Raw genomic sequence first — 56,271 nt, 5'->3', positions numbered from 1 at the left:
GGCCCGGCGCGGCGTCGGCCTGGTCGATCTGTTTGCCTGAGGCGGACCGAAAGCGCACGCCCTGAAGGTCTGATTGCACCTGTTGAGTCAGAAAACGGCACCAGCTCTAAAAAAACGGAACATTCAGCCGTTATTCGGACATTGAAAGGCATCAGTGCCCGCCGACAATTCCGATTCAGACAGGAGCAGACGAAATGGCCAAAGCCGCCGCAACCCCGGAAGACGCTGGAGCAGAGGCCCCCAAGAAGGGCAACAAGATGCTCATCATCATCATCGCCGTGCTGGTGGTGGTGATCGTGGGTGGCGCCGCCGCGTTCTTCCTGATGGGTAACAAGCACGCGGACGAGGGCGAGGATGGGGGCGACGAGGTGGTGGCCGAAGAGGACCATGACGCCGCGGCCAAGGAAGCCAGGAAGGCCAAGCTGAAGAAGAAGAAGGAAGCCGAAGCCAAGGGTCTGCCGCCGGTGTTCGTCGAACTCGACCCCTTCACGGTCAATCTGCAGGCGGAAAGCGCGACCGATCAGTATCTGCAGGTGAAGGCGACGCTGCGGGTCGATGAACAGCATGCGGCCGATCATCTGAAGGCCTACATGCCGGAAATCCGCCACAAGGTGCTGCTGCTGCTGTCGGGCAAGAAGGCGTCCGAGCTGGCCACACCGGATGGCCGCGAACAGCTGGCCGAAGAAGTGAAGCACGCGGTCAATGCCATCGTCGGCGAGGTGCCGAAGAGCCGCAAGGGTGAGCCGCAGGAGCCGATCGGTCCGGTCGAGGCGGTGCTGTTCACCTCATTCATCGTGCAGTGATGTCACGGCCGGCATAGCGCAACAGGCACAGACGAGGTCGAACATGTCCGACTTTCTTTCCCAGGAAGAGGTGGATGCCCTGCTCAAGGGCGTCACCGGCGAAACCGACGAGACAGTCCAGGAAGAGGACACCGGCGGCGTACGCCCGTACAACCTGGGGACCCAGGAAAGAATCGTCCGCGGGCGCATGCCCACGCTGGAACTGATCCACGAGCGCTTCGCCCGCTACCTGCGCATCGGCCTGTTCAATTTCATGCAGCGGAGCGCCGAAATCTCGCTCGGGCCGATCCGCGTCCAGAAGTATTCGGAATTCATCCGCAACCTGGTGGTGCCGACCAATCTGAATCTGGTCCAGGTCAAGCCGCTGCGCGGCACCGGGCTGGTGGTGTTCGACCCCAATCTGGTCTTTCTGGTCATCGACAACATGTTCGGGGGCGATGGCCGCTTCCACACCCGGGTCGAGGGCCGCGATTTCACGCTGACCGAACAGCGCATCATCCACGGGCTGCTGGAAGTGTTCTTCGCGGAATACGAGCGCTCCTGGGAACCGGTGCACGCGATCAAGTTCGAGTACATCCGCTCGGAAATGAATTCGCAGTTCGCCAACATCGCCACCCCGTCGGAAATCGTCGTGGCGGCCACCTTCACCGTCGAACTGGGCGGCGTATCGGCGGAAATGCACATCTGCCTGCCCTACTCCATGGTCGAGCCGCTGCGCGACACTCTGAACTCGTCGATGCAGAGCGACAGCGTCAGTTCGGACAACCGCTGGATACGCCTGCTCACCCGCCAGGTGCAGGACGCGGCGGTGGAACTGGTGGTGCATCTCGGTGACGGATCGCTCACGCTGGGCGGTCTGAACAGCCTAAAGGTCGGCGACATCATTCCGATAACCATTCCAGAAACGGTCAAAGCCGAAGTCGATGGCATCGATGTTCTGGAGTGCAGGTACGGCATACAGAACGGCCATTACGCACTGAAGATCGAGCGCTTCATGGCCGGTGAGGAAGAACTGATCGAGCACGCGCTCGGCGCGCGCAGCAAGAACACAGGTGAGGAACAGCCATGAGCGAAGCCGCTGCAGAAGACCAGGTCAGCGAGGACGACTGGGCCGCCGCGATGGCGGAACAGACCACCGCTGAAGAAGCGCTGGCCGCACTCGATTCCGGTGCGCCCGCCGCCGCGCAACCGGCCAACATCTTCCCCCAGTTCGGGGAAAGCGCGCACAAGCCGGACGAAGGCCTGCGCGACTTCGAAATGATTCTGGACATTCCGGTCCAGCTCACCGTCGAACTGGGCCGTACCAAGATTTCCATTCGCAACCTGCTGCAGCTGGGCCACGGCTCTGTGGTGGAACTGGACGGAATGGCCGGCGAACCGATGGACGTGCTGGTGAATGGCACCCTGATCGCACAGGGTGAGGTGGTGGTGGTGAACGACAAGTTCGGCATCCGCCTGACCGACATCATCACCCCGGCAGAGCGCATGAAGAAGCTCAAGCGCTGACGAACACCTCCTCCTGATCCCGGACATGGATCAGGCTTCGGGCGACCCGCGGGTCGCCCTTTTTGTTTCCGCTGCAACAACGAAAAAAGCGGCAGGGATCAGGGCACCACGCCCTGATCCCTGACGCTCTCTCTTTCCGACCTCTCGCGTCCGCTTCGCGGGTGTCCCGCGGCTCACTCCAGCCGTGGCGTACCGTCGGGGGCAACCAGCGGCAGGGTGGCGTCGCTTTCGTCCTTCAGGCCGACCCCGGTCAGCTGCAGTACGCCGGCCTGCTGCATCAGCCAGTTCAGGCGGTAGGCGGCAGCGCCATAGGGCTGGCCTTCCGGCCGCACGTTCGAAATGCAGTTGCGCTCGGCATCCGAGCGGCCCACGCGCGGCGCCCAGGTCAGGTAGATGCCCAGGCTGTCCGGCGAACTGAGGCCCGGCCGCTCGCCGATCAGCATGGCCACCATGCGCGCGCCCAGCGCCTCGCCCACTTCGTCGGCCAGCGCCACCCGGGCCTGACTGGCGATCACCACCGGCGCGATGCACCAGTCCTCCGGCAGCAGCGGATACAGCGCACCGAGCAGCGGTACCGCGTGCCGTGCCACCGCGGCGGACGACAGGCCGTCGCCGATCACGATCGCCAGATCGCAGCCCTCGCCACGCATGCCGTCCAGCCGCACCCGGTCGTCGGCGTCGAGCCGGCGGCCCAGATCGGGGCGGCGCAGATAGGTTTCACGGTCCGGCGCCCGGCTTTTCACCGGCAGTGCCGGCCAGCCCTGGGCATTCAGTTCGGCCGCCAGCGCGGCCACGTCCAGCGGCGTATGGATGGCGTCGCGCGCAAGCGCGTGCGCCAGCCCGAAGCCCAGGGCTTCGGCGGTGGGCACCGAGGTACCCACGCGGCCCAGACCGATGCGCGCCGAAGTCCAGGTCTTCCACAGCGCCCAGGCGTCACCGTTGTCGCTCAGGGCGGACTGCTTGTCATCATCAGCCATCGGAACTCTCTTCGCTTCACGTGGGCGGTACCGCTGCATGCGCCGCGGCACCGCCCGCACATCAGAACGCCTTGGTGACGCTCACGAACACCTTGTCCTTCGCGATATCGGAGGTCGAGCGGCCATTGTCCAGACTGACGAAGTCCTTGTACGCGTTCGGCTCGCTGGACGCCGAATAGAACAGACCGGCCGACCAGCCGTCGGGCAGCGTGCGGGTGACGCCGACCTTGTAGTAGCTGATGTCCAGCCCGGTCGAATGACGCACGATCTGGCGACCGATCTGGCCGCTCACGTTCCAGCCTTCGGCCACATCGTAGGCCGCGTTCAGTTCGAAGTAGTGCGAACCGCGGGTGTTTCCGGTGACGCCGGCATTCAGGTCGCCGAAGAAACCGCCATTGACCGGCGAGTTGTTGGTGCTCCAGCCGAAATACTCATTCAGCGTGCGACCGGTCTTGAAGGTGAGCCATTCCCAGCTCACTGCCACATAGGCTTCGGCGGTGTCGAGACGGTTGCGGGCGTTGAAGCCGGTAAAGGGCGAATCGCTCCAGTTGGCGCCCGGATACATGTAATACACCGCGCCGACATCGACGCCGAAGGTGTCGGCGACCTTGGTGCGGTAGCCGCCGTAGAGGTCGGTTTCAACCGCCGCGCCCGGCAGCCAGTGGTCGGACACGTTGGAAGCGAAGAAACCGGCGTAGAAGCCGGAACTGTGCGCCGCCTCGATGCTCACCTGCAGCGCCGGGCCGCCCCAGGTCTGGGACTGGCCGCGGAAGATGTAGTCGCTGACCAGGGTGACGCTCATCGGCACGGTCCAGTCGGAGGCCGGTGCCGGGTCGGCGGCATGCGCGGCCGGCAGCAGGCCGAGGGCTGCGCAGGCGGCAGCGAGGATGCGGATGCGTGTGTTCATCGTGACTCCAGTTTTCGTAAGGGGATTCGGTTCCGTTCAGGCCGCGCGCGGTGTCGGCAGCGCGGCCAGCGACGAAAAGCCATCGACCAGTGCGCGACCGCTGCCGCGCAGCAGTTCGCCGGTCGGGTCGGTGAGGCCGATGGACTGCAGCCAGCGCTCGAATTCGGGCGCGCGCTTCAGGCCCAGCGTGCGGCGCAGGAACAGCGCGTCGTGGAAGGAGGTGCTCTGGTAATTGAGCATGATGTCGTCCGCCCCCGGCACGCCGATCACGAACGGAATGCCGGCGGCGCCGAGCAGCACCAGCAGCGTGTCCATGTCGTCCTGGTCGGCTTCGGCGTGGTTGGTGTAGCAGACGTCGCAGCCCAGCGGCAGGCCGAGCAGCTTGCCGCAGAAGTGGTCCTCCAGCCCGGCGCGGATGATCTGCTTGCCGTCGTACAGATACTCCGGACCGATGAAGCCGACCACGGTGTTGATCAGCAGCGGCTTGTAGCGACGCGCCACCGCATAGGCGCGCGCCTCGCAGGTCTGCTGGTCCACACCGTGGTGGGCGTTGGCCGACAGCGCGCTGCCCTGTCCGGTCTCGAAGTACATGACGTTGTCGCCGAGCGTGCCGCGGCCGAGCGACAGCGCAGCCTGGTAAGCCTCGTCCAGCACCGCCAGGCTGACGCCGAACGAGCTGTTCGTCTTTTCGGTGCCGCCGACCGACTGGAACACCAGATCCACCGGCGCGCCCTGCTCGATCAGCTTCACCGTATTGGTCACGTGGGTCAGCACGCAGCTCTGGGTCGGAATGTCGAAGCGCTCGATCAGCTCGTCCAGCATGGACAGCAGATTGTGGATGGCCGGCAGACTGTCGGAGGCCGGGTTGATGCCGATCACCGCGTCGCCGGCCCCGCACAGCAGGCCGTCCAGCGTCGAGGCGGCCACGCCGCGCAGATCGTCGGTCGGATGATTGGGCTGAAGCCGCACCGCAAGATGGCCGGGCAGGCCGATGGTGTTGCGGAACTGCGTCACCACACGGCATTTGCGCGCCACCGCGATCAGGTCCTGGTTGCGCATGAGCTTGCTCACCGCCGCCACCATTTCCGGCGTCAGGCCCGGCGACACCGCGCTCAGCGCGTCGGCGTCGGCCGCGTCGTCCAGCAGCCATTCGCGGAAACCGCCCACGGTCAGGTGGGCGATGGTCGCGAAGGCGGCGCGGTCATGGCTGTCGATGATGAGGCGGGTGATTTCGTCCTCCTCGTACGGCACCAGCGCCTCGTTCAGGAAAGTGGTCAGCGGGATGTCGGCCAGCGCGTGCCGCGCCGCCACCCGGCGCAGCGCCGAACCGGCCGCCACGCCGGCCAGCACGTCGCCGGAGCGGGCCGGGCTGGCGCAGGCCATCACCGTTTTCAGGTCGGGGAAGGTGAAGGTTTCACCTCCCACCATGACGCGATACGCCATGTCGTTCTCCTCAGCGGCTGCCTGCCAGCATCGCGTCTTCCGGCGCATCGGCGCGCTGCTGGCCGGTCAGGAAGAAGTAGGCGGCGGCCAGTGCGAACAGGCCCAGGAACACGCCGGCCAGCAGGGTGTTGAACCACACCATCGCCCCCAGGCAGAACACGCCGAGCGCCAGCGCGATCGCCGGGAATACCGGATAGAACGGCGCGCGGTACGGACGTTCCAGATCGGGCTCGGTGGCACGCAGCTTGAACAGCGACGCCATGGACATGATGTACATGACGATGGCACCGAACACCGACATGGTCACGATGTTGGCGGTCAGCGTCTGGCCGCCGAAGCTGATCCAGGAGTCGCTGAAGATGGCGGCCACGCCGATCACGCCACCGGCCAGCAGCGCGCGGTGCGGCGTCTGGAAGCGCGGGCTGAGCGCGGCGAAGTAGGACGGCAGGTAGCCAGCGCGGGCCAGCGCAAAGATCTGGCGCGAGTAGCCCATGATGATGCCGTGGAAAGAGGCGATCAGACCGAACAGGCCGATCCACACCAGCATGTGCAGCCAGCCGCTGTTGTCGCCGACCACCGCCTTCATCGCCTGCGGCAGCGGGTCGTTGATGTTGGCCAGCTGGCGCCAGTCGCCGACACCGCCAGCGAACAGCATGACGCCGAAGGCGAGCGTGAGCAGGGTCAGGATGCCGGCGATGTAGGCGACCGGAATGGTGCGCTTCGGGTCCCGTGCCTCTTCGGCTGCCATGGCTGCGCCTTCGATCGCCAGGAAGAACCAGATCGCGAACGGAATGGAGGCGAAAATGCCGGCCAGCGCGGCGCCGGAGAACTCGTTCTCGCCAGACCAGCCGTGGGCGATGAAGTTGTCGAAGCTCCAGCCGGGGGCCACGATGCCCATGAACAGCAGCAGTTCGAAGATGGCCAGCAGGGTCACGAACAGCTCGAAGGTCGCCGCGATGCTGACACCCACCCAGTTCAGCGCGATGAACACCACATAGGCGCCGAGCGCGATCATTTTCGGATCGACGCTGGGGAACTGCACGTTCAGATAGGCGCCGATGGCCAGCGAAATGGCCGGTGGCGCGAACACGAACTCGACCAGTGTGGCAAAGCCGGCGACAAAGCCGCCGAAAGGCCCGAAGGCACGGCGCGCGTAGGCGAACGGACCGCCAGCATGCGGAATCGCGGTCGACAGTTCGGTGAAGCTGAAGATGAAGGTCGCGTACATCGCGGCCACCAGCACGGTCGCCGCCAGAAAGCCCAGCGTGCCGGCGGTGTTCCAGCCATAGCTCCAGCCGAAGTACTCGCCCGAAATGACCAGGCCGACCGCGATGCCCCACAGCTGCAGCGGGCCCAGCACCTTTTTCAGCGACTGCGGACCACCCTGCCCCGCATTCAGTGTTGACGACATGTTTTTTTCTCCCGGATCCGTTCCGCCCCACGCGGAACCTTTTTCCATTCGAGCACCGGGGATGGAATCCCGACTATCCGGAATCGGAAAAGTCGTGTGCGGCGCACTATCCGGAATCGGAAAACCTGAGGTCGCCGTCTGGCACGGCTGATGCTAAATCCCCGTAACAACGGTACATTCCTGTTCGCGCGAGCGACAGGAGGAGAAGCTCAAATGGGACAGAACGACTTCGCGCCAGCACGGAATCCGGAACACGCCGACAGAAGCGTGCCGGGTGACGGCATCCGCATCAGCCGCAGCCACGACGTGGCCGAGCATGCGGACAATATTTCGCGCTGGCATCAGGAATACGAGCAGTTGTCGGGCGGTGTGTTCACCGGCTGCATCCGTGAACGGCTGGCCGAGGAAGGCCCGCGGCTGCAGGTTTTCCACGAGTACACCGAGCAGGAAACCAGCCAGCAGTGCGGCCCCTGGGCCGGCTCGGTATGGATGGGCCTGCCCGATCTGTCGCGCACCGGTGAAGTGCGTTTCTGCGGCCGGCCGCACAGCGATGGGGTGCATCTGATGATGGCGCGCGCCAGCAGCGGCTTCACGCTGCGCACGCCGCGCGACTTTGGCATCTACGGCATCGTGGCCGACGAGGACTGGCTGGCCGCCCGGCTGAAGGGCCAGCACGGCCACCGGCTGGAACACCTGATCACCCATGGCTCGGTCGCCAGCCGCGCGATCAGCCCGGCGCGGCACAGCGAACTGTGTTTCCTGATAGAGGGCCTGCTGGATCCGGCCGGCGCGACCACGCCTTCGGGCGATCTGTGCGCCGATCTGGTCGACCTGCTGCTGGACAGCCTGGGCGACAGCCCCGAGCCGCCGGCCCGCACCGCGCTCGAACAGCGCCGCTTTGACGTGGTGATGCAGGCACGCCGCTTCGCGCTGCAGCCGGAATCGGCGATGGACGGTGTCGATGATCTGTGCGAGCGGCTGCATGTCACCCGCCGCACGCTGCAGAACCACTTCAACACCGTGCTCGGCATGGCGCCCAAGGACTACCTGAAGCGGGTACGCCTGAACGCGGTACGGCGTGCGCTGCAGTACGGCAGCGATCCGGCGCGCAGCGTGCACGACGTCGCCATGCACTGGGGCTTCTGGCATCTGGGCCACTTCTCGCACGACTACCGCGAACTGTTCGGCGAACTGCCCTCGGCCACGCTCAAGCGCTCGCTGTCCGGCGTCTGAACCCGGCTTTCATCCGCCGCGCGCAAACAAAAAGGGCGACCGCTTGCGCGGCCGCCCTGCACCCACCTGTCTCACGACAGTTGGGCGTTTGAATCAGGTCTGAATCAGGTCTTCGGTTTTTCCGGCTGGGAGCTCTGGGGTTTGGCGTCACCGTGCTTGTCGCCCGGGCAGGCAAAAACGGCGGCAGACGACGCAAACATCGCCAGCCCCAGCAGGATCGCGAGACGTTTCATCACGGATCACCTCCTTTCGTGGTTGAAGAGCCTTTACGATAGGCGCTCCCCCGCCCCCGATCAAGCAAGGATTGTCACCGCATGCTGCACTGGCTTCGGCGCGCGTTCGCGCCGTCCGAACCCGACCTGCCCGAGGTGCCGGCCGCCCAGTGGGCGCGCATCGAGGCCCGGCTGCCCTTTCTCGATTTCCTCGACCCGGTCGACCGCCCGGCGCTGCGCGAACTGGCGCGCCGCTTCGTCGCGACCAAGGAATTCCACGGCGCGCACGACACCGCACTGAGCGACGACATGCTGCTGGAGATAGCGCTGCAGGCCTGTCTGCCGGTGCTGCGTCTCGGTCTGGACTGGTACGACGACTGGGTGGGCGTAGTCGTCTATCCGGGCGATTTCATCGTGCCCCGGCGGGTGACCGACGACGTCGGCGTGGTGCATGAGTACGAGGACACGCTGGTGGGCGAGGCCTGGGAAGGCGGCCCGGTGCTGCTGTCGTGGCAGCCGGAATCGCTGGCGGCCGACGGCATCAATGTGGTGATCCACGAATTCGCGCACAAGCTGGACATGCGCAATGGCGAGGCGGACGGCCTGCCGCCGCTGCACGCCGGCATGAGCGTGCAGCGCTGGGCACGCGTGTGGTCGACGGCCTACGAACGCTTCTGCGCCGACGTGGACGCCGGCGTGGACACCGGCATCGACCCCTACGCCGCGGAAAGCCCGGCCGAGTTTTTCGCGGTCATGTCCGAGTGCTTCTTCGAGATTCCGGATCTGATCCAGCAGACCTGGCCGGATCTGTACGAGCAGCTCGCGCAGTTCTACCGGCTGGATCTGGCGCCGCGCGCCCGCGCGCTGTTTCCACCGACCGCCCCGTGATCGAGGAACTGTTCGCCTGGGCGCGGCTGGACTGCCTGCCCGCGGCACAGCGTCTGGGCCTGCGCCGCGAAGCGGCGGCGCTCGCGGTGCGGCACCGCCGCCTGCGCACCCACTGGGCCGGGCATGTCGAGCAGACCCGCAGCGCCCTGCTCGCGTCCGCCCGCCTTGCCGCCATGTCGCCGGACGCCCCGCGGCGCGCCTGGATCATGGGCGCCGGCCTGCTGCAGGATGTGCCGCTGCAGGCGGTGCTCGAACTGTTCGACACGGTCGATCTCGTCGACGTGTGCTTCGGCCCGGTGGCCCGCGCCGAAGCTGCCCGCCACCCAGGCCGGGTGCGCTGCGTGCACCAGGACGTGAGCGGCGTGCTCGACGACCTGTCGCGTGACCCGCTGCAGGCCGCGCCCGCGATGCCGGCCGACGCCTGGTGCGCCTCGGTGAACCTGCTGTCGCAGCTGCCGCTGCTGCCGTGCTCGGCGCGGCTGGATCGCGGCGACAGCGACGCCGGCGTCGAACGCTACGGCGCGTCGATACAGCAGGCCCACGTCGACGCGCTGAGCCGCGTGCCGCATGCCTGCCTCATCATCGAATACGCGCAGACCCGGCCGGACACGCCGGACGAGGTACTGCTGCCGGGCCTGCCGGTGCGCCTCGCAGCCGGGGGCTGGAGCGCCGGTCCGCACTGGCACTGGCCGCTGAATCCCGCTGGCGAAACCGCCGAACCGTCCGGGCGGGCCATGCAGGCCTGGTGGCGCACCGGAACGCACACTGACCCGCGCTAGGCACCCGCCCGGATCGGGGCTGCTCCCCTCGGCCAGTGGCGGCGTGCTTCCGCCCGGAGGGCGACCGGTGTCGCTGCTGACCTTGAGAGGCCTGATCCGCGCAGGTGCCCGGGCCGGTCAGGCCGCCGCCCGCTCCGGCCCCGCCAGCACCCGCGCGAACGCCCGCAGCAGCGGCCCACGCGCCGCGTCCGCTCCCTCCATCTGCGCGCGCACGATGGCCCCCTCGGTGGCCAGCAGCAGATCGGCAGCGACCTCGTCGGGCGGCGCCAGTCCGGCCTCCGCGCAGGCCCGTGCGATGCGCGCCGCCAGTTCGCGCTTGTGAGTGACCGTCATCGCGGGCGCTTCGGTACCGGCTTCGGCATGCCCGTTGATGAAGGCGCAGCCGCGGAAGCCGGGCGCGCGGAACCAGTCGTCCAGTGCGTCCGGCAGCGCGGCCAGCCAGGCCCGCGCATCCGGCGCCGCCGACAGCCGGCTTTCCATCCAGCCCATCCAGCGCGCGTGGCGCAGGTCCAGATAGGCCTCGACCAGCGCCTGCTTGGTCGGAAAGTGGCGATAGAAGGAGGCCTTGGCCACGCCGGACTCGGCAATGATGCGGTCGATGCCGGTGGCGCGCAGGCCGTGCCGGTAGAACAGCCGGTAGGCGCATTCGAGCACGCGGGTGCGCGCGTCCTGGTCAGGCTGCGGACCGGGACCGGCGAGATTGTCGAGGGTTGTGAACATGAATGCATGTTGACAGACAGATCTGTCTTGTTCAAGCATATAGACAGACCTGTCTCTTTTCTGTCACCACCGGAGCACCGCCATGACCGACATCGCACGCCCGCCGCTGCCGCCCTTCACCGCAGACACCGCCGCACAGAAAGTGCGCGCCGCCGAAGACGGCTGGAACAGCCGCGACCCGCAGCGGGTATCGCTCGCCTACACCGCCGACAGCCGCTGGCGCAACCGCTCGGAATTCGTGACCGGCCGTGCCGAAATCGTGGACTTCCTGACCCGCAAGTGGGCGAAGGAGCACGAGTACCGGCTGATCAAGGAACTGTGGTGCACCTCCGGCAACCGCATCGCGGTGCGCTTCGCCTACGAGTGGCACGACGACGCCGGCCAGTGGTTCCGCGCCTACGGCAACGAGAACTGGGAGTTCGACGACAACGGGCTGATGGCGCGCCGCCACGCCAGCATCAACGACCTGGCGATCAGCGAGTCCGAGCGCCTGTTCCGCTGGCCGCAGGGCCGCCGGCCGGACGACCATCCGGGGCTGTCCGATCTGGGCCTTTAAGGCGGAGGCGCTGAGGCGCGAACTTCGCCTCTGCGCCGCGATCAGGGTAGATTCCCGGCGCGCGGCACTGCCGCACCATCACCGCTCAGTGAAAGACGCCCTCATGTCCAGCCTCCTTTTCCAGCCCTACGCCATCGGCCGCCTGCAGCTGCCCAACCGCATCGTGATCGCGCCGATGTGCCAGTACTCGGCACTCGACGGCAACGCCACCGACTGGCATCTGATGCATGTCGGCCAGATGGCGCTGTCGGGCGCCGGCCTGTTCGTGATCGAGGCGACCGCGGTCGAGCCGGAAGGCCGCATTTCCGCCGCCGACCTCGGTCTGTGGAACGACGACAACGAGGCGGCGCTGCGTCGAGTGCTGGCCGCCACCCACGCGCATTCGGACATGCCGATCGCGATACAGCTGGCGCACGCCGGTCGCAAGGCCTCGGTCGCCCGACCGTGGGAAGGCGGCGCGCAGATCGCGCCGTCCGCAGGCGGCTGGCAGACGGTGGCGCCCTCCCCTGTTCCGCACGCCGCGCACGAGCATCCACCGCAGGCACTGGATGCCGACGGCCTGCGCCGGGTGCGCAGCGCCTTCGTCGAGGCCGCCCGCCGCGCGGCGCGGCTGGGCATTGACGCCATCGAGGTACATGGCGCACACGGCTATCTGCTGCACCAGTTCCTGTCGCCACTGGCGAATGCGCGGACCGACGGCTACGGCGGCTCGCTGGAAAACCGGCTGCGCTTTCCGCTCGAAGTGTTCGATGCGGTACGCGAAGCCTTTCCGCACGAGCGGCCGGTGGGCATGCGCATTTCCGCCAGCGACTGGGTGGACGGCGGCTGGGACGTCGAACAGAGCGTGGTACTGGCGCAGGCGCTGAAGGCGCGCGGCGCGGATTTCATCCACGTGTCGAGCGGCGGCGTGTCGACCGCACAGCAGATTCCGGCCGTGCCCGGCTATCAGGTGGGCTTCGCCGAGCGCATCCGCGCCGCGGTGGGCCTGCCCACCATTGCGGTCGGCCTGATCACCGAAGCGGAACAGGCGGAATCGATACTGGCCGCCGGACAGGCCGATCTGATCGGCGTCGCACGCGCCATGCTGTATGACCCGCGCTGGCCGTGGCACGCCGCCGCCAGACTGGGCGCGCAGATGAAGGTGGCGCCGCAGTATCTGCGCTGCGCGCCGCGCGAGGTATCCCGTCTGTTCGGCTGAAAAAAGAGCCGGGCACAGGCCCGGCTCGAACGAAACGCCCGGTTGCCCGGGACGAGCGTGATGCTCAGTAGGGCTGCTTGCGACGGCGGGCCGCCAGACCCACCATGCCCAGGCCGGCCAGCAGCAGTGCATAGGTTTCCGGTTCCGGCACCGGCGCGGTGACCGGCGCGAAGCCTTCAAAGGTGGCGGTGCGCAGCGGCGGCGACACGCCGTCAAGACTCGGCGCCTGACGGATGGTGACCGCATCGACCAGATAGGTGAATTCGGTCGCGTTGGTCTTCAGCACGTACCAGCCGGTGGTCGGGTTCTCTTCCTCGACCGAAACGTCGGTGCGGAAATCGACCACGTTGTCGTCGAACACATCGACCGGATTGGTCGGGCGGGTGCGCACGCCATTCGAGTGCGCCACGCTCTGCAGGCGCATGTCGCTGTCGCTGCCCGAGTCGTACCAGCCGACCGATACGTCGTAGCCGGCATAGCCGCGACGCAGGATGTCGTTGATTTCGGTTTCGTAGGCGAAGGCGCCGGTGTCGATTTCGCCGATGTCCAGTTCGAAACGCGACGCGAACGCCAGCGTGCCATCGGTATAGCGATAGACATAGTCGTAGAAGGTACCGATGTCGGTGCCGTCATAGATGACCGAGCTGATGCGGCGGGCTACACGGGTGTAGCCGTTGTCCGCCGGATTCCAGTCGAAGCCCAGGAAGAGCGGATCGGCCGCCGGATTGTTGCTGCCGGTGATGCGCAGCGGGCCGGTCTCCGGCAGGGAGACGAAGGCGTGGGCGGACTGGGCCGACAGGCCCAGCAGCAGTGAGAAGGCAAGCGCTTTCAGTTTCATGTTGACCTCGTGACTGTCGTTTTGGAAGGAATTGGCTCAGGCGCGCAGGCGACGGCGCGCGACCACACCGATCAGCCCCAGACCGGCGAGGAACAGTGCGTATTCGGAAGGCTCGGGCACCGGCAGGTTGGGCACCACGACCGGCGGCGGCACGGTCGGTGCAAAGCCGGCGATCGTGTTGTAGAGCAGTGCCTGCCCTTCCTCGCCCGCCTGGAAATAGCCGATCGCGCCGGCCATGGTCTTGTAGGCGGTGGCATCGGTCTTGATCAGGTACAGGCCGCTGAACGGGTTGCCTTCCGACAGATTGATGTCGGACTGGAAGGACACCGCGTTCAGATTCAGTGTCGGCGTGCCGATCAGGCTGCGCAGGTCAGCGCGGGCCGCGTTGTACAGCCGCAGATCGGTGTTGCCAAGGAAGGTCCAGGCAATATCGGTCTTGAACACGGTGCTGCCTTCGACGAAACCGTAGCGATAGAGGAAATTAAGTTCCGCGTCCTGATCGTAGGTCGGTTTCTGCCCCAGTTCGACCCGGGTACCGAACACCAGCGTGTTGTCGCGCGAGTCACGGAACACGAAATCGTAGACATCGCCGATGGCAACGCCTCCGAGAGAGGCGCCGAACGTGACGTGTGAATCCACCAGCGTGAGCGTGCCCTGTGCGGTGTGCGTGCCGCGCGCAGGCACCCCGGCCTGGGAGCGCCATTCGGTTGCGAAGTAATCGATAGCCAGCGGTACCTTGCTGTTCTCGCTGCTGTAAAGGATGGGCTTGTAGGCGGGTGTCGTCGCCGTAGCGGCCCGTGCATCCGGAACCTTGAGGTAGAGCTTGTCGCCCAGCACATTACCCGCGCCGGACACCTTGGCCGTCGTGTCATCCGCCGTGCCGAGGATGCGATCCGGACCGGCGCCGACCGCGTTGGTGTCATCGGCGGTGCCCCATTTCAGATCGGTGCCCGGACCGGTGCCGTACAGCAGACTGGTGAAATCGCCGGCCTGGGCCGGCAGCGTGACGGCCGCACACAGCACGGCCAGTGTTCGATGCGTCAGTTTCATGAAGCGCTCTCCTCGGGTGGAATCCGCTTGTGCGGCGTGGGTGTGTACTGGTGCGGCCCTCATCGGCTGCTCGCCACCGTGTCAAAGGCATAGGTCAGTCCGAACCAGCCGGCACGCGGCGCGCCCGGCCCGACGAACTGCGAATGGGTCCATGCGAACGAGTTGTAGTTGAAGCCGGAGGCATCACGACCGCCGAAGCTGCCGGCGACGAAGGGATTCAGTTCGAGTTCGCTGGCGGTGACGTAGCGCTTGTCGAAAATGTTGTCGACGCGGGCGAAGAAGGTCAGGTCGCGGGTGATGCGATAGCGGCCGACAAAGTTGAAGATGGCGTAGCCGGAGGTAGTGCCCTTGCCGAGGTAGGCGCGGCCGAGCCCGTTGGCGCCGCCCCCGAAGGACTCGCCGAAGTTGTCGTCGCCGCCCGCCTGGTGTTCGTTGTTCTCGTTGCCGCGCGAAAACGAGCCCGCGTGGGCGATCATGTTGATGCCCACATTCATCTTGTCGGTTACGTCGAAGGCCCAGCCCATGCGCAGCACGTCGCGCGGAATGCCGGGGATGCGGTCGCCCGGTTCGATCGTGAATTCGTTGAGCTGTCCGGCGGTGCTGTTCGAACTGCTGTTCGACTGGTTCACCACCTTGGCGTAGGAGCCGAACTTGGCGTCGAGGCGGGTATAGGCGATGCGGAAGGTGTGTGCCCCGACCTTGGCGTTCAGACCCAGTTCGAAACCGCGGCGTGCGGTGTGCTTGAAGGTGTCGAACACGCCGCGGTTCTTGCGGCCCAGCGACACGAACAGGATGTCGTCCTCAAGCTGGGTTTCGAACATCGTGGCGTTGAATTCCAGCTTGCCGTCATAGGCCGAGCCGCGCACGCCCAGTTCGGTGCTGAAGGAACGCACCTGCGGCAGGTAGGGGTCGCTGGTCAGCGCGGTCGGCACCGAGCAGCCGATGCTCTTGCCGTTGTTCACGTTTTCCAGTTCCCTGTCGCGCGCACAGCCCAGTTCGATCACCGACGGCGTGCGCGCCCCCTGACTTACGTTCAGGTAGAGGTTGAGCGTCGGTTCGGGCAGCCAGGACACGCCGAAGGACGGATTGGTGCTGTAGTAGGTGTAATCACCTTCGGAACACAGGAAACGGGCCGCGGCGTCGGCCAGCGTGCCGCAGCGCTGCTGACGGCTGTTCAGGAAGGCCGGTGTGAACTGGTAGAGCGGTATCGGCTTGTCCGACACCAGCTGGTTGCGCACGTGGGTGCGACTCCAGCGCAGGCCGTAGTTCACGAACAGGTTGTCGCGCACCGTCCAGGTATCGGTCGCGAAGAAAGAGAGCGATTCGTTGCTGCCGGTCAGAAAGTTGCGCTGGATCACCGTGTCCAGCGCCGACAGACCGAGGTCCGCCGCCTTGGCCGGATCGGTGTACACGTTCCGGTCGGCGTCGATGAAGCCCAGCATCTGGCCCTGACCGTAGCTGAGGTCATTGCGGTCGAAGGTGCCGCCGAACACCAGCTGGTGCTCGTCGCCCACATGCACCCACTGCACCGTGGTACCCAGGGCCTCCTGCGAGGTGCCGCCGATATTGAACAGGCCGTTCGGCGAAAAGCCGGGACAGCCGGGCGAGGTCGGACCGTTCGGATCGTAGGCGCCGTTGGCGGACACGAAGGGGAAATGGGTCAGCGGGCAGTCGTCGAGCCGGCCATAGGACAGACGGTCGAAATCGTCCCAGAAGTCGCCGCCCACCGAACGCTGGGTGAGCTTGCGCTGATACACGCCCACCGACACGCTGTCGCGGTCGCTGACATCAAAGCGGGCGCGCAGATTGACGTGGGTGAGATCGTTGTCCGTGGTGTCCGGCGAGGTGAACACCGACTGCGGACGGATCTGCCATTCCTCATAGGGCACCAGGCCATTGCCGGTCAGCCTGTTGTCGACCTTGAGCAGCGAGGCGGTCCATTCGCTGGCACCGATGCGCGCGTCGATGCGGCCGAAATACTGGTTCACCTGGCTGGGCGAGTTGTTGCGCCAGCCGTCCTCGCGGAATTCGCTCAAGGCGACAAAGCCGGCCAGGGTACCGTTGTTGCCGCCGACCGCCAGCTGGTTCTGGCTGCGCCCCCACGAGCCCTGGGTACGGGTGGCTTCGAAGCGCTCCGACGTGAAGCCGGACTTGGTCTGCAGCGACAGCGCGCCGCCGAGCGTATTCAGACCGAACAGCGGGTTGGAGCCCGGGATGAGATCGGTGCGGGAAATCGCCAGCGTCGGAATCAGATCCCAGTTCACCACCTCGCCGAAGGGCTCGTTCACCCGCACGCCATCGAGATAGACCGACAGGCCCTGCGGCGTGCCCACCAGCGGCGAGGCGGAAAAGCCGCGGAAGCTGATGTCCTGCTGGAAGGGGTTGCCGGCGTAGTCGTTCACCGTGATCGACTGGCCCTGCGTATTCAGGTAGTCGGCGATGTTGATCGACTGCTGGTTGCGCAGATCGGCGTCGGTCGCGCTCTGCACGTTCACCGTGGTCTGTTCGCGCTCCATGCTCACGCCGGGCAGCGGCGTGATGATGCGCGGCGCACGGATGTTGACTTCCTCCAGGCGCACTTCGGTCTTTTCCTGTGCAGTGGCGCTGCCGCACAGCAGCACCAGGGCGGGCACGAAGCACGCCGCCCCTCCTCGCTTGTCGAGCCTCTTCATCGGATTCCGCGTAGGACAGACTCCTACACGACCACGGGCAGTTTGTTTCCGCGAGTTGTACTGGGCACCGGGCCAGCGGACACAGGGAAATCATCCCGACAAATTCACGCAGGGAAAATTTCCCGTTCCGGAGACGCATGCTGTGCGCATCGGCCGCCAGGGCCCTCATCCGGAATGGATGACGGGCACGGCGTACGCAGGCCGGATCGGTCCTTGTGCGGATCGACCCGCAACGGGCAGGCGGGAGATCAGATAAGGTGACGAAAACCTTTAATGCAGGCCGCGCACGCGAGCGCGGCGGTCACACGCACTCAGGCGGAAAGAGGAATCAGGCGCGTCAGGTAGACGGGCGAAAAAAAGGGCCGGCGGCGCGGCCCTGCAGACAGCCGGCGCGGGCGGCGCGACGTCGGCGCCCGCCGCGTCCGGTCAGTCCTGTTCGTCGGCCTGCCCGGCGGCCTGTTCGGCGTCGCGGGCGGCGCGCAGCCGCTCCACCACCGCTGCCGGCGCCTGCGCAGGGATGCGCGGCGTGGCCACTTCGACATCGCCGCACTGCGCGCGGTGGCGCAGCGCGTGGTCGATCAGCACCAGGGCCAGCATGGCTTCGGCCACCGGTGTCGCGCGGATGCCGACGCAGGGGTCGTGCCGGCCGTGGGTATTCACGATGACCGGATTGCCGGCCTTGTCGATCGAATGCCGGTCCAGCCGGATGCTGGAGGTGGGCTTGATCGCGATCGACACCCGCAGGTCCTGGCCGGTCGAAATGCCGCCCAGCACGCCGCCGGCGTTGTTCGACAGAAAGCCTTCCGGAGACATTTCGTCCGAATGTTCGGTGCCGCGCTGTTCGATGCTGGCGAAACCGGCGCCGATCTCCACGCCCTTGACCGCGTTGATGCCCATCATCGCGTAGGCGATGTCGGCATCCAGCCGGTCATACACCGGCTCGCCCCAGCCCACCGGCAGGCCGCTGGCGACCACGTCGATGCGCGCGCCGCAGGAATCGCCGGACTTGCGCAGCTTGTCCATGAACAGTTCGAGTTCCGGCAGCACGCTGACGTCCGGCGCGAAGAAGGGGTTGTTCGCGATCGCGTCGCGGTCGCGGTATTCGATGCGGATCGGGCCGAGCTGGCTCATCCAGCCGTGGATGTCGATGCCGTAGCGTTCGCGCAGCCACTTGCGCGCGATCGCGCCGGCCGCCACCCGCACCGCGGTTTCGCGTGCGGACGAACGGCCGCCGCCACGGTGGTCGCGGATGCCGTACTTCTGCCAGTAGGCGTAATCGGCGTGACCCGGGCGGAAGGTTTCGGCGATGTTGCCGTAATCCTTCGAGCGCTGGTCCTGGTTGCGGATGAGCAGGCCGATCGGCGTGCCGGTGGTGACGCCTTCGAACACGCCGGACAGGATTTCCACTTCGTCCGGTTCGCGACGCTGGGTCACGTGGCGCGAAGTGCCGGGCTTGCGGCGATCCAGTTCGGCCTGGATGTCGGCCGCGTCGAGCTTCAGCCCGGGCGGGCAGCCATCGACCACGCAGCCGATGGCCGGGCCATGCGATTCACCGAAGGACGTGACACGGAACAGCGTGCCCAGAGTATTGCCGGACATGGGAAAACCCGCGATTTTTCGAGCCCGTGAGTTTACCATGCAGGCCCCTGCGGCCTTCCGCCGCACCGCCAGCCTCCGTACCGCCACCATGAACGCCCCGCTCGCCCTTGCCACCGCACTGACCATCGCCGGCGGTCTGTGGCTGGACGCCTGCGGTCTGGCCTGGGCGCAGCCGGCGGTCGCGCTGTGGACCTGGCTGCTGTTCGGCTTCATGTGGTGGTCCGGCCATGCGGATCAGCGCATGCAATGGACCGTGTGCCTGGCCTGGGCGACCTTCGGCGAAATCGTGCTGTCTCTGCTGTGGGGCCTGTACGACTACCGGCTGGGCAATCTGCCGCTGTTCGTGCCACCCGGCCATGTGCTGCTGTACGCGCTCGGCGTCTGGCTGGCCGACCGGCTGCCGCATCGCGCCACCGACGCGGTGCCGCCACTGGCGGGCGGCCTGGTGCTGGCAGGTCTCGCGGTCGGTGGCGACACCGCCAATCTGCCGCTGTTCGCGCTCTATATGCTGGCGCTGCGCTACGGCCCGTCGCCGCGGCTGTACTCGACCATGTTCGTGCTGGCACTGTGCATGGAGCTGTACGGCACCGCGCTCGGCGCCTGGACCTGGCGTGACCAGGTACCGGGGCTGGCGCTGGTGTCCGCCAATCCGCCGCTGGCCGCCGGTGCCTTCTACTGCATGCTGGACTGGCTGACCGCGCTGCGGCCACGGCGACGCCCGCTGCCCGCGTGATGTTCCAGCCCTTCACGCTCACCCGTCAGACCGTGCTCGCGCGGCTGTTCCAGACCCTGCGTGCGCTGCACCGCTGGCTGGGCATCGCCGGCTGTCTGCTGTTCCTGATGTGGTTCCTGTCCGGTCTGGTCATGAGCGTGGTCGGCTTTCCGTCGCTGACCGACGCCGAGCGGCTGCGCGGACTGGCGCCGATCGACGGCAGCCTGCTGCGGGTGACGCCGGACGCCGCGCTGCGCGCCGCCGGCGTGCACAACTTCCCGCGCAAGCTGTGGCTGGAGTCGATGGTGCGCGAGGACGGCGGCCATGAGCCGGTCTGGCGCATGGTGCTGGCCGACGGCAGCCGGCACACGGTAAGCGCCGACACCGGTAGCCGCATCGACGCGGTGGATCTGGCCCGCGCCGAAGCGATCGCCCGGGCCTTTTCGGGCGCACTGCACGTCCGCTGGACCGGCACCGTGGAGCGCGACCAGTGGACCGTTCTCGCCACGCTGGACCGGCAGCGTCCCTTCCACCGCATCGCGCTCGACGATGACGCCGGCACCGAACTGTACGTATCGGCGCGCAGTGGCGAAGTGGTGCGCGACACCACCCGGCGCGAGCGGATGTGGAACTGGATGGGTGCGGTGCCCCACTGGTTCTACTTCACGCCGCTGCGCGAGAAGTCGGAGCTGTGGCGCCAGACCCTGCTGTGGGTGTCCGGCATCTGCTGCCTGTCGGCGCTGAGCGGTCTGGTCCTGGGCCTGCAGCGCCTGCGCCGGCAGTCACCGTTCAGCCCCTTCATCGGCTGGATGAAGCTGCACCACCTCGCCGGCCTCGGCGGCGGTCTGTTCGTACTGACCTGGATGGTGAGCGGCTGGCTGTCGATGTCGCCCGGCGACTGGCTGCGCAACACGCCGCCGGGCAAGGCGGCCATGGCCCGCTACACCGGCAGCGTGGCGCCGGAATTCCCGTGGCCGCCGCAGCGCGCGGCGCTCGATGCGCTGCTGGCCGAAACCGCCTGGAAGGACATCCAGCTGTACTGGGTGGATGGGCACGCGCGGATGACGCTGACCAATGGCGAAGGCTATCGCCGGGCGCTCGATCTGCCCGGCTTCGATCACCCGGACGTGACCGAACAGCACGCCGAAACCGTCGCGCGCGCGCTGCTGCCGGACGCGCGCATCAATGCGATCGAACGGATTACCGCGGAGGACGCCTGGTGGTACGGCCGGCGTGATCCAAAGGAACTGCCGGTCTGGCGTGTGCAGCTGGAGGATCCTGCTGAAACCTGGGTGCATATCGACGGGCTGGACGGCCGTCTGCTCGGCACCATGGACCGCGCCGCACGGCTGCGCCGCTGGCTGTTCAACGCGCCGCACGCGTTCGAGATTCCGGCGCTGTCGGCCCGCCCCGCGCTGCGCTGGGGCCTGCTGTGGCTGGCCGCCCTGGCCGGCGTCGCGGTGTCGATGAGCGCGGTGGTGATCGCGCTGCGGCGGCTGAGCAGGCGCTAGCCGGACGCCGCCGGGCTACAGCCCGGTCACCCGGCGCACCGCCGCGAAATAGAGCCGGTAGGGTAGCAGGCGCATCAGCCTCAGCCAGGCGGTGAAGCGCTTCGGAAAATGGATGTGGAAATCGCCGTGCGCCATGCCGGACAGGATGTGGTCGGCCGCCTCGTCCGGGCTGATCAGCGCCGGCATGTGAAAGTCATTGTTCGCGGTCAGCGGTGTCTCGACGAAGCCCGGGCACACCAGATGCACGCCCAGCCCGCGCGGATGCAGGTCGAGATAGAGCGCTTCGGCGAAATTGATCAGGGCCGCCTTGCTCGCGCCATAGACCAGTGCCTTGGGCAGGCCGCGGTAGCCGGCCACGCTGGACACGATGACCAGCGCACCACTGCCGCGCTCCAGCATGCCGGGCAGCACCGCGGCACAGCCGTGCATGACCGCCGCCACATTGGTGCGCAGCGTGGCGTCGATATCCTCGCCGTCCAGTTCCCAGGCCCGCACCGCGCCGTAGCGGGCCGCCACGAAGAACACCGCGTCCAGCCCGCCCCACTGCCGCCGCAGTTCGGCCGTGGCGTCCTGCAGGGCGCCCGGTTCGGACACGTCGAGCGGCAGCGGCAGCGCGAGCGGCGACAGGCCGGCCACCTCGGCGACACGGACGGCATCGCGCGCGGTCAGGGCCACCCGCGCCCCGGCGCGCAGCAGCTTGCGCGCCAGCGCTGCACCGATGCCGGACGACGCGCCGATCACCCAGACGCGCTTGCCGGCCCAATCGGCCAGCGGCGGATTGAGCGGTCCGAACATCAGGGCGTACCGCGGGTAAAGGACAGCGTGACCTCGCCCAGATGGATGCCGAACTTGCTCATGGCCGAACGGTTGAGCATCACCCTGTCGTCGATCAAATACATCCAGTCGTCGAAATCGACGTTGTAGACCTTGTCGCCGACCGGCAGCGCCAGCACGTAGCGCCAGCGCAGCGCATTGCCGCGCGCCTCGCCCTGCGCCTCGCCCACCACGTCGTCGGCGCGCCCGCTGTAGCGGCCGTCGCCGAGGTGCTTCAGCGTCCACACCCGGCGGCTCTGCGTGCCGTCACTCCATTCGAAACGCTCGTCCAGCGTGCCGGTATCGCCCTGCCAGCGGGCGTCTATCCGCACCACGAAGCGCTTGATCACCTCGCCGCCGCGGTCCTGGAACATGCCGTGCCCGAGCACCGGCCCGTTGAAGTACTGCTTCAGATCAAGCACCGGGGTCTGCGCCGCGTAGCGTTCGACCGGAACACCGCCGCAGCCTGCCAGCCCCAGCGACGCCAGCAGCGCACATATCGTCCTTTTCATGCCTTCACTCCTTCGCTTCGATACAGGTCGCCCGCTTCCAGCCAGCGCATGGCCGGCCACAGCAGACAGAGCGCCGCGGCCTTCAGGCCCAGCGGCAGCAGCGCATAGACCGCGGTCAGTGCCACCCGTCCGGCCTCGTCCTGAACCCCCGGCCGGTAGCCGAGCAGGGCCAGCGCCGGCAGCGCCAGCCCGGCGGCCAGCGCCAGATTCAGTTTGGTGACCAGGGTCCAGACGCCGAAGGCGCCGCCCGCCGGCAGCGCTTCGCGCCGATCGGCGATCAGCCCGGCCAGCAGCGCCGGCGGCAGCGCGAGGTCGGCGCCCAGCGCAATGCCGGAGCCGATGCAGATGGCCATGAACAGCGCCGCGTCGCCGGCCTCCAGCGTCCACGCACCGCCGAAGGCCGCGATCGCGAGCAGCATGGACAGCGCCCAGCAGCGGGCGCGGCCGAGGCGGTCGGCCAGCCGCGTCCACAGCGGCAGCGCGGCGATGCCGGCCATGAAGTAAAGCGCCAGGAACAGGCCCTCGCGTGCCGGCTCGACCAGCACGTCAGCGATGAAGAACAGCACCAGCGTGCCGGGTACGGCCGCCGCAATGCCGTTGAGCGCGAACACCGCCAGCAGCCGGCGGAAGCGGGCATGCCCGGCCAGCTCGCGGGCGGTCTCGCGCAGCGGTGGCTGTGCCATGGCCGCGCGCGTATCCGGCACCCGGGTGAGCGTGCCCGCCGCGGCCAGCGCCAGCCAGGGCAGCCAGTACAGCGTGGCCTGCCACAGCCCGGCAGGCGCCTGATCGGCCAGCAGGCCGGGCGCGACCGAGGCGGCGACCACGCCAACCAGCGCCCAGCCTTCGCGCGACGCGACCAGCCGGGTACCCAGCGCCGGCGTCGATGACAGCTCGGCGCCCCAGGCCGCGTAGTTGATGGTGGCCAGGCTGTAGCCGGCATAGACCAGCAGCAGCGCCCCGGTCAGCCAAAGCACCGGATCGATGCCTGCGGCAGGCCGCACCAGCGCCGGCAGACCGATGGCCAGCGGCAGCAGGCCGGCCAGCACCAGCACACGGCGGCCGCGCGCGCGGTCGCTGAAGGCGCCGATCAGCGGATCGGCCAGCGCATCGATCAGCCGTGCCGCGAACAGCAGGCCACCCAGCAGCGCCAGCGACAGTCCGTAGTGTTCCGCGTACAGCTTGGGCACGTGCAGATAGACAGGCAGCGCGGCCGCCGCGAGCGGCGCGCCGAGCAGACCGTAGGCCGCAATCTCGCCGGTCTTCACCGGCTGCCGCCGGCCTCGGCCAGCAGACGTTCGCGCAGCGCCGGCTCGCGCGTGCGCGGGTCCAGCCAGATCGCGAAGAAGGCGTCGGACAGCGCCCGGTCGTCGACCGCAGGCAGGCCCTTGCCCTGATGGAAGAAGCGGGCGCTGCCGTCGGCGCGCTTGACGCCGGTGATCACGTCGCCGGCCTTCACGTTCGGGAACACGCCTTCGAGCACCGACTGCCAGCGCGCGAGCTTTGCCTCGTCGCGTTCGCCCAGCCGGCGGATTTCGTCGATGCTGGCGCGTGCCAGCCGCACCCCGTCGAAATCGCGCGCATAACGCAGGCTCAGCGCAAAGCCGCCTTCCGGGCGGTAACGGCCGCCGCTGGCCCACAGCGTCGCGTCGTACAGCTTCAGTCCGAACCAGCGCATTTCACCCTGGCCGAGAGGCCGCGCGTCGTCCAGCAGTTCGGCCGCGCCAGCCGGGGGCTGTACCGGCGCGTTCTGCGGCGCCTGGGCGAAGGCGGTGGCCATCGCCAGGCACAGCAGCAGACAGCCGGCGATGCGCTTCACGGTTTCACCAGATGGAACTGGTGCACGTCGATCGAACCGGCGCGGAAGCCGGCTTCGCAGTACGCCAGATAGAAGTGCCACAGCCGCTGGAAGCGGGTGTCGAAGCCGAGGGCGCGCAGCGCATCCGAGTGCTCGGTGACGCTGTCGCGCCAGCGTGCCAGCGTGATCGCGTAATCCAGACCGAAGCGGAAGTTCTGCTGCACCTTCAGTCCCGCCTTTTCCGCCTGCCGGGTGAACACCGAAGGCGACGGCAGCATGCCGCCCGGGAACACGTACTGCTGGATAAAGTCGGTGCCCCGCCGGTAACGTGGGAACAGTTCGTCGGCGATGCTGATGGTCTGCACCACCGCCTCGCCGCCTATCCTGAGCAGGCCGCCCAGCTTGCGGAAATACGTGGGCCACCAGCGCTCGCCGACCGCCTCCAGCATTTCGATCGACACGATGCGGTCGACCTGGCCGCGCAGGTCACGGTAGTCGCGCAGTTCGAAGGTCGCGCGGTCGGCGAAGCCGCCGCGCTGCGCGCGCGCCTGCGCCCACTCCAGCTGGGCCGGCGACAGCGTGACCCCATGCACCTGGGCGCCGAATTCCCGCGCCGCCACTTCGGCGAAGCCGCCCCAGCCGCAGCCGATCTCGATCACCGGCTGCTGGCGCTGCAGCCGCAGCACGCGGGCGATGCGTTCGTACTTCGCGTGCTGGGCAGCCGCCAGGTCGCGCTGCGGGTTGCCGTCGAACAGCGCGCTGGAGTAAGTCATGCTGCGGTCCAGCCACAGCGCGTAGAAGTCGTTGCCCAGATCGTAGTGGGCCATGATGTTGCGGCGGCTGCCCGAGCGGGTGTTGGCGCGCGCCAGATGGCGCAGACGGGCCAGCGCCAGCGACAGCAGATTGCCGTGCACCGCGCTTTCCAGCGCCTCGCGGTTCATCGCGAACAGGGTCAGCACGCGGGCCAGGTGGTCACAGTCCCACAGGCCCTCGAACCAGGCTTCGCCCAGACCGATGTCACCGCGGGCGATCACCCGCTCGAACACGCTCCAGTCCTTCACCCGCATTTCCACCGGTTCGCCCTGGTGGCCGAAAGAAAGCATTTCTCCGTTCGGCAGGGTCATCAGCAGCCAGCCATGCTCGATGCGTTCCAGCAGCCTGCACACATGGCGGGCGGCGGACGGCAGCACGCTGCGGCGTTCAAGGGCGATAAGTGCGTCGGGCTGATTCATCGGGTCAGTTCCTGTACCGGAGGAAGCGGTTTGCGGAAGAAAGGCACGCGGGCGCGCCAGAGGTGAAAGGCCTGGATGTGGATGCGCGCCATCACGGCCAGCGTCATCAGCGGGTGCGCGCACAGCGCGCGCAGCGCAGCGCCGCGGCTCATCGCCTCGGCGCGACCGGACAGCCGGGTGCGCAGCCGACGGCCGCCCTGGTCGTAATAGTCGATGGCGACCGCATGCAGATCACTGCGGCGGTCGAAGCGGAAGCGATAACTGCCGCTGACCGGAAAGAAGGGCGAGACATGGAACACCTTGCGGGTTTCCATCCACTCGCCGTCGCGGATCGGCCGGCCGTCCGGGTGCGCGACCAGATAGTCGTGGCGTTCGCCGAAGGTGTTGTTTACCTCGCACAGCACCGCGCGCAGCGCGCCGTCGCGGTCATGGCAGAACCAGAAGCTGACCGGGTTGAACACGTAACCGAACAGGCGCGGCATGGTCTGCAGCACCACCTCGCCGTCAGCGCAGCGCAGACCTTCGCGTTCGAGCACCGCGCGTATCCACTGGAGCGGATGGCTGCCGTCGCGCGCGCCATGGTCGCGGTAATGGAAGGACAGCGGCGCCCAGCGGTTCAGCGCCAGCATCGGCACCGGCGCCGCGCCGAGACGCGACAGCGCGATGCGCAGGAAGAACAGCCGGTAGGCGAAGCGGGTGCTCACCGGCGTGGCGCGCGCGTGCATCACCGCGCCCCGGCACAGACTGACCGCAGGCCCGGTCACGCGCTCACCGCCTCGCTGCTGCGCAGCCACGGTATTTCGGCACCGAGGTGACGCGCCACGCGCACCGCCGACGACAGACCGTCCTCGTGGAAGCCGTAGCCGGTCCAGGCGCCGCAGAACCACAGCCGGTCGCGCCCCTGAATTTCGGGCAGGCGCTGCTGAGCCTCGATCGCCGGTCCGTCGAACACCGGATGCGCGTACTCGATCCGGGCGATCACCTTGGCGGGATCCGGTTCGACGAAGGGATTCAGCGACACCACGACCGGCTGCTGGAAGGGCAGCGGCTGCAGCCGGTTCATCAGGTAGGACACGCTGACCGGCCGGTCATCCGGCCGGCCCTCGCCCGCCATGTAATTCCACGACGACCACACCCGGCGATTGCGCGGCAGCAGCGCGGTATCCGTGTGCAGCACCGCCAGATTGGCCTGATAGCCGATGGCGCCGAGCAGGCGACGTTCGGCCGCGCTCGCCTGGTCACCGAGCAGCTGCAGGGCCTGATCGGAATGACAGGCCAGCACCACTTCGTCGTAGCGCTCGCGCAGGCCGCCGGCGTCCACCAGCACGCCATCGGACACGCGGTGCAGCGCCTTGACCGCGGTGCCGCGACGCACGTCGCCCAGCATGGCGGCGATGCGCTTCACGTACTCGCGCGAGCCGCCGCGCACGGTCAGCCACTGCGGCCGGTCGTTCACACGCAGCAGGCCGTGGTTGTGGCAGAAGCGGGCAAAGGTGGCCAGCGGATAGGCCAGCATGGTGCGGGTCGGACAGGACCAGATGGCGGCCGCCATCGGCAGCAGATACCAGTCGCGGAAGGCGTCGCCGTAGCGGTGACGCTGCAGGAAGTCGCCGAGCGAAACGTGCTCCGCCGTGCCATCCACCGCCTTCTGCGTGACTTCGGAATTGAAGCGCAGGATGTCCTGCAGCATCCCCCAGAAGCGCGGACGTGCCAGGTTGGACGGCTGCGCGAACACGGTGGCCAGGCTGGTCCCCGCCCACTCGATGTACGGCTGGGTCAGGCTTACGCCGAAGGACATGTCGCTGTCCGCGATCGGCACGCCCAGGTGGGCGAACAGCCCGCAGAGATGCGGGTAGGTGGCGCGGTTGAACACGATGAAACCAGTGTCCACCGGATGGCGCACGCCCTCCAGCTCCACCTCCAGCGTGTTGGAGTGACCGCCCAGGCGGCCTTCCTGCTCGTACAGCGTCACTTCGTGGCTGCGTGACAGCAGCCAGGCTGCAGACAGTCCGGAAATCCCGGCGCCGACGACGGCAATCTTCATGTGCTTCCTCCGATGTCAGCCACTACCCGGACGCACCGCATCCGGATGCAGCTGACGGGCCTATTTCGCCAGTGCGGCTTCAATCTCGCGCACCAGCACGTTCGAATCCGGCGCGACATTGCTGGGGAAGGCGCTCACGCTGCGACCGTCCCGGCCAATGAGGTACTTGTGGAAATTCCAGGCCGGCGCCGAACCGGTGGCCTTGATCAGATCGCTGTAGAAGGGTTCGCGCGGCTCGCTCTTGACTGCAGTCTTTGAGAACATCGGAAACTTGACGCCGTAGGTCATGCTGCAGAACTCGGCGATTTCCTTGTTGCTGCCCGGCTCCTGGTTGCCGAAGTCGTTGGACGGGAAACCCAGCACGGTGAGGCCGCGCGGGCCGTAGGTTTCCTGCAGTTTTTCGAGCGCCGCGTACTGTCCGGTGTAGCCGCAGCGGCTGGCGGTGTTCACCACCAGCAGCACGCGTCCGGAAAATTCGCACAGCGACCTCGGCTTGCCATCGAGCAGGCCGGGAATGCTGCGGTCCAGCAGCGCAGGACAGCTGCCTGCAGCATGGGCGGAAAGGGTGGTCATCAGGGTCACCACTGCGGTCAGCAGATATCGTTCAGCGCGCAACACGGCTCACCTCGCAGCAGCGCGCCGCCTGTTCCACCGCGGGCGGCGCCGGCGGCGGACTGCCCCCGGTGGCGGCGCGGTGCAGACGGATCAGTACTTCGTTGCCGCCGGAACGGCTGTCGCCCTGGCGCATTTCGCTGCCCGGCGCACCGGCACGCTGGCGCTCGAGCGGTTCGAAATCAGGCGGCATCACCGCATGAACAAGCGGTGCAACGGTGCTCAGCACCAGTCCGGCGATCGAGCATGCAAAACGCTTCTTCATATCTACCTCCTTTTTTTGTCCTGGACAAAAAGACACTTGAGACGTAATCTAGAACCCATGCATCGTCGTGTCAACGGTTTGTCTAGGACAAAATGAATATTACCGCTTCGAGCCCCTCGCTGCTGAACATTGCTGCCGTGGAACGCGAAACCGGTCTGCTCAAGGACACGCTGCGGGTGTGGGAGAGGCGCTATGGCTTTCCGACTCCGATCCGCGACGATGCGGGCGAACGGCTCTATACCCGCGAACAGGTCGATCGGTTGCGCCTGATCTGCCGGCTGATGGATCAGGGGTGGCGACCGGGGAAGCTGCTGGCCCTGCCGCCCGACGAGCTCGACGCGCTGATCGCGGCCGACCGCTCGACCCACACGCCCACCCTGCTGTCGGGCGAACTGGCCGCCGCGCTGCGGGCGCACGACGTCGATGCGCTGCGGCGCACCTTCCAGACGGTGCTGCTCGAGAAGGGTCTGAAAGGCCTCATCACCGAACTGATCGCGCCGCTGAACGTCGATATCGGCGAGGCGTGGCTGCGCGGCGATCTGGGTGTGCCGGACGAGCATTTCTATACCGAACAGGTGCAGACCTTCCTGCGCGGTGCGCTGGCCAGCTATCCGCGGCCGGGCAAGCCGCCGCGCGTGCTGCTCACCACGCTGCCGGAAGAGGAACACGGCCTCGGCCTGCTGATGGTCGAGGTCATGCTGTCCGCCGAAGGAGCGCACTGCTGTTCGCTCGGCCCGCGTATGCCGCTGACCGACATCGTGCGCGCGGCACAGACGGCCGACGCCGATGTGGTGGCGCTGTCCTTCAGCGCGGCCTTCCCGGCGCGTCAGGCGCTAGAAGGACTGCGCGCGCTGCGCGCATCGCTGCCGCCCACCGTCGAACTGTGGGTGGGCGGAGCCGGTGCACCGGCGCGGATACGCGGCGAGCCGGGCGTGTCGCTGATCCGTGACATCGCCGAACTGCCGCTCGGGGTCAGCGACTGGCGCACCCGGCACTGAGCCGTCACCCGGCCGCTTTTCCGGCGATCCGCCGCATCTTTTCCGTGCTTGAATGATGAGCGCACCGGGCCGACCGGCGCGCTGTCATCGGCCTGTCTTTTGCTCGCGTACAATGCTTTTTTCTTCAGGAGCCGCTTCATGCTCTATCCCGAACTGTTCAAATCCCTGGAGTCGGCACGCTGGGACATGGCGAAAGACGTGCCGTGGGACAGTTTCGATGCATCGCTGCTGTCGGACGAACAGGCGATGACCATCAAGATGAACGCCATCACCGAGTGGTCGGCCCTGCCCGCCACCGAAATGTTCCTGCGCGACAACCGCGACGACTCCGACTTTTCCGCCTTCATGTCGATCTGGTTCTACGAGGAGCAGAAGCACTCGCTGGTACTGATCGAATACCTGCGCCGCTTCCGCCCGGACCTGGCGCCGACCGAAGCCGAGCTGCACGAGGTGCGCTTCGAGTTCGACCCCGCCCCGGCGCTGGAAACGCTGATGCTGCATTTCTGCGGCGAAGTGCGTCTGACCCAGTGGTACCGCCGCGCGTCGGAATGGCATACCGAACCGGTGATCAAGCACATCTACGACCTGCTGTCGCGCGACGAGGCGCGTCACGGCGGCGCCTATCTGAAGTACATGAAGCGGGCGATCGACCAGGCCGGTGACACCGCGCGTGCCGCCTTCTCCAAGATCGGCATGCTGATGGCCGCCAGTGGCCGTGCGGGCAAGCCGCTGCATCCGACCAATCTGCACGTGAGCAAGGAACACTTCCCGCGCGACACCGTGCAGTCGCGACTGCCCGATCCGGACTGGCTGGAGCGCTGGCTGGACGAACAGATCCGCTTCGACAAGGACTGCGAGGCCCGCGTGATCGGCGGCATCCTGCGCAATCTCTCTTCGCTGTTCGGCGAAACCTTCAAGACGGTGGGCGACCTCAACCGCTTCCGCAAGCAGTACGCCGGCGCCGCCTGATGCGCGGCGGCGTACCGGCTTTCGAAGCCAAGATCTGCCCGCCGGACCAGCTCGCGGCGCGCCGTGCGGCGCTACCCGGCCCGGTGGTGTTCACCAACGGCTGTTTCGACATCGTGCACCGCGGCCACGTGACCTGCCTCGCGCAGGCACGTGCGCTCGGCGGCTCGCTCATCGTCGCGCTGAACACCGATGCCTCGGTGCGCCGTCAGGGCAAGGGCGACGACCGCCCGGTCAATGCGCTGGAAGATCGCGCCGCGGTGATCGCCGCGCTGGAATCCGTGAGCCTGGTCACCTGGTTCGACGCCGACACGCCGCTCGATCTCATCCTTGCCTGCACGCCGGACGTGCTGGCCAAGGGCGGCGACTGGCCGGTGGAGCGCATCGTCGGCGCCGCGGACGTGCTTGCCCGCGGTGGCCGGGTGGAATCCATCGCCTTCGAGCACGAGCGCTCGACCACCGCCCTGCTCCGCAAGATACGCAGCCTGTGACCGCACCGGCACGGTGCATCGCCCCATAACCCGGCCCGCCGGGCGCGCCGGCCGGGGCTGCGCTTATCATGCAGCCGGATTTCACGCTGCCCGCCTCCTCATGAACCGCCTCTCCATCGCATCGACCGCCCGCGCGCTGTTCGGTCTGCTCGCGCTGTCGGCCACCACCACCTTCGCCGCGCCCGGCGAACACCCGGACATCGACCTGCGGGTGAAAGCCTGTACCGGCTGTCACGGCGCGGAAGGCCGTGCCGCCGCCGACGGCTACTACCCGCGCATCGCCGGCAAGCCGGCCGGCTATCTGTACAACCAGCTGGTGAATTTCCGCGACGGCCGCCGCCAGTACCCGCTGATGAGCGGGCTGCTGCAGACGCTGACCGACGACTACCTGCAGGAAATCGCCCGCCATTTCTCCGCGCTGGACCTGCCCTACCCGCCGCCTGTACGCAGCACGCAGAAGGCATCGGTGCTGGCGCACGGCGAACGGCTGGTGCGCGAAGGCGACCCGGCACGCGACCTTCCGGCCTGCGCCAGCTGCCACGGCAGCGCGCTGACCGGTGTCGCGCCGGCCCTGCCCGGCCTGCTCGGCCTGCCGCACGACTACCTGGCCGCCCAGCTCGCCGGCTGGAAGAGCGGCATCCGGCATGCGCACGCGCCGGACTGCATGGCCGAAGTGGCCCGGAAACTGAACGCGGAAGACATCCAGTCGGTGGCCCACTGGCTGTCGTCGCAGCCAGTCAGCCAGGGCGGCAAGCCCGCCGCCGTACTGGAAAAGCCGCTGCCGATACGCTGCGGCGGCGTGACGGAGGCGGCACGATGAAGCGCCTCACCCTGTCTGCCCTGGTCGTTGCCGCAGTGGCCGCGACCGCCGTCTATGTCGCGCTGAAGCCGGCGCCGGACACCTCACCCGCCTCGCCGCCCGGCGACGCCCCGGGCGACCTGGTCGCGCGCGGCGAATATCTGGCGCGGGCCGGCAACTGCCTGGCCTGCCACACAGCCCCCGGCGGCGCGCCCGGTGCCGGCGGCCGGGCGATGGACACGCCTTTCGGCACGATCTACACCAGCAATCTCACGTCGGACGCAAAAACCGGCCTCGGTCAGTGGTCGGCGGACGATTTCTGGAACGCGCTGCACGACGGTCGCGGCCGCGACGGGCGGCTGCTCTACCCGGCTTTCCCCTACACCAACTACACCCGCGTCACCCGTGCCGACGCCGACGCGCTGTTCGCCTGGCTGCAGACGCTGCCGGCGGTCGAACAGCCGAACCGGGCGCACACGCTGCGCTTTCCCTACGACACCCAGGCGGCGCTGCTCGCATGGCGCACGCTGTATTTCAAGCCGGGCGTGTTCCAGCCGGATGCCGGCAAACCGGCCGAATGGAACCGCGGCGCCTATCTGGTGCAGGGTCTGGGCCACTGCAGCGCCTGCCACGCGCCGCGCAATGCGCTGGGCGCCAGCACCGACCCGGACGCATTGGCTGGCGGCCTGATGCCAGGCCAGAACTGGTACGCGCCGTCGCTCGCCTCGCCGCACGAAGCATCGGTCGCCGACTGGCCGCAGGCCGAGGTGGTGGCACTGCTGCGCGACGGCGTGACGCCGCACGCGACCGCCGCCGGCCCGATGGCCGAAGTGGTGTTCGGCAGTACGCAGTACCTGTCGGACGCCGACCTGAACGCGATGGCGGTGTATCTGAAAGCGCTGCCACAGACCCGGCCGGTGAAGAACGAGGTGGCCGGCGTGCAGGACGAACTGCGGCGCGAACGCGGCGCACAGCTGTATGCCGACCAGTGCGCCGACTGCCATGGCGAGCGCGGCGAAGGCCGGCCCGGCGTCTGGCCGGCACTGGCCGGCAACCGTGCGGTCACGATGGTCCCGCCGGCCAATGCCATCCGCACCGTGCTCGGTGGCGGCTATGCACCGGCCACCCGTGGCAATCCCCGGCCTTACGGCATGCCGCCCTTCGCCGCCGCACTGAGCGACGACGACATCGCGATGGTGGTGTCACACATCCGCGGCAGCTGGGGCAATGGCGCGTCGCCGGTCAGTTCGGTCGACGTTCAGCGACTGCGCGGCAACCTGCGCTGAGCAGTTGAGGCCCGGGCCAGCCGGACGCTGACAGGCAGCAGAAGGGCGGTTGCGCCGCTTTGCGCGTCGCCCTCCTGCATCAGCCTGTCGACCTCTGCGTCGGCAGGCCTTTCTCGCACTCGACACCACCCCGCCCGGGACGGTACTCGCGAGCGGCGCGGCGGCCACCGGAGCGGCCGTCTTCGGCCTGCAGGAGGGCATCGACATCGCTTGAGGACGGCGCCTGCGGAAGGCCGGACATGCCCTCCGCAGCGTATCGCCCGGGCAATTGATGCGCACGACAGCGCCGGGCGCGCAGTCGCGGTCAGTGCGCAGCGCCGCCGCCCCATCACGACGCGGATGTCATCACCCGTCTGCGCCGGCCGTCGCTGTCAATACCTGCGGGAAACCGTCCCGTCGCGAATCGTCACAGCTACGCCTCCCCTCACCCGTGTCGCGCGCGTTCGCCAGCGTACGCGCGCATCCGCCCGCGCACCTCGAAGGAATACGCCCCCTGCGCCCCGTCGCCCGCATGCGGCTGCCGATGTTGCAATGCCGCGGAAATTTCCGACAGTCGACGATCGGCACAGAACGGCGTGCGGCTGCGCCCCAAGCCCCGAAAATCGGGAAAACATCCCTGTTTCCGCGCCGGCCTTCCGGGTCAAATCTGTCGGGCATTCGGCAGGGTGGGTGTAGGAATTTTTCCTACATCCATGCAGGGCGCGACGCGCCGCATGGAGTGTCCCTCACCCGATTGCTCCACCCATTCAATACACGGAGGTCCCATGAAAAAGACTGTCATCGCCGCGTCGCTGGCCCTGATGGCGGCAGCCGGCAGCGCGCAGGCGGGCGATTTCTTCTCGCTGCCCACCAACCTGAGCACGCTCACGCCGGGCAACGGCGGCCTGATCAACGGCGCTACCAATCCCGCAGCGGACCGCCTCCATCTTGACGTCGAGTCAAAGAAATACCTTGACGGATATGACGATGACCGCGAGTGGAGTGACGATCCCGAGCTGAGAGGCTCGGGCAATGTGGTCGCTACCGAGATCATCTACAACGCGGTCAGCGGGGGCATCACCACCGCAACCGGAACGCTGACGCTGCTGGACTGGCGTGTCACCACCGGCGTGCCGCTGCTGCCGGACGAGCCGCAGGCGACCATCTACGACTTCGTCTATCGCGACAGCCGTGACAACGCGCTGGTATTCGGCACCCGCTACCTGAACCTGGTCGATAACAATCAGGAGGTGAATTTCCTCTACCGGTACGGCTTTACCGGCTACTCGACCGCGGCCGCCTGGACCTTCCTGACCGACAGCGATCTTCGTCAGTATCAGGCTGGCGCGACATCGTCGACGTCCTCCTCGAATCTGGGCCTTCCCTATGACCCGGACACCGTGCGCCAGCGCGGCGATTTCAGCGTGTCCGAGGGGAACCCCTGGAGCGGCCTGTTCCTGGTCAAGACCAATGCCACCGCCTACACGCTGGGCAACAAGGCCATCGGTTACTTCCAGGCTGGTGAAGAGGGTCAGTCGCCGGCCGGCGGCTTCATCGGCGGTTTCGTGCCGACCGCACCGGTGCCCGAACCTGAAACCTATGCGCTGATGCTGGCCGGGCTCGGCCTGATCGGCCTGGCCGCACGCCGTCGCGCACAGCGCGGCTGACACCCTTCCGGCGCGCGGGCCCGCCTTCCCCTCCGGCCCGCACACTCAAAACGATCAGAGGAGTCATCACAATGAAAAAAACACTCATCGCCGCCGCACTGGCCGGCCTGTCCTTCGGCAGCGCACACGCGGCCTCGGTCACCCTGACCTTCGAATACATGGCCACCAACCTGCTGGGCAGCTTCGCATCGGCCTCCGGCGGTACCGCAGTGGCGGTCGGTACGCTGACGCTGACCGATCTGTCGGACCTCAACCTGGGCGACGGCAGGACCGGCGTGCGGTCGACGCTGACGCTGAACGGCCTGAACCAGTTCTCGTCCGGCACCGGCTCCATCTTCATTTCGTCCTATGAACTGAACTTCCCCGGCACCAGCACCGCCGGTCCCGGCCTGTCGGAACTGTCGTCGGCCACCGAAGGCGTGAGCTGGCGCTATGTCAGCGGTCTGAACGTGAATACCGCACGTGGCGGCGGCCCGATCGAATTCGCGGAGAACGGTGCAACCAATGGCTGGGGTGCGGTAACCGGCGATCCGGCCTTCGAACAGGAAATCAACTACGTGGCCGGCGCCTTCGTCAACGGCACCACCTCGACGATAGACTTCCTGAATGGCGAGAACGGCTACAACGGCTTCTCGGTCGCGTCCTTCCTGGCCAACCCGGTCAGCAATACCAATGGCGCGCTGCCGGATGCCTACGCCTGGATCCGCATCCGCTCCACCGGCGGCGGCATCGCCACCGGCAACAATGGAAACTGGTGGGAACCGGCGGTGAGCAATGCCGCCGGTGGCCGACTCGACGTGCTGGCGCTGGCGCCGGTGCCGGAACCCGAAACCTACGCCATGATGCTGGCGGGTCTGGGCATGATCGGTCTGTCCGCCCGCCGCCGCATGCGCGGTCAGCGGTAAGACGGGTGCCGGCCTCGCGGCCGGCAGCCAGAACGCAGACGGCCCGGAGCGATCCGGGCCGTCTGCTTTCCAGGGCGCGTTTGGGCTGCGTTGAACGCCTGCTCAGGCCGCCTTCTTCACCTGTTTCTGGTACAGGAATTCCAGCAGCGCCGCGCGGCAGTCGACGAAATCCCTGTCGTGCGCCAGCGCCAGGCGGTCGCGCGGGCGGGCCAGCTTCACGTCGAGGATTTCGCCTATCGTTGCCGCCGGGCCGTTGGTCATCATGACGATGCGGTCGGACAGCAGCACCGCCTCATCGACGTCGTGCGTCACCATCACCACGGTGGCGCCGGTCTTTTCCATCACGCCATTCAGCTCATCCTGCAGGCTGGCCCGGGTCAGCGCGTCGAGCGCGCCGAAGGGCTCGTCCATCAGCAGAATCTTCGGCTCCATCGCGAAGGCGCGGGCGATGCCGACCCGCTGCTTCATGCCGCCGGAAATTTCGTGCGGATACTTCTGCAGTGCGTGGCTCATGTGCACCATGTCGAGCGCGGCCTCGGCGCGCGCCTTCAGCTTGCCGCGGCCTTCCTTCTTACCGAACACGCGCTCGACCGCCAGCAGCACGTTCTCGAAGCAGGTGAGCCAGGGCAGCAGCGAATGGTTCTGGAACACCACTGCGCGCTCCGGCCCCGGGCCGGCGATTTCCCGACCGTCACAGATCAGGCTGCCGGACGTGGGCAGCGTGAGACCGGCGATCAGGTTCAGCAGCGTGGACTTGCCGCAGCCGGAGTGGCCGATCAGGCTGACGAATTCGCCTTCGGCGATGTTCAGGTCGATGTTGCGCAGCGCGACGAACTTGCCCTTCTTGGTGTCGAAGCTCATGCCGGCGCCTTCGACCTTGACGATGGTCTTCCTGCTCATGACGTTCTCCTGTCGGGCCGGAACGGCCGGCCCGGTGTGAATGGGGGATTCAGCTGTTGCCGTACGAGAAGCGGCGGGCGAGCAGCAGCAGCGCCTGTTCGAGCAGCAGGCCGACGATGCCGATGACGAAGATGGCGATGATGATGTGCTCCACCTTCAGGTTGTTCCACTCGTCCCACACCCAGAAGCCGATCCCCACGCCACCGGTCAGCATTTCAGCCGCCACGATGACCAGCCAGGCGGTGCCGATGGACAGGCGGATGCCGGTCAGCATGTAGGGCAGCACCGACGGGAACAGGATCTTGGTGACGATCTTCCACTCATCGAGATCGAGCACGCGGGCCACGTTCATGTAGTCCTGCGGCACACGCTGCACGCCGACCGCGGTGTTGATGATCATCGGCCAGATCGAGCAGATGAAGATGGTCCAGGTCGCCGCCGGGTCCGCCTGCTTGAACACCAGCAGGCCGATCGGCAGCCAGGCCAGCGGGCTGACCGGGCGCAGCAGCGAAATGACCGGATCGAACATCGCGTTCATGAAGGCGAAGCGGCCGATGATGAAACCGAGCGGAATGCCCACCAGTGCAGCGAAACCGAAGCCGATGCCGACCCGCTGCAGCGAGGACAGCACGTTCCAGCCGATGCCCATGTCGTTGGGACCGTTGTTGTAGAAGGGGTCGGCGAACAGCACTTTCGCGGCGTCCCACACCGCGAGCGGGCCAGGAATGCTGCCGCCCTTGGCCGCCAGCAGCGCCCACACCGCGATCAGCAGCGCCATGCCGGCGACCGGCGGGAACACCGCCTTGAACACCGCCAGCAGGATTTCGGACAGCGGCGTGCGCGGCTCGCGCGGCGCGGCCTTCGCGACCGGCGCGGCCGGCTCGTTGGCGGCCGGGGCCGGCACCGCGGACGGGGTGGCATGCATGGACACGACCTTGTCTGATGTGAGGGTTGCTGCGCTCATGGCGTATTCCTTTCAGTACCGGTCGGCGCGGGGCAGGCCCCGCGCCGGGAACATTACGCGGCGTTGATCTTGAAGCTGCCGGCGTACTTCTTCGGGTCCTTGCCGTCCCACACGACGCCGTCGATCAGCTTGTGCGTGCGCATGTCGCTCTTCGGCACGGCGACACCGGCGGCGGCGGCGGCCTGCTTGTAGATGTCGGTGCGGTTGATCGCCTTGGCGACCGCCAGGTAGTCGGGGTCGGTCTTGATCAGGCCCCAGCGCTTGTGCTGGGTCAGGAACCACATGCCGTCCGACAGGTAGGGGTAGTTCACCGCGCCGTCGTTGAAGAATTTCATCGCGTTCCTGTCGTCCCAGCTCTTGCCCAGGCCATTGGAATAGCGGCCCAGCATGCGCTCGAGGATGACGTCCATGTCGGTGTTCACATACGACTTGGAGGCGACGGTTTCCGCGGTCTTGCGACGGTTGGCCAGCGAGGCGTCGATCCAGCGGCCGGCTTCGAGGATGGCCGAGGTCATCGCCCGCGCGGTGTTCGGATACTTGCTGACCCACTCGGCGGTCGTGCCGAGGATCTTTTCCGGGTGGTCGACCCAGATGTCCTGGGTGGTGACCGCGGTGAAGCCGATCTTGTCGATGATGGCGCGGTTGTTCCACGGCTCGCCGACGCAGTAGCCGTCCATATTGCCGACCCGCATGTTGGCTACCATCTGCGGCGGCGGCACGGTGATCACCTTCACGTCCTTCATCGGGTTGATGCCGTTCGCGGCCATCCAGTAGTAAAGCCACATGGCGTGGGTGCCGGTCGGGAAGGTCTGGGCGAAGGTGTATTCGCCCGGCTTGGCGGCGATCAGCTTCTGCAGGCTGGCGCCGTCGGTCACACCCTGATCCTTCAGCTTGTTCGCGAGCGTGATGGCCTGGCCGTTGTTGTTCAGCGTCATCAGGTTGGCCATGTCCTTCTTCGGCCCGCCGATGCCCATATGCACGCCATAGACCAGGCCGTACAGCACGTGCGCCGCGTCCAGTTCGCCATTCACCAGCTTGTCGCGCACCGCCGCCCACGACGCTTCCTTGGACGGAATGATCTTGATGCCGTATTTCTCGTCGAACTTCTCGACTGCGGCCATCACCACGCTGGAACAGTCGGTCAGCGGGATGAAGCCGATGCGCACTTCCTTCTTTTCAGGTGCGTCGGAACCGGCGGCCCAGGCGGCCGAACGCACACCGGGGGGCACCATGCTCATGAGCGAGGCTCCCACGCCGAGCGCGGCGCCCTGCTTGAGAAAGCTGCGGCGGGTTGCACCGGTGTCGATGACGCCGTCTGCCTGCTTCGGATGCTCAGCCATTGTGTTCTCCGTTGGTTCATGATCGATTCCAGAATGAAAAAAGGGTGTGCATCCGCGGCAGAGAAGCCGGTCGGATGGACACCCTTGTCCCTTGAGGAGGCTTCCCGCCTCGCTGGCCGCAACCTCGTTGTCGCGCCTTGACACTCCATTAGCAGGGCCTGTGCCAGCCCCGACGCGGCGAGTCAAAACCCTTGCATTTCAGTCACCTGAGACAGCTTGCGGGCACATGCGGCGCACGTACCCCGTTCCGGTGACGCACTTGTGCGGTGCAAGAAGCGCCCGCCTCCGCACCATGACGACACGGTCACGCGTCGCTGACCTGCCGGCGGGCATGCTCAGGCGCCATGGCGCGCACGCTGCAGCGCACGGCGCCGCAGGCCGCTTAGAAAAGGAAAGGAACAGGACGAGGGGCGTGCGTGGTGCGCGTCGCACGCCGGGGTGCAGCCAGCGCGACCGCGCCTAGCCGAGCAGGCGGGCGGTGGCGATGAAGTCCTCGGACACCGCGGAAATGGTCTTGCCGCGCTCCATCGCAAGCTTGCGCAGCGTGTGGTAGGCGGCGTCCTCGTCGATGCCGCGCAGCTTCATCAGAATGCCCTTGGCGCGGTCGATGGCGATGCGGTCATTCAGCTTCTGCCGCGCCTCGTCGCGCGCCCGGCGCAGTTCCTGGTGTTCCTCGAAGCGCGCCAGCGCCACGTCGATCACCGGCTTGATGCGCTTGGGTTCCAGGCCATCGACCACATAGGCCGACACACCGGCCTTCATCGCGCGGCGTATCGTCTTGCTGTCGGAATCGTTGGCGAACACCACCACCGGGCGCGGCATTTCGCGGTCCATCGCCGCCATGTTCTCAAGCGTGTCGCGCGAGGGCGAGTCGGTCTGGATCAGGATGACATCCGGCTTGATTTCCTCGACCTTCATGTGCAGATCGTAGGCGCTCGACAGCACCGCCGCCACCTGATAACCGGCGCAGGCAAGCCCGGCGCAGATTTCAGCGGCGCGTTTGCGCGATTCGTCGACCACCAGCACATTGAGGACAGCCATATCGGCACGGACAGAGGAAGCCTGGACCCGGGCATGATGCAATCACCGTGCCAATGCGGGCCCGGCTGGCCGCTGCGGCCCCCGGATCGCGCGGATCCGGCGCCGGACGCGCCGTTCACTCGAGATCGATCACCATCAGCGACACGTCGTCGTGCGCCAGAGCACCGTCCAGATGCACGGCCAGCGCGTCACGCACCGAATCGTGGCGCCGCGCGGGCGCCGCGTCGCGCAGCGTCGCCTCCAGGCGCTGGCTGCCGAAGGGCTCGCCCATCCGGTTGTGCGCCTCCAGCAGGCCGTCGGAGCACAGCATCAGCTGGTCACCCGGCGTCCATTCGAAACGCTGCGGCGGCACGTTGGCGGCGTCATCCACATCGATGCCCAGTGGCAGGTTCATCGACCCGAAGCGGGCGTTCACCAGGCCACTGCGGTCCAGCAGCAGCACTTCCGGCGTGCCGCCCACCCACACCTCGCCCTCGTTGCCCTCGATGCGCACGATGGTAGCTGCGACGAAACGCCCCACCGGCAGCGTGGTGCTCAGGTGACGGTTGATTTCGCTGGCCATCAGGCCGAGCGACAGATTCTTCTTGGCCATGCCGAAGAACACCTGCAGCACCGGCAGCACGCTGATCGCAGCCGCCAGGCCGTGACCGGTGGCATCGGCCAGCAGGGCGTAGAGCGCGCCTGACGGCGAATGCGACACCGCGACGATGTCGCCGGAGAACTGCGCGGTCGGCGTGACCGAATAGCGCACCCGGCGGTCGTTGACCGCCTTGCCCTGAACCTGGCGCTCGATCACGTGCCGCGCGAACTCGATCTCCTCCTCCTGCTCGGCGCGGTAGTTGGCCATGCTCGCGTGCATCGTGAGCTGTCGGGCGCAGTTGGCGAGCTTGGCGGTCAGGATGGCGAAATTGATCGGTTTGGTCAGATAGTCGTCCGCCCCCGCCTGCAGGCCGGCGATCATGTCGGTGTCGTCCGAGCGCGCCGACAGCAGCAGGATGGGCAGGAAGGTATCGGCCGCCAGACGGCGCAGCTGCCGGGTGGCTTCCAGGCCGTCCATGCCGGGCATCACCACATCCATCAGCACCACATCCGGCCGGTAGGTACGGTAGGCCTGAACTGCGCCGGCGCCGTCGGACGCCTCGATGCAGCGGTGGCCGAGCCGGCGCACCAGCGTGCTGACTGTGGCCCGGCCGATCAGCGTGTCGTCGACCACCAGCACCGTCATCTGACGGGCAGGCAGTGCGACCGGCGCAGCGTCGGCGCCTGTCTGCGTCAAGACCGGCGTATTCATTTCACCTCCACCGTCGCGGTGACCACATTGCCGCAGCCGCGGTACTCGAGCGAGCGGAAACAGAGCTGGCGGGCCATCGCGATGCCGCGGCCGTTCGGATCGAAGGCACGGCCGGGATCGAAATCAAGGTAGCGCGCGTATTCGAAGCCCGCGCCCTGGTCGCTGACCGTGTAGCGGATGCTGTTCGGCTCACGCTCGATGCGCAGCCGGGCGCGGCGGTCGACGTACTCGGGCAGGGCCAGCCGGCGTTCGACCTCCTCCTGCCAGCGGTCCTCCATGCGCAGGCGGGATTTCTCTGCGTAGCTGATGGCCAGGTTGCCGTGCTCGACCGCGTTGATCATCAGTTCGCTCAGACCCATCACGATGTTTTCCGGCTCCGGCGCGGTCAGCGAGGCCAGCGCGGCGAGCTGGCTGGCCTGCTGGAGGGTGGCGAACTCGAATTCCGCCACCTGCAGCGAACCCATGGCCCGGCGCATGCCGTCGACCTGCAGCTGTATCTCGCGGTTGCGGTGCGCCTCTTCCAGCGCCGACTTGACGATGGCCAGCAGCGCATCCGGTTCGTACGGCTTGGTGAGGTAGTAGCGCGCGCCGGCCGCCAGACCTTCGCGCACCTGGTCCGGCGTGGCCGCCGCAGTCTGCATGATGACCGGCAGGCCGCTCAGGCGCGGCGTACGGCGTACCCGGCGCAACAGTTCCATGCCATCGAGCCGCGGCATCATGCGGTCGAGCACCAGCAGATCGAATTCGCGTCCGGAATCTTCCAGACACGCCCAGGCCTCGACGCCGTCCCTCGCCATGGTCAGTTCGTAGCCATGACCGTCGAGGTATTCGCCGATGATTTCCAGATTGAACGGTTCGTCGTCGACAACCAGTATCCGGGCCGGTGCTGACATGCTCACCATGAACTCGTGCTCCGCAGAGAGAAAGGCGGCAGCCTGAGATGGTTTCGGCTCCCGCACATCGTCCTCACTAACGGCAGCGGATCCGCCGTCTTGAGCGTCCGGAGGTCGGCTCAGTGATCGAAGGCGGCGAGCGCCACCTCGGCCATGACCGCCTGCACCCGGGCGTCCTCGCCGACCGCCACCGCCAGATCGATGCGCAGCGACGGATGGGCGGCGCGCACCGCGTCGATGTGCGCCGGCAGGTCGCGTCGCACATGGCCGCTCTGGGCGATGAACATCGGCAGCACCGCAATCCGGCTCACCCCCTCGGCGGCCAGTCGCGCGCACGCCTGTTCCAGCGTCGGTTCGAGGAACTCGAGAAAGGCCAGTTCGACCCGCGGCGCACCCTCACCGGCCGCCACCCGGGCGGCCACCTCGCGCAGCGGGCGCGCCCATTCCGGATCGCGCGATCCGTGGCCGAACAACACCAGACCGTGACTCACAACGTGTTCTCCTTTGCGCTGCAGCAGAACCGCAAGCACCATCGCATATAAAATCGGGGCCATTCCTTGACGGATGCCCCACCCATGCAGGTAATGATCGTCGAAGACCAGCCCCTCGTGGTCGAAGGTCTGCGCAGCGTACTGGCCGAAGTCGACACCGAACCCGACATTCGCTGCGCGCTGCTCGCCTCGCGTGCGCTCACCCTGCTGCGCACCGGCTGGCGGCCCGACCTGGTGATGCTGGACCTCAACCTGCCGGACGCCGAAGGCACCACGCTGCTGGTACAGCTGCGCAGCGAGTTTCCGGACGTGCCGGTGGTGGTCATTTCAGCCCAGGACGACCGCCAGACCATCACCGAGTCGATCGACCACGGTGCGATGGGCTTCATCTCGAAAAGTTCGACCACCGCGGTACTGGTGAGCGCGCTGCAGCTGGTGCTCAAGGGCGGCATCTATGTACCGCAGCAGGTGCTGGACAACGCGGCCCACCCGCATCCGCCACGCCCGTCGATACAGGATCTGGCCGACATCGGCCTCACGCCGCGCCAGATCCAGGTGCTGCAGCTGATGATCGAGGGCCTGCCGAACAAGCTCATCTGCCGCGAACTGGGCATTTCCGACGGTACCGCGAAAACCCATATCTCGACCATCCTGCGACTGCTCAACGTACGCAACCGCACACAGGCGGTGTTCGCGCTGTCGCAGATGGGCATACGCCTGCCCCGGCGCGCCGGCAAGGGCTGATCAGTCCTCTTCGGCCGCCTCCAGCAGGCTGCCGATCACCGCATCGAGCACGACCGGCCGCACCGGCTTGGCCACCAGCGGAATGCCGTGCGCTTCCAGCTCGATCTCCAGTTCGCGGGTGGCGGCCAGACCGGTCATGATCAGCGCCGGAATGTGGGCGCCGAACTCGCGTCGCAGCGACAGCACCGCGCGCAGCCCGTCGCTGTCCGGGCCCAGCTGATAGTCGCTCAGGATGAAGGCGGGTGCGCCGGTCTGGCGCAGCTGGCGCAGCACGAATTCCGCCGAGGTGCCGGCGATCACGTCCACCCCGACCGAATGCAGCAGCTGCTGCAGCGACTGCAGCAGCGACAGGTCATCATCGATCAGTGCCACCCGCTGCCGGCTCAGCCGGCGCAGACCGGACAGTCCGTCCTCCGGCGGCGCGGAGGAGATCGCCGGCGTACGCGGCACCCAGACGCAGAAGGTGGACCCCCGCCCCGGCCGCGAGCGCGCATGCACCGGATGCGCGAGCAGCGTACAGAGCCGGCGCACGATGGCCAGCCCGAGTCCCATGCCGCGCCCGCCGCTGCCCGGATCGGTGCCCGGCAGACGCACGAATTCGTCGAACACGTCGTCCAGGCGTTCCGGCGGAATGCCCTGCCCGCTGTCGCGCACCTCGATGCGGATGCGGTCGCCCTCGACCCGCCGGGCACCGACGAACACCGTCCCGCGGGCGGTGTAGCGCAGCGCGTTCGACACCAGATTGGCCAGCACACGCTCCAGCAGCAGCGGATCGGAGCGGCACCACAGGCGGGTCGGGCGCAGCACGAACACCAGGCCCTTCTCCGCGGCCTGGGCCTCGAAGGTGTGGCGCAGGCTGTCGAAGACCCGTTCCAGCGGAAATTCGGTCAAGCGTGGCTGGGTGGCACCGGATTCGAGCCGGGCGACGTCGAGCAGCACGTCGCGCATGTTTTCCAGCTTCATCGACGAACGCTCGAGCCGCGCCAGCAGCGCACTGCTTTCGGCGTCGCGCAGCCGCAGCTTGAGCGTGCGGATGTCCAGCCCCATGGCCATCAGCGGCTGGCTCAGGTCGTGCAGCAGGGCATCGACGAACTGGGTCTTGGCGCGACTGGCCTGTTCGGCCACTTCCTTCTGCGTCTGCAGCTGTGCGGTGGCGTCCTGCACCCGGCGTTCCAGTTCCGCCCGGGTGCCGCCCAGCGTCACCGCCATCCGGTTGATGCCGTCCTCCAGCACCTGCAGGATGCCGCGCGCGCCGGTGCGGGCACGCGCCGAAAAATCCCCCTGCTCGATCCGCCGCACGGTGTCGGCCAGCGAACGGACCGGCGCGGTGACGCCGTCGGACAGCACCCGCGCCAGCAGGCCGGCCAGCGCCAGACCACCCAGCGTGATCAGCGCAGCGCTCCACATCAGTTCGCGCTGCGCCTGCCGGCTGCCGGCGCGCGACACCTGCACCACCACCACGCCGAGCCGGCTCACGCCGGGCAGTGCCACACTGCCGTCATCGAACAGCGGATCCGGCCTCGCCTGTTCGCTGAACACCGGCGCGGCGAACAGGTGATGGGTGTCGCTGCTTTCCAGCAGCACCGGCGCCCCGAGACCGGCAAAGGATTCCGGCGCGGGCAGATGCACCTTGCCGACGCGGACCAGGGACTGCCCGTCCCGGTCGAACAGCACCAGACCATCGACGTCGCGTTCGCGCAGCGCGGCCTCGGCCAGCGAATTCAGGATGTCGGAATTGCCCGCGAACAGGCCGTACTCGGACGCCGGCGCGAGGCTGGCGGTCAGCAGCAGCGCGCGATCGACCAGCGCGCGGTCGATGTCGGCGATGCGGGTGGAGGTGAAGTGAACGGCCAGGGCCAGCGCGATCAGCACCGACGGCAACACCGCCGCCAGCAGCACGCGACTGCGGAATCCGAGTCGATTGAACCCGAACCGACCCTGCACTCCGCCCCCTTCCGGTAGACCGCCTGTTTATCCGGCGATCATGATAAGGGATAGTCGGATGCGCTTCAGAACCAGCTGGAACGCAGCGTGAGCAGGGTCTGGCGGGCGACCTGGTTGAACGGCACCCGTCGCGACTGGTCGTCGTTGAAGGTTTCGTAGCCCGGTCCGATGTCGGTCACCGACAGGGCCGCTTCCCACACCATGTTGCCGCTGCGGAATTTCTTCGCCACCCGGGCGTCCAGCGTCTGGTAGCTGTCGACCGGCTTGCTGCCGTTCAGGAAGTTGGCGGAATTGACGCCATAGAGCGTGGCCGACACCGACCAGTCCTGCGGCAGCTGTTCCATCCAGGTCAGCGACCAGGTGGACGACGGCGCGGTCTGGGCGTAGCAGGTCTGGCCCGGATCGCAGACCGGATTGGCGCTGATGCGCGGCAGTGCGTGCGACCACCAGATTTCGCGCCCTTCGCCACGCCAGCGGTACTGGTACTCGAAACCGCTGATCGTCGCCCCCGGCCCTTCGAAGTAGGTGCGGCCCGCATTGCGGAACGCCGGATCGACGAAGCGCGTTTCGGTGATCAGGTGATCGAAGCGCTCATGGAAATACCGCACCTCCAGCGACGAGGCGCCGAAGCGGCCGACATAGCCGATTTCGGCCGAATCCAGCTGTTCCGGATCGAGATCCGGCTGTCCGACATAGGTGCGCTGCACCCGCCCCTGGTAGCGGGCGGGCAGGAAGGGGATCAACTCGCGATAGATGAAGCGTGAATCGCCATAGGCCTCGATCAGCGAGGGCTGACGGAAGGCGCGCGTCACGCCCGCCTTCAGCGCGTGATCCGGCGTCAGGTGCAGTGTGGCGAACAGGCGCGGCGAAGACTGGTGACCATAGCCCTCGAAACGCTCGATCATGTTGCCGGCGTTCAGCGTGAGCAGGCTGTTCGGCCGCCACTCGACGTTGGCCGACACCCGCAGCAGCTTCTGCGACTCGCTGCCGGTGTAATAGAACATGCGGGCGGACTGCAGCCTGTCCTCGCGATGCTCCGCTCCCCAAGCCACCCGCCAGCCTTCGGCCGGCGAGAACTGGTGCTGGAAATCGAAATTCTCGCGGGTGGCGGTGCGGTTGTAGTCAATCGGCAGGCGCAGCGGGCCGAGCACGCCAAACCACTCTTCCTGGCCCTTGTCCTGGTTCTGGTAGTAGCCGACCGACCATTCGTTGTCCGCCGAAATGCTGCGCCGGAAGCGCAGATGCACGAACCAGTTGTCGGTGCGTACATCGCGGAAACCGTTGCTGTTGTCGCGGTTGCCGGCCACGCCCAGCGGATAGCCGACCCCGCGCGAGCCGGAACTCTGACCGGCCATCAGACTGATTTCGTCCGAAGCGTTCAGCGTCAGGTCGGCGCGCAGCGTGGAGGCATTCAGCCGCGCATCGTCGTAGCGATGCTCGAACCCTTCGTCGCCCAGGGTGCGGGCATTGATCGCGATGCTGAGCGGCCCGAAGCTGCGACGCAGACGGGCGGACGCATCGGCCACGTCACGGCTGCCTCGGGTGACCGAGGCGATGGCCGACGGACCGTCGAGCGCGCTGCGGGTGACGATGTTGACCACACCGGCCACCGCATTCGAGCCATAGGTGGCGGCGTTGGAGCCACGGACCACCTCGATCCGCTCGATTTCGTCCATCGTCAGCGGCAGCGCGTCCCAGTCGACATAGCCGTACAGATAGGGCGAATAGACCGAACGGCCGTCGATCAGCACCTGCATGCGGTTCGGGTTGAGGGTGCCGAGGCCGTGGTAGAACAGCGCCGGCGAATGGCCGGTGTCGCTCATCATGTTCATGCCCGGCACCAGACGCAGCAGCTGCGGCAGGCGCCGGTAGCCCAGGCGTTCGATGTCCTCGCGCGTGAACAGCGTGACCGCGCCCGGCGCGTCGTCGATGCGCTGCGGCATGCGGGTCATGGACAGCACCACCGGCAGCGTATCGTCGAGGAAGGGGCTTTCCGGCTCGTCGCTGGCCTGTACTGCAGGCGTTGCCGTCAGCGCGAACATCAGGGCGGAAAGCAGACGGCGGGGCGGGATGCGGTGTTTCGGTGTTGCAGGCATGTGCAGCGTCGGCCAAAGGTCGTCGGGGCGCGACCGCACGGGCCGGACCGGGATGCCGGGATTATCCCGGTAAATCGCGCTTACAAAAAGGGGCCGTTCTGCATGGCGGCAGGGCCGGATCAGCCCACGACCAGCAGATGCACCCGGAATGGCCCGTGAGCACCCAGTACGATGACCTGTTCGATGTCGGCGGTGCGCGACGGGCCGGACACGAAATTCACCGCACGCGGCCAGCCCTGCCCGCCTTCGGCGCCCCCAGCGTTCCCCCACTCGCTGCGCGCATCCGCCCACGCCGCTTCCATGTCGGCCACGATGCGGGCCACCGGCACGATCGCGATATGGGTTTCCGGTAGCAGGCTGTTGACCGGCGGCATGTCGACGCCGGAGCGCAGCATCAGCGTGCCGGTTTCGGCGATGGCACGGAAACAGCCGGTCACGCCAACCCGGTCGTCGCCGTCGGCGGCGCCGACGCGCATCCGCAGCCCGGCGCCCGCCCAGTCGAGATGGGCAAAGGGCGGCGCCACCACCAGATCGAGCGGCAGCGACTGCGCGGCCAGCCAGCGCGCGCAGAAGGCCGGCACCTCGGATTCGGCCGGACAGCGTTCCACGGTCGACAGCATGGCCCGCGCGCGCTCGATGAAACGCTCGACCAGGGCATCAGAGGGCGCGCGCGGTCCGCACTGACGCGCGGCGAGTACCGCTTCTACCCGGGCCTGCGCCTCGGCGCGGGTGGCGTCGGTACGGCCGAGCTGGCGGCGCAGCCGCCCGAGAATGTCGTCGCGCGTGCCGCTCACCGCGCACCTCCCTGCCGTTTCGCGGCCTGCCGCGCGGCATGCAGCTCACGGAAGGTCTGCGCGGCGGGCGCCGGAAAATCGCGCTGCGCGGTCCATCCGGGTGCCAGCCCCATCACCTGGATGCGGTCCCGCCCGCCGGCCAGCCAGCGCAGGTAGCGAACACCGACGCGGCTGGCCAGCGCATACAGCTTTGGCCGACCGGCCACCCAGGCCCAGGCGCGCAGCGCCAGCCGCTCCGACCACGGCCGCAGTCCGCATTCGACCTGCTTCTCCCGCAGCCTGCGCATCAGTTCAGGCAGCGGTATCGAGACCGGACAGACCACGCCGCACTGATTGCACAGCGTGGCCGCGTGCGGCAGATCCTTCGCCTTCTCCAGCCCCTGGTACAGCGGCGTGAGGACCGACCCCATCGGCCCCGGATACACCCAGCCATAGGCGTGACCGCCCACCGTCTGATACACCGGGCAGTGATTCATGCAGGCGCCGCAGCGTATGCAGCGCAGCATGTCCTCGAATTCGCTGCCGAGCAGATCAGCGCGACCGCCATCGACCAGCACGAAATACATGTGCTCCGGCCCATCCGGATCGCCGGCGTGCTTCGGCCCGGTCAGCATGGACACGTAATTGGTGAGCGCCTGCCCGGTGGCCGAACGCGGCAGGATGCGCAGCAGGGTCGACAGGTCTTCCAGCGTCGGAATCACCTTCTCGATGCCGGTCAGCGCCACGTGAACCCGCGGCAGCGTGGTGCACAGCCGCCCATTGCCCTCGTTGGTGACGATGGCCACCGAACCGGTTTCCGCGATCAGGAAATTGCCGCCGGACAGGCCCATGTCCGCACCGAGGAATTCCGGTCGCAGCACCGCGCGCGCTTCGTGGGTCAGCGCCTCGATATCGGTCTTGGGCGGCGTGCCGTGCACCCGCGCGAACAGTTCGGACACCTGCTCCTTCGACTTGTGAATCACCGGCATGATGATGTGCGACGGTGGCTCGTTATCGTTGATCTGCAGGATGTACTCGCCGAGATCGGTTTCCACCGGCCGCACGCCGGCCGCTTCCAGCGCGGCATTGAGCCCGGCCTCTTCCGACACCATGGACTTGGACTTCACCACGGTGCGCACGCCGTGGCGCTTCGCGATATCCGCGATCAGTTCGCAGGCGTGCTCGCCGTCGCGCGCCCACAGCACGGTGGCGCCGCGCTCGGTCGCTTTCGCCTCGAAGCGCTCCAGCCAGACGTCGAGATCGCGCAGCACGCTGCGGCGTATTTCGGTGGCGCGCTGGCGCACCGCGTCGAAATCGGGAAAGGCGGCCACCGCCGCCGCGCGCGAGGCGGCATTACGGCCCCGGGTGCGCTTCAGGTTGCGCTGCAGCTCGTCGTCGTCCAGGCGCTGACGCACCCGCTCGACGAAATGCATGGAGCGGATTTCCATGTCAGCCGCCCTCGCCAGCCGGCCCGGCCAGCAGCTCGGCGATGTGGATCACCTCGGTCAGTTCGTCGCCGCTGCGCCGCAGCCGGCCTTCGATATTCATCATGCAGCCGAGATCGCCCAGCGCCACTGCATAGGCGCCGGAGCCGCGTATGGATTCGCACTTGCGCTGCACGATGGCACCGGAAATGTCCGGGTACTTGACCGAGAACAGACCACCGAAGCCGCAGCATTCCTCGCAGTCGCGCATCTCGACCCGGCGCACGCCGGGCAGGCTGTCCATCAGCGCCCGCGGCTGCGCCTTCACGCCCAGTTCGCGCAGGCCGGAACAGCAGTCGTGATAGGTGACCGAGCCGCTGAAGGTGCCGGGCACCGTGCTTACGCCGGCCACGTCCACCAGAAACTGGGTCAGTTCGAACGTCTTCTCGGCCAGCGCCTCGGCCCGCGCACGCCACGCCGGATCATCGGCGAACAGCTCGGCGTAATGCACCTTCACCGTGCCGGCACAGGAACCGGACGGCGCGACCACATGAGGGAAGGATTCGAATTCGGCGATCAGCTTGCGCGCCAGCGCGCGCGCCGCCGCGCGGTCACCGGCGTTGTAACCGGGCTGACCGCAGCAGGTCTGGGTGTCCGGCACGACCACGGTGTAGCCGGCGGATTCCAGCAGCCGGATCGCGGCGAACGCGATCGACGGCCGCATCAGATCGACCAGGCAGGTGACGAAAAGTCCGACTTCTCCCCGACTGCCCGGCGCGACCCCGGACACGATGTCAGCCCTGACGCGGGCCGTGCTGGGCCAGCTGCTCGACCCAGCGGCGGATGCGGTTGGCGTCGCCGATGCGGGTGAGCTTGCCCCAAGAATCCAGCAGCACGATGACCACCGGCTTCTGGTTCATCCACGCCTGCATCACCAGGCACTTGCCGGCCTCGTTGGTGAAACCGGTCTTCTGCAGGCCGATCTCCCATTCCGGGCTGGACACCAGCGCGTTGGTGTTGTTGAAACGCATCATGCGGCCATTCACCGCGAAGAAGCCGTCACGCGTGGTCGAGAACTCGCGGATCAGCGGATAGCGCGCGGACGCGGCCACCATCTTGGCCAGATCGCGGGCCGACGACACGTTGTGCGGGTTCAGGCCGGTGCTGTCGAAGAAGCGGGTATCGACCAGACCCAGGTCCTGCGCCTTGCGGTTCATCGCCGCGATGAAGGCCGGGCGGCCACCCGGGTAATGACGCGACAGCGCCGAGGCGGCGCGGTTTTCCGACGACATGAGCGCCAGGTGCAGCATTTCCTCGCGGGTGAGGCGGGTGCCGACCGACAGGCGCGAACGGGTGCCCTTCAGCTGATCGACGTCCTCGTCGCTCACGTCCAGCACTTCGTCCAGCGCCGGCTTGCTGTCCAGCGACACCATCGCGGTCATCAGCTTGGTGATCGAGGCGATCGGCACCACGGCATCGGAATTGCGCTCGAACAGCACTTCACCCGAGCTCTGGTCCTGCACCAGCACGGCGGTGGATTTGACGTTCGGCAGGCCGAGCGCATCGATGTCGCTGACCGAGATTTCACGCGGGGCGGCGGCTGCGGCGACGGACTTGCGGGAGGTTTTCTTGAGACTGGCCTGCTGGACGCGGGCCGGGGAGGTGTTCTTCCTGGCGACCTTGGCGGTTTTCTTGCCGGCCTTGGTCTGGGAGGCGGTGGTCTTGGCAGTGGCGGCTTCGACCGTCGGGGCGACGGTGAGGCCGAGCGCCAGCGCTGTGCAGCTGACCATCAGGACCTTCAGAAACATGCGTTTGACCCCTGCTGGCGTATAGATCGAGGTCGGAGTTTACCTTCAGAGATCAATTTATCAAACGAAAATAAGAGCCTGGAAAGCATTCTTAGTACGGTTTCACGATCGTGACGCAGTCATCGGCGGCTCGCCACTCACCCCGAGAAAGGCACGTACGTCGTCCGCGCGCGCCAGCGTGTCGCGGTAACCGAGGTCGATCAGCGCCCGGGTGAAAGGCTTTTCGAACAGCAGGTAGCTGGCCAGTCCGCCGCCTGCGCGCCGGGTACCGCCTATGCCGCCAAGCAGCGTGCGTACGCCGATCGGCAGCGCATCGACATGGCGGGCGGCAATGTCGTCCAGCCTTTCGGACGGCGCGATGACCAGGGTTTCGATCGGCCGCAGCGGCAGACCCATCTGTGCCATCACCTCGGGCGGCACCCGGCCCAGAATGTCGTTCACCCGCTGCAGCTGTTCGATGTCGATCATGAGCTGGTCGAGAAAGATGCTGGCCAGCGCGTGGCCGGCCACCTGGGCCAGCGACGGGTAGCCGTCGCCGCGCCGGCGGCTGTCGTGTTCGCTCATGCGGCCGACGCCGACGATGAAGATGCGCTCGGCGCCCAGATGTACCGCCGGACTCATCGGCGCGAGCTGACGCATCGAGCCGTCGCCGAAATATTCGCGGTTGAGCTTCACCGCCGGAAAGATGAAGGGCAGCGCGCTGCTGGCGAGCAGATGCTCCACCTTGAGCGGCGTGCGGGTGGAGGCGCGCTGCATGCGCTTCCACGGCTCCATGCCGTCGCCACCTTCGAAGAAGGCCACGCTGTCACCCGAGGTATAGCCGGAGGCGGTGACCGACAGCGCGTACAGCGCGCCGCGCCGGATGGCGCGGTCTATGCGCGAAAAATCAAGCTTGTCTGACAGCAGTTCGCGCAGCGGCGTGTTGTCCAGCAGCGACTTCGGGTAACGCTCGACCGCCCAGCCGAACATCAGCGCCATCAGCCAGCGGGCACCGGTCTTGCCGATGCCCAGCGGGTCGGCGCGATACACCTGGCCGGCTTCGAAGTTGCGCCAGATGTGCAGCAGATTGTCGACCGCGTCGCCGAAGTCCTCGCTGTACACGCCCAACGCAGCCGCGTTGATGGCGCCGGCCGAGGTGCCGCACAGGATGGGAAAGGGATTGACCCGCGGGTCAGGCAGCAGCTCGCGCACCGCGGCCAGCACGCCGACCTGATAGGCGGCGCGCGCGCCGCCGCCCGACAACACCAGCGCTGTCCTGCCTCGCTGCACGTCGCGCCCTCCCCTGTGCGGGCAGCCCGAAGGCTGCCCGGGCGCGCACTGCGGTGACCGGGGTCAGCGCGAGTGGCTGGCCTCGACCACGGTCAGTGCGGTCATGTTCACGATGCGTCTCACCGTCGCCGTCGGCGTCAGGATGTGCACCGGCTGTTTCGCGCCGAGCAGGATGGGGCCGATGGTCATGCCCTCGCCCGCGGCGGTTTTCAGCAGATTGTAGGAAATGTTGGCCGCGTCCAGCGTCGGGAAGATGAGCAGGTTGGCTTCGTCCTTCAGACGCGAGTTCGGGAAGATGCGATTGCGGATGTCGGTATCCAGCGCCGCGTCACCGTGCATTTCGCCTTCCACCTCGAGGTCCGGATGGTCTGCATGCAGCATGCCCAGCGCGCGACGCATCTTCTCGGCGGTCACCGTGTTCTCGGAGCCGAAGTTGGAGTGCGACAGCAGCGCGATCTTCGGCTGTATGCCGAAACGGCGTGCCTCTTCCGCGGCGAGCACCGTCATTTCGACGACCTGTTCCGCGGTCGGATCGTAATTGACATAGGTGTCGCACAGCATGACGGTGCGGCCGGGCAGGTTCAGCAGATTCATCGCGTAGAAGTTGCTGAGGCCTTCCTTCAGACCGAGCACGTTGCGCACGAAATGCAGATGGCGCGCGAAGTTGCCGAAGGTGCCGCAGATCAGGCCGTCGGCGTAACCGAGGCGCACCAGCAGCGCACCGATCAGCGTGGTGCGGCGACGCGCTTCCATCTTCGCGTAGTCGACCGAAATGCCCTTGCGCTCGGTCAGTGCGTGGTAGGTGGTCCACAGCTCCTTGTAGCGCGGATCGTTTTCCGGCGTCACCAGTTCGAAATCGATGTCCTGGCGCAGACGCAGGCCCAGCTTCTCGATGCGGCCCAGCACCACGTCGCGGCGGCCAACCAGGATCGGGCGCGCCAGACCTTCATCGACCACGTTGCGCACCGCGCTCAGCACGCGCTCATCCTCGCCTTCGGCGTAGATGATGCGCTTCGGATTGCGCTTGGCTTCGGCGAACACCGGCTTCATCACCAGGCCGGAAATCCAGACCAGGTTGTTCAGCTGCTGGTGATAGGCCTCGAAGTCCTCGATCGGACGCGTGGCCACGCCCGAATCCATCGCCGCCCTGGCCACCGCAGGGGCGATCTTGGTGATCAGGCGCGGATCGAAGGGCTTGGGAATCAGGTATTCCGGACCGAAGGACATCGGCTGTTCGCCATAGGCAGCACGCACGATTTCGCTCTGTTCGACCTGGGCCAGTTCGGCGATGGCGCGCACCGCGGCCAGCTTCATCTCTTCGGTGATGGTGGTGGCACCGACGTCCAGCGCACCCCGGAAAATGAAGGGGAAGCACAGCACGTTGTTGACCTGGTTCGGATAGTCCGAACGGCCGGTCGCGATCACTGCGTCATCGCGCACCGCCTTCACCTCGTCCGGCATGATTTCCGGATTCGGGTTGGCCAGCGCCAGGATGAGCGGGCGCGGCGCCATCTGCTTCACCATGTCCTGCTTCAGCACCCCCCCGGCCGACAGGCCGAGGAACACGTCGGCATCGGCGATCACCTCGGCCAGCTTGCGGGCGTCGGTCACCTTGGCGTAGCGCGCCTTGAGCGGATCCATTTCCTCGACCCGGCCCTGGTAGACCACACCCTTGATGTCGGTCACCCAGATGTTCTCGATCGGCATGCCGAGCAGCACCAGCAGATCCAGACAGGCGAGTGCTGCGGCACCGGCGCCGGAGGTGACCAGCTTCACCTGCTTGATGTCCTTGCCGACCGCCTTCAGGCCGTTGAGCACCGCGGCACCGACCACGATGGCGGTGCCATGCTGGTCGTCGTGGAAGACCGGAATCTTCATCCGCTCGCGCAGCTTGCGCTCGATGTAGAAACACTCGGGCGCCTTGATGTCTTCAAGGTTGATGCCGCCGAAAGTAGGCTCCATCGCCGCGATGATGTCGACAAGCTTGTCCGGGTCGCGCTCGTCGAGTTCGATGTCGAACACGTCGATGTTCGCGAACTTCTTGAACAGCACGCCCTTGCCTTCCATGACCGGCTTGGCGGCCAGCGGTCCGATCGGACCGAGACCGAGTACCGCGGTGCCGTTGGTGACGACACCGATCAGGTTGCCGCGGGCGGTCATCTGACTGACCTGGAGCGGATCGGCCACGATTTCCTCGCACGCGGCGGCGACGCCGGGCGAGTAGGCCAGAGACAGGTCCTGCTGGTTGGTCAGGGCCTTGGTGGGAACGACGGAAATCTTGCCCGGGGTGGGCTTGCGGTGGTAATCGAGTGCAGCGTTGCGAAAGTGCTCGTCCATATGAACAGCAACTCCTCCGGTCGAGTGGCATCGCCCTGCACCCGATGCCGCGCCTGATGGGCGAAGCATGATGCAGTGCGAAAACCGGAGATTTTAGCCGTTTGGCGCGTCGAACGGGCTGTGGTTAACCGTCTGACGCGCAGGTCCTCGATCCGGCGGGGTGCCGGAGGACGTTCAGAACGCGACGGACGCGGTCTGGGTGCGCGGTCCGAACACCGCGGCGAGGCGACGGTATTCGGTCATCACCTTGTTGGAATAGATCTGGTCCGGATCCTCGATCGATCCGACATAGCGCTGCAGGCCGCCCTCGACCGAGCCGGTCGCGCGGATGTATTCGCGCAGCACCTGCGCGCCGACGAATATGCTGGTGGTCGGGTCCAGCAGCGTCGCTTCGGGGCCGAACTGGGCAAGCTTTTCCGGATGGTATTTCGGGATGACCTGGGTCAGACCCTGCGCGCCCCATGCGCTCTCGGCGGTGGGATTGAAGGCGGACTCGACCGAAATCAGCGCCACCATCAGCAGCGGATCGATCTTGTAACGGCTGGCTGCCGCATAGATGTCGGTCACGTACTGCTCGACGGCGACCTTGGCCACGCGGTGACGGCGTGACACATGATCGGCGACGTTCTTCTGCAGCGAGCTCAGCGTCGTGGCCGCCGAAACCGACACCGGCTGAACTTCATCGGCACCTTCGTTGGCCGGCGCACTGACCGCACCCAGCAGCGAGAACTCCGGCAGCGAAGGCAGCATGCGGGGCGTCAGACCCGCTTCCGCCACACGCATGACCACGAAGGCGCTGACCATGAGGCCGACAGCGAGCAGACCGCCGTGCGCAAAATGCAGCACGACGGCCGCGGCGCCCTTCAGGACGGACAGGAACTTGTTCATTCAGCACTCCTTTCGCGCGCTCCATCGCGCCGCATGAGCGACGTGAGGTTACGCCTGAGGAACCCGTGCTACGGGTTGTTGCCGTGCCTCGCAACCGGGGCGAGACATACGGAAAAAGCTTGAATCGCGGTGTTCGCAGATCGCCGCGTGGCGACTGGAACGGATTGAACATCTGGACGACGCTGTGTCATCCGGATCATGCGAGGACTGCAGGTGGCGACGCATTCAGCAGCGTCCGCCAGAGGGGCGATCAAGCAACGACGCGCGCATCTTCCTGATTTGCAAGGAACAGGTCAAGTGAAGCTTCGTAACAGGGTGTCGTCATGCGCTCGCGAAAAAAGAAACGGGCGTAAAAAAAGCGGCATGGGGACAACGTGCCCCATGCCGCTTTCGATGACGCGGATTACGTGATCAGGACGGACGCGAGCCGGTCGGGAACGGCCATGCGGCGGCCGGATTCAGCGACGACTTGATGCCCGGCGTGGCTGCGGTCGACGGCGTGGCAGCAGCCGGTGCGGCCGGCGCTTCGGCGGCCTTGGAAGCGGCGGGTGCAGCGGGCTCCGCAGCCTTTGCGACCGCCTTGGTCGCGGCGGGTGCGGCGACCTTCTTGGCAGCGGCCTTGGCCGGCGCAGCCTTCTTTGCGGCGGGCTTCGCGGCAGCCTTCGCCGGTGCGGCCTTGGCCGGTGCAG

54 protein-coding genes and 1 pseudogene (1 of these 55 only partly in view) are annotated in these 56,271 nt (G+C 67.2%); 19 read left to right on the top strand and 36 right to left on the bottom strand.

The features are described 5' to 3' along the window. The 4 genes from METUNV1_RS01550 to fliN form a co-directional block, all read left to right on the top strand. On the top strand, positions 1-40 hold the 3' portion of the coding sequence (locus METUNV1_RS01550; protein ID WP_008058175.1) for a flagellar hook-length control protein FliK. The gene continues 980 nt to the left of window position 1, outside the view; the window shows 40 of its 1,020 coding nt (coding positions 981-1,020); the start codon falls outside the window, past its left edge; the stop codon is at positions 38-40. A 154-nt stretch (positions 41-194) separates the two neighbouring features. Then, positions 195-803, top strand: a complete 609-nt coding sequence (locus METUNV1_RS01545; protein WP_008058163.1) for a flagellar basal body-associated FliL family protein — start codon at positions 195-197, stop codon at positions 801-803. A gap of 43 nt (positions 804-846) precedes the next feature. After that, positions 847-1,872, top strand: coding sequence for a flagellar motor switch protein FliM (gene fliM, locus METUNV1_RS01540; protein WP_008058161.1), 1,026 nt, complete (start codon positions 847-849; stop codon positions 1,870-1,872). Next, positions 1,869-2,309 carry a flagellar motor switch protein FliN gene (fliN, locus tag METUNV1_RS01535; protein ID WP_008058159.1) on the top strand — a complete coding sequence of 147 codons (441 nt, stop codon included), beginning with the start codon at positions 1,869-1,871 and terminating at the stop codon, positions 2,307-2,309. Before fliM ends, fliN begins: the two co-directional genes overlap by 4 nt. A 173-nt stretch (positions 2,310-2,482) precedes the next feature. Here fliN and eutC read toward each other — a convergent pair whose 3' ends face one another. The 4 genes from eutC to eat all read right to left on the bottom strand — a co-directional run bounded on the left by eutC (position 2,483) and on the right by eat (position 7,047). Next, positions 2,483-3,286, bottom strand: coding sequence for an ethanolamine ammonia-lyase subunit EutC (eutC, locus tag METUNV1_RS01530; RefSeq protein ID WP_008058158.1), 804 nt, complete (start codon positions 3,284-3,286; stop codon positions 2,483-2,485). A 61-nt stretch (positions 3,287-3,347) separates the two neighbouring features. Further along, positions 3,348-4,193, bottom strand: a complete 846-nt coding sequence (locus METUNV1_RS01525; protein ID WP_008058157.1) for a TorF family putative porin — start codon at positions 4,191-4,193, stop codon at positions 3,348-3,350. A 36-nt stretch (positions 4,194-4,229) separates the two neighbouring features. Continuing rightward, positions 4,230-5,636 (bottom strand): ethanolamine ammonia-lyase subunit EutB, encoded by a 1,407-nt coding sequence (locus METUNV1_RS01520; RefSeq protein ID WP_008058156.1) that lies wholly within the window; start codon positions 5,634-5,636, stop codon positions 4,230-4,232. Positions 5,637-5,646: 10 nt separating this feature from the next. Further along, complete coding sequence (gene eat, locus METUNV1_RS01515; RefSeq protein WP_008058154.1) at positions 5,647-7,047, bottom strand: ethanolamine permease; 1,401 nt, start codon at positions 7,045-7,047, stop codon at positions 5,647-5,649. A 213-nt stretch (positions 7,048-7,260) separates the two neighbouring features. On the opposite strand from eat, the gene METUNV1_RS01510 reads away from it, so the two are divergent. Beyond that, complete coding sequence (locus METUNV1_RS01510; RefSeq protein WP_008058152.1) at positions 7,261-8,280, top strand: helix-turn-helix domain-containing protein; 1,020 nt, start codon at positions 7,261-7,263, stop codon at positions 8,278-8,280. 104 nt (positions 8,281-8,384) lie between these two features. On the opposite strand, the gene METUNV1_RS20075 is transcribed toward METUNV1_RS01510, so the two are convergent. Next, complete coding sequence (locus METUNV1_RS20075) at positions 8,385-8,516, bottom strand: hypothetical protein (protein WP_269746540.1); 132 nt, start codon at positions 8,514-8,516, stop codon at positions 8,385-8,387. 78 nt (positions 8,517-8,594) lie between these two features. Between METUNV1_RS20075 and METUNV1_RS01505 the strand changes: the two genes are divergently transcribed. Next, positions 8,595-9,380, top strand: coding sequence for a M90 family metallopeptidase (locus METUNV1_RS01505; RefSeq protein ID WP_008058150.1), 786 nt, complete (start codon positions 8,595-8,597; stop codon positions 9,378-9,380). Next, positions 9,377-10,159, top strand: coding sequence for a hypothetical protein (locus METUNV1_RS01500; protein WP_008058148.1), 783 nt, complete (start codon positions 9,377-9,379; stop codon positions 10,157-10,159). Before METUNV1_RS01505 ends, METUNV1_RS01500 begins: the two co-directional genes overlap by 4 nt. A gap of 117 nt (positions 10,160-10,276) precedes the next feature. On the opposite strand, the gene METUNV1_RS01495 is transcribed toward METUNV1_RS01500, so the two are convergent. Beyond that, positions 10,277-10,879, bottom strand: a complete 603-nt coding sequence (locus METUNV1_RS01495; RefSeq protein WP_008058146.1) for a TetR/AcrR family transcriptional regulator — start codon at positions 10,877-10,879, stop codon at positions 10,277-10,279. Positions 10,880-10,961: 82 nt separating this feature from the next. On the opposite strand from METUNV1_RS01495, the gene METUNV1_RS01490 reads away from it, so the two are divergent. Beyond that, positions 10,962-11,435 carry a nuclear transport factor 2 family protein gene (locus tag METUNV1_RS01490; protein ID WP_008058144.1) on the top strand — a complete coding sequence of 158 codons (474 nt, stop codon included), beginning with the start codon at positions 10,962-10,964 and terminating at the stop codon, positions 11,433-11,435. Positions 11,436-11,538: 103 nt separating this feature from the next. After that, complete coding sequence (locus METUNV1_RS01485; RefSeq protein WP_008058143.1) at positions 11,539-12,633, top strand: NADH:flavin oxidoreductase/NADH oxidase; 1,095 nt, start codon at positions 11,539-11,541, stop codon at positions 12,631-12,633. A gap of 64 nt (positions 12,634-12,697) precedes the next feature. Here the strand turns inward: METUNV1_RS01485 and METUNV1_RS01480 are convergent, their stop codons facing one another. The 4 genes from METUNV1_RS01480 to aroC form a co-directional block, all read right to left on the bottom strand. Then, the gene (locus tag METUNV1_RS01480; protein WP_008058141.1) at positions 12,698-13,471 is read right to left on the bottom strand and encodes a PEP-CTERM sorting domain-containing protein; all 774 of its coding nucleotides are present in this window, start codon (positions 13,469-13,471) and stop codon (positions 12,698-12,700) included. A 36-nt stretch (positions 13,472-13,507) separates the two neighbouring features. Beyond that, on the bottom strand, positions 13,508-14,521 hold the full coding sequence (locus METUNV1_RS01475) for a PEP-CTERM sorting domain-containing protein (RefSeq protein ID WP_008058139.1): 1,014 nt from the start codon (positions 14,519-14,521) through the stop codon (positions 13,508-13,510). Positions 14,522-14,580: 59 nt separating this feature from the next. Beyond that, positions 14,581-17,193 carry a TonB-dependent receptor gene (locus tag METUNV1_RS01470; RefSeq protein ID WP_232416277.1) on the bottom strand — a complete coding sequence of 871 codons (2,613 nt, stop codon included), beginning with the start codon at positions 17,191-17,193 and terminating at the stop codon, positions 14,581-14,583. 426 nt (positions 17,194-17,619) lie between these two features. Further along, positions 17,620-18,792, bottom strand: a complete 1,173-nt coding sequence (aroC, locus tag METUNV1_RS01465) for a chorismate synthase (protein ID WP_008058135.1) — start codon at positions 18,790-18,792, stop codon at positions 17,620-17,622. Between the two features lie 37 nt (positions 18,793-18,829). Here aroC and METUNV1_RS01460 point away from each other — a divergent pair, with 37 nt between their 5' ends. Further along, positions 18,830-19,525 carry a hypothetical protein gene (locus tag METUNV1_RS01460; protein ID WP_008058134.1) on the top strand — a complete coding sequence of 232 codons (696 nt, stop codon included), beginning with the start codon at positions 18,830-18,832 and terminating at the stop codon, positions 19,523-19,525. Further along, on the top strand, positions 19,525-21,015 hold the full coding sequence (locus tag METUNV1_RS01455; RefSeq protein WP_008058133.1) for a peptidase: 1,491 nt from the start codon (positions 19,525-19,527) through the stop codon (positions 21,013-21,015). Before METUNV1_RS01460 ends, METUNV1_RS01455 begins: the two co-directional genes overlap by 1 nt. A gap of 15 nt (positions 21,016-21,030) precedes the next feature. Here METUNV1_RS01455 and METUNV1_RS01450 read toward each other — a convergent pair whose 3' ends face one another. The 9 genes from METUNV1_RS01450 to METUNV1_RS01410 are packed head-to-tail and all read right to left on the bottom strand — an operon-like array spanning position 21,031 to position 28,288. Next, the gene (locus METUNV1_RS01450; RefSeq protein WP_008058132.1) at positions 21,031-21,810 is read right to left on the bottom strand and encodes an SDR family NAD(P)-dependent oxidoreductase; all 780 of its coding nucleotides are present in this window, start codon (positions 21,808-21,810) and stop codon (positions 21,031-21,033) included. Continuing rightward, positions 21,810-22,340 carry a DUF3833 domain-containing protein gene (locus METUNV1_RS01445; RefSeq protein WP_008058131.1) on the bottom strand — a complete coding sequence of 177 codons (531 nt, stop codon included), beginning with the start codon at positions 22,338-22,340 and terminating at the stop codon, positions 21,810-21,812. Before METUNV1_RS01445 ends, METUNV1_RS01450 begins: the two co-directional genes overlap by 1 nt. Next, entirely contained in the window at positions 22,337-23,605 is a 1,269-nt protein-coding gene (locus METUNV1_RS01440; RefSeq protein WP_008058130.1) for an MFS transporter, read from the bottom strand. Before METUNV1_RS01440 ends, METUNV1_RS01445 begins: the two co-directional genes overlap by 4 nt. Then, the gene (locus METUNV1_RS01435; protein ID WP_008058120.1) at positions 23,602-24,156 is read right to left on the bottom strand and encodes a chalcone isomerase family protein; all 555 of its coding nucleotides are present in this window, start codon (positions 24,154-24,156) and stop codon (positions 23,602-23,604) included. The genes METUNV1_RS01440 and METUNV1_RS01435 overlap by 4 nt, the downstream gene beginning before the upstream one ends. Continuing rightward, entirely contained in the window at positions 24,153-25,367 is a 1,215-nt protein-coding gene (locus METUNV1_RS01430; protein ID WP_008058115.1) for an SAM-dependent methyltransferase, read from the bottom strand. The genes METUNV1_RS01435 and METUNV1_RS01430 overlap by 4 nt, the downstream gene beginning before the upstream one ends. After that, positions 25,364-26,131, bottom strand: a complete 768-nt coding sequence (locus tag METUNV1_RS01425) for a DUF1365 domain-containing protein (protein WP_232416278.1) — start codon at positions 26,129-26,131, stop codon at positions 25,364-25,366. The genes METUNV1_RS01430 and METUNV1_RS01425 overlap by 4 nt, the downstream gene beginning before the upstream one ends. Then, entirely contained in the window at positions 26,128-27,411 is a 1,284-nt protein-coding gene (locus tag METUNV1_RS01420; RefSeq protein WP_008058110.1) for an NAD(P)/FAD-dependent oxidoreductase, read from the bottom strand. The genes METUNV1_RS01425 and METUNV1_RS01420 overlap by 4 nt, the downstream gene beginning before the upstream one ends. 60 nt (positions 27,412-27,471) lie before the next feature. Then, positions 27,472-27,984, bottom strand: a complete 513-nt coding sequence (locus METUNV1_RS01415; RefSeq protein WP_232416279.1) for a glutathione peroxidase — start codon at positions 27,982-27,984, stop codon at positions 27,472-27,474. A 31-nt stretch (positions 27,985-28,015) separates the two neighbouring features. Beyond that, positions 28,016-28,288, bottom strand: a complete 273-nt coding sequence (locus tag METUNV1_RS01410; protein WP_043358802.1) for a hypothetical protein — start codon at positions 28,286-28,288, stop codon at positions 28,016-28,018. 92 nt (positions 28,289-28,380) lie between these two features. Here METUNV1_RS01410 and METUNV1_RS01405 point away from each other — a divergent pair, with 92 nt between their 5' ends. The 7 genes from METUNV1_RS01405 (at position 28,381) to METUNV1_RS01375 (ending at position 35,379) form a co-directional block, all read left to right on the top strand. Further along, entirely contained in the window at positions 28,381-29,286 is a 906-nt protein-coding gene (locus METUNV1_RS01405; RefSeq protein ID WP_008058104.1) for a MerR family transcriptional regulator, read from the top strand. A 138-nt stretch (positions 29,287-29,424) separates the two neighbouring features. Next, positions 29,425-30,255 carry a ferritin family protein gene (locus tag METUNV1_RS01400; RefSeq protein ID WP_008058102.1) on the top strand — a complete coding sequence of 277 codons (831 nt, stop codon included), beginning with the start codon at positions 29,425-29,427 and terminating at the stop codon, positions 30,253-30,255. Continuing rightward, a complete protein-coding gene (locus METUNV1_RS01395) occupies positions 30,255-30,743 on the top strand; it encodes an adenylyltransferase/cytidyltransferase family protein (protein WP_008058099.1) in 489 nt (162 codons plus the stop codon). The genes METUNV1_RS01400 and METUNV1_RS01395 overlap by 1 nt, the downstream gene beginning before the upstream one ends. A 100-nt stretch (positions 30,744-30,843) precedes the next feature. After that, positions 30,844-31,563: a c-type cytochrome gene (locus METUNV1_RS01390; protein WP_008058097.1), complete on the top strand. Its 720-nt coding sequence runs from the start codon at positions 30,844-30,846 to the stop codon at positions 31,561-31,563. Next, positions 31,560-32,828 (top strand): c-type cytochrome, encoded by a 1,269-nt coding sequence (locus METUNV1_RS01385; RefSeq protein WP_008058095.1) that lies wholly within the window; start codon positions 31,560-31,562, stop codon positions 32,826-32,828. The genes METUNV1_RS01390 and METUNV1_RS01385 overlap by 4 nt, the downstream gene beginning before the upstream one ends. 764 nt (positions 32,829-33,592) lie before the next feature. Continuing rightward, complete coding sequence (locus METUNV1_RS01380) at positions 33,593-34,474, top strand: FxDxF family PEP-CTERM protein (RefSeq protein WP_008058091.1); 882 nt, start codon at positions 33,593-33,595, stop codon at positions 34,472-34,474. 71 nt (positions 34,475-34,545) lie between these two features. After that, positions 34,546-35,379 carry a PEPxxWA-CTERM sorting domain-containing protein gene (locus tag METUNV1_RS01375; RefSeq protein WP_008058088.1) on the top strand — a complete coding sequence of 278 codons (834 nt, stop codon included), beginning with the start codon at positions 34,546-34,548 and terminating at the stop codon, positions 35,377-35,379. A 102-nt stretch (positions 35,380-35,481) separates the two neighbouring features. Here METUNV1_RS01375 and METUNV1_RS01370 read toward each other — a convergent pair whose 3' ends face one another. The 7 genes from METUNV1_RS01370 to METUNV1_RS01340 form a co-directional block, all read right to left on the bottom strand. Further along, entirely contained in the window at positions 35,482-36,279 is a 798-nt protein-coding gene (locus METUNV1_RS01370) for an ABC transporter ATP-binding protein (RefSeq protein WP_008058087.1), read from the bottom strand. A gap of 49 nt (positions 36,280-36,328) precedes the next feature. Continuing rightward, complete coding sequence (gene ntrB, locus METUNV1_RS01365; RefSeq protein ID WP_008058086.1) at positions 36,329-37,243, bottom strand: nitrate ABC transporter permease; 915 nt, start codon at positions 37,241-37,243, stop codon at positions 36,329-36,331. A 53-nt stretch (positions 37,244-37,296) separates the two neighbouring features. Next, a complete protein-coding gene (locus METUNV1_RS01360) occupies positions 37,297-38,583 on the bottom strand; it encodes a CmpA/NrtA family ABC transporter substrate-binding protein (RefSeq protein ID WP_008058085.1) in 1,287 nt (428 codons plus the stop codon). Between the two features lie 459 nt (positions 38,584-39,042). Next, entirely contained in the window at positions 39,043-39,624 is a 582-nt protein-coding gene (locus METUNV1_RS01355; protein ID WP_008058084.1) for an ANTAR domain-containing response regulator, read from the bottom strand. A gap of 115 nt (positions 39,625-39,739) precedes the next feature. Then, the gene (locus METUNV1_RS01350) at positions 39,740-40,915 is read right to left on the bottom strand and encodes a PP2C family protein-serine/threonine phosphatase (RefSeq protein WP_008058083.1); all 1,176 of its coding nucleotides are present in this window, start codon (positions 40,913-40,915) and stop codon (positions 39,740-39,742) included. After that, on the bottom strand, positions 40,912-41,817 hold the full coding sequence (locus METUNV1_RS01345) for a response regulator (RefSeq protein WP_008058082.1): 906 nt from the start codon (positions 41,815-41,817) through the stop codon (positions 40,912-40,914). The genes METUNV1_RS01350 and METUNV1_RS01345 overlap by 4 nt, the downstream gene beginning before the upstream one ends. A 110-nt stretch (positions 41,818-41,927) precedes the next feature. Next, positions 41,928-42,299, bottom strand: coding sequence for a sirohydrochlorin chelatase (locus METUNV1_RS01340; protein ID WP_008058079.1), 372 nt, complete (start codon positions 42,297-42,299; stop codon positions 41,928-41,930). An 84-nt stretch (positions 42,300-42,383) separates the two neighbouring features. Here METUNV1_RS01340 and METUNV1_RS01335 point away from each other — a divergent pair, with 84 nt between their 5' ends. Continuing rightward, positions 42,384-43,043 (top strand): response regulator, encoded by a 660-nt coding sequence (locus METUNV1_RS01335; RefSeq protein ID WP_008058076.1) that lies wholly within the window; start codon positions 42,384-42,386, stop codon positions 43,041-43,043. Here METUNV1_RS01335 and METUNV1_RS01330 read toward each other — a convergent pair whose 3' ends face one another. From METUNV1_RS01330 to METUNV1_RS01285, 10 genes and pseudogenes are all read right to left on the bottom strand, one after another. Continuing rightward, a complete protein-coding gene (locus METUNV1_RS01330) occupies positions 43,044-44,942 on the bottom strand; it encodes a hybrid sensor histidine kinase/response regulator (protein ID WP_008058073.1) in 1,899 nt (632 codons plus the stop codon). Between the two features lie 110 nt (positions 44,943-45,052). Then, positions 45,053-47,029 (bottom strand): TonB-dependent receptor plug domain-containing protein, encoded by a 1,977-nt coding sequence (locus METUNV1_RS01325; protein ID WP_008058065.1) that lies wholly within the window; start codon positions 47,027-47,029, stop codon positions 45,053-45,055. Between the two features lie 173 nt (positions 47,030-47,202). Continuing rightward, positions 47,203-47,877 (bottom strand): LutC/YkgG family protein, encoded by a 675-nt coding sequence (locus METUNV1_RS01320; RefSeq protein ID WP_008058064.1) that lies wholly within the window; start codon positions 47,875-47,877, stop codon positions 47,203-47,205. Continuing rightward, positions 47,874-49,304 (bottom strand): LutB/LldF family L-lactate oxidation iron-sulfur protein, encoded by a 1,431-nt coding sequence (locus METUNV1_RS01315; RefSeq protein WP_008058062.1) that lies wholly within the window; start codon positions 49,302-49,304, stop codon positions 47,874-47,876. Before METUNV1_RS01315 ends, METUNV1_RS01320 begins: the two co-directional genes overlap by 4 nt. 1 nt (position 49,305) lies before the next feature. Further along, positions 49,306-50,070, bottom strand: a complete 765-nt coding sequence (locus METUNV1_RS01310) for a (Fe-S)-binding protein (protein WP_008058060.1) — start codon at positions 50,068-50,070, stop codon at positions 49,306-49,308. Positions 50,071-50,074: 4 nt separating this feature from the next. Then, positions 50,075-51,088 carry a D-alanyl-D-alanine endopeptidase gene (gene pbpG / locus METUNV1_RS01305; protein ID WP_008058058.1) on the bottom strand — a complete coding sequence of 338 codons (1,014 nt, stop codon included), beginning with the start codon at positions 51,086-51,088 and terminating at the stop codon, positions 50,075-50,077. Between the two features lie 102 nt (positions 51,089-51,190). Further along, positions 51,191-52,330 carry a patatin-like phospholipase family protein gene (locus METUNV1_RS01300; RefSeq protein WP_008058057.1) on the bottom strand — a complete coding sequence of 380 codons (1,140 nt, stop codon included), beginning with the start codon at positions 52,328-52,330 and terminating at the stop codon, positions 51,191-51,193. Between the two features lie 90 nt (positions 52,331-52,420). Then, positions 52,421-54,694 carry an NADP-dependent malic enzyme gene (locus tag METUNV1_RS01295; protein ID WP_008058055.1) on the bottom strand — a complete coding sequence of 758 codons (2,274 nt, stop codon included), beginning with the start codon at positions 54,692-54,694 and terminating at the stop codon, positions 52,421-52,423. Between the two features lie 174 nt (positions 54,695-54,868). Further along, positions 54,869-55,582 carry a transglycosylase SLT domain-containing protein gene (locus METUNV1_RS01290; protein ID WP_008058054.1) on the bottom strand — a complete coding sequence of 238 codons (714 nt, stop codon included), beginning with the start codon at positions 55,580-55,582 and terminating at the stop codon, positions 54,869-54,871. Positions 55,583-55,993: 411 nt separating this feature from the next. Further along, a pseudogene (locus METUNV1_RS01285) lies at positions 55,994-56,271 on the bottom strand (hypothetical protein); the annotation flags it as partial.

Origin of the sequence: Methyloversatilis universalis FAM5, from assembly GCF_000214035.2 — a bacterium.
Lineage (GTDB): Bacteria > Pseudomonadota > Gammaproteobacteria > Burkholderiales > Rhodocyclaceae > Methyloversatilis > Methyloversatilis universalis.
The sequence above is the reverse complement of the archived record's forward strand: the minus strand, read 5'-3'. Positions and strand labels throughout refer to the sequence as shown.

What these genes read in the sequence shown, in the direction of transcription:
- METUNV1_RS01545 (WP_008058163.1), top strand. Translation starts at nt 195, where the DNA reads ATGGCCAAAGCCGCCGCAACCCCGGAAGACGCTGGAGCAGAGGCCCCC.
- fliM (WP_008058161.1), top strand. Translation starts at nt 847, where the DNA reads ATGTCCGACTTTCTTTCCCAGGAAGAGGTGGATGCCCTGCTCAAGGGC.
- fliN (WP_008058159.1), top strand. Translation starts at nt 1,869, where the DNA reads ATGAGCGAAGCCGCTGCAGAAGACCAGGTCAGCGAGGACGACTGGGCC.
- eutC (WP_008058158.1), bottom strand. Translation starts at nt 3,286, where the DNA reads ATGGCTGATGATGACAAGCAGTCCGCCCTGAGCGACAACGGTGACGCC.
- METUNV1_RS01525 (WP_008058157.1), bottom strand. Translation starts at nt 4,193, where the DNA reads ATGAACACACGCATCCGCATCCTCGCTGCCGCCTGCGCAGCCCTCGGC.
- METUNV1_RS01520 (WP_008058156.1), bottom strand. Translation starts at nt 5,636, where the DNA reads ATGGCGTATCGCGTCATGGTGGGAGGTGAAACCTTCACCTTCCCCGAC.
- eat (WP_008058154.1), bottom strand. Translation starts at nt 7,047, where the DNA reads ATGTCGTCAACACTGAATGCGGGGCAGGGTGGTCCGCAGTCGCTGAAA.
- METUNV1_RS01510 (WP_008058152.1), top strand. Translation starts at nt 7,261, where the DNA reads ATGGGACAGAACGACTTCGCGCCAGCACGGAATCCGGAACACGCCGAC.
- METUNV1_RS01505 (WP_008058150.1), top strand. Translation starts at nt 8,595, where the DNA reads ATGCTGCACTGGCTTCGGCGCGCGTTCGCGCCGTCCGAACCCGACCTG.
- METUNV1_RS01495 (WP_008058146.1), bottom strand. Translation starts at nt 10,879, where the DNA reads ATGTTCACAACCCTCGACAATCTCGCCGGTCCCGGTCCGCAGCCTGAC.
- METUNV1_RS01490 (WP_008058144.1), top strand. Translation starts at nt 10,962, where the DNA reads ATGACCGACATCGCACGCCCGCCGCTGCCGCCCTTCACCGCAGACACC.
- METUNV1_RS01485 (WP_008058143.1), top strand. Translation starts at nt 11,539, where the DNA reads ATGTCCAGCCTCCTTTTCCAGCCCTACGCCATCGGCCGCCTGCAGCTG.
- METUNV1_RS01480 (WP_008058141.1), bottom strand. Translation starts at nt 13,471, where the DNA reads ATGAAACTGAAAGCGCTTGCCTTCTCACTGCTGCTGGGCCTGTCGGCC.
- METUNV1_RS01475 (WP_008058139.1), bottom strand. Translation starts at nt 14,521, where the DNA reads ATGAAACTGACGCATCGAACACTGGCCGTGCTGTGTGCGGCCGTCACG.
- METUNV1_RS01470 (WP_232416277.1), bottom strand. Translation starts at nt 17,193, where the DNA reads ATGAAGAGGCTCGACAAGCGAGGAGGGGCGGCGTGCTTCGTGCCCGCC.
- aroC (WP_008058135.1), bottom strand. Translation starts at nt 18,792, where the DNA reads ATGTCCGGCAATACTCTGGGCACGCTGTTCCGTGTCACGTCCTTCGGT.
- METUNV1_RS01460 (WP_008058134.1), top strand. Translation starts at nt 18,830, where the DNA reads ATGCAGGCCCCTGCGGCCTTCCGCCGCACCGCCAGCCTCCGTACCGCC.
- METUNV1_RS01455 (WP_008058133.1), top strand. Translation starts at nt 19,525, where the DNA reads ATGTTCCAGCCCTTCACGCTCACCCGTCAGACCGTGCTCGCGCGGCTG.
- METUNV1_RS01450 (WP_008058132.1), bottom strand. Translation starts at nt 21,810, where the DNA reads ATGTTCGGACCGCTCAATCCGCCGCTGGCCGATTGGGCCGGCAAGCGC.
- METUNV1_RS01445 (WP_008058131.1), bottom strand. Translation starts at nt 22,340, where the DNA reads ATGAAAAGGACGATATGTGCGCTGCTGGCGTCGCTGGGGCTGGCAGGC.
- METUNV1_RS01430 (WP_008058115.1), bottom strand. Translation starts at nt 25,367, where the DNA reads ATGAATCAGCCCGACGCACTTATCGCCCTTGAACGCCGCAGCGTGCTG.
- METUNV1_RS01420 (WP_008058110.1), bottom strand. Translation starts at nt 27,411, where the DNA reads ATGAAGATTGCCGTCGTCGGCGCCGGGATTTCCGGACTGTCTGCAGCC.
- METUNV1_RS01415 (WP_232416279.1), bottom strand. Translation starts at nt 27,984, where the DNA reads ATGACCACCCTTTCCGCCCATGCTGCAGGCAGCTGTCCTGCGCTGCTG.
- METUNV1_RS01410 (WP_043358802.1), bottom strand. Translation starts at nt 28,288, where the DNA reads ATGAAGAAGCGTTTTGCATGCTCGATCGCCGGACTGGTGCTGAGCACC.
- METUNV1_RS01405 (WP_008058104.1), top strand. Translation starts at nt 28,381, where the DNA reads ATGAATATTACCGCTTCGAGCCCCTCGCTGCTGAACATTGCTGCCGTG.
- METUNV1_RS01400 (WP_008058102.1), top strand. Translation starts at nt 29,425, where the DNA reads ATGCTCTATCCCGAACTGTTCAAATCCCTGGAGTCGGCACGCTGGGAC.
- METUNV1_RS01395 (WP_008058099.1), top strand. Translation starts at nt 30,255, where the DNA reads ATGCGCGGCGGCGTACCGGCTTTCGAAGCCAAGATCTGCCCGCCGGAC.
- METUNV1_RS01390 (WP_008058097.1), top strand. Translation starts at nt 30,844, where the DNA reads ATGAACCGCCTCTCCATCGCATCGACCGCCCGCGCGCTGTTCGGTCTG.
- METUNV1_RS01385 (WP_008058095.1), top strand. Translation starts at nt 31,560, where the DNA reads ATGAAGCGCCTCACCCTGTCTGCCCTGGTCGTTGCCGCAGTGGCCGCG.
- METUNV1_RS01380 (WP_008058091.1), top strand. Translation starts at nt 33,593, where the DNA reads ATGAAAAAGACTGTCATCGCCGCGTCGCTGGCCCTGATGGCGGCAGCC.
- METUNV1_RS01375 (WP_008058088.1), top strand. Translation starts at nt 34,546, where the DNA reads ATGAAAAAAACACTCATCGCCGCCGCACTGGCCGGCCTGTCCTTCGGC.
- METUNV1_RS01370 (WP_008058087.1), bottom strand. Translation starts at nt 36,279, where the DNA reads ATGAGCAGGAAGACCATCGTCAAGGTCGAAGGCGCCGGCATGAGCTTC.
- ntrB (WP_008058086.1), bottom strand. Translation starts at nt 37,243, where the DNA reads ATGAGCGCAGCAACCCTCACATCAGACAAGGTCGTGTCCATGCATGCC.
- METUNV1_RS01360 (WP_008058085.1), bottom strand. Translation starts at nt 38,583, where the DNA reads ATGGCTGAGCATCCGAAGCAGGCAGACGGCGTCATCGACACCGGTGCA.
- METUNV1_RS01355 (WP_008058084.1), bottom strand. Translation starts at nt 39,624, where the DNA reads ATGGCTGTCCTCAATGTGCTGGTGGTCGACGAATCGCGCAAACGCGCC.
- METUNV1_RS01350 (WP_008058083.1), bottom strand. Translation starts at nt 40,915, where the DNA reads ATGAATACGCCGGTCTTGACGCAGACAGGCGCCGACGCTGCGCCGGTC.
- METUNV1_RS01345 (WP_008058082.1), bottom strand. Translation starts at nt 41,817, where the DNA reads ATGGTGAGCATGTCAGCACCGGCCCGGATACTGGTTGTCGACGACGAA.
- METUNV1_RS01335 (WP_008058076.1), top strand. Translation starts at nt 42,384, where the DNA reads ATGCAGGTAATGATCGTCGAAGACCAGCCCCTCGTGGTCGAAGGTCTG.
- METUNV1_RS01325 (WP_008058065.1), bottom strand. Translation starts at nt 47,029, where the DNA reads ATGTTCGCGCTGACGGCAACGCCTGCAGTACAGGCCAGCGACGAGCCG.
- METUNV1_RS01315 (WP_008058062.1), bottom strand. Translation starts at nt 49,304, where the DNA reads ATGGAAATCCGCTCCATGCATTTCGTCGAGCGGGTGCGTCAGCGCCTG.
- pbpG (WP_008058058.1), bottom strand. Translation starts at nt 51,088, where the DNA reads ATGTTTCTGAAGGTCCTGATGGTCAGCTGCACAGCGCTGGCGCTCGGC.
- METUNV1_RS01295 (WP_008058055.1), bottom strand. Translation starts at nt 54,694, where the DNA reads ATGGACGAGCACTTTCGCAACGCTGCACTCGATTACCACCGCAAGCCC.
- METUNV1_RS01290 (WP_008058054.1), bottom strand. Translation starts at nt 55,582, where the DNA reads ATGAACAAGTTCCTGTCCGTCCTGAAGGGCGCCGCGGCCGTCGTGCTG.